Annotated in this window: 46 protein-coding genes and 1 pseudogene (1 of these 47 only partly in view); 12 read left to right on the forward strand and 35 right to left on the reverse strand. The window is 66.9% G+C overall.

Annotated features, from left to right (window positions below; translation table 11 throughout):
* From W5W_RS16830 to W5W_RS0110430, 3 genes and pseudogenes are all read right to left on the reverse strand, one after another.
* A pseudogene (locus tag W5W_RS16830) lies at positions 1–246 on the reverse strand (hypothetical protein); the annotation flags it as partial.
* A gap of 140 nt (positions 247–386) precedes the next feature.
* Positions 387–1,850 carry a class I SAM-dependent RNA methyltransferase gene (locus W5W_RS0110425; RefSeq protein WP_008733757.1) on the reverse strand — a complete coding sequence of 488 codons (1,464 nt, stop codon included), beginning with the start codon at positions 1,848–1,850 and terminating at the stop codon, positions 387–389.
* The gene (locus tag W5W_RS0110430; protein ID WP_017195351.1) at positions 1,847–3,922 is read right to left on the reverse strand and encodes an APC family permease; all 2,076 of its coding nucleotides are present in this window, start codon (positions 3,920–3,922) and stop codon (positions 1,847–1,849) included. The genes W5W_RS0110425 and W5W_RS0110430 overlap by 4 nt, the downstream gene beginning before the upstream one ends.
* A 58-nt stretch (positions 3,923–3,980) precedes the next feature.
* Between W5W_RS0110430 and W5W_RS0110435 the strand changes: the two genes are divergently transcribed.
* Together W5W_RS0110435 and W5W_RS0110440 are read left to right on the forward strand one after the other, a co-directional pair.
* Positions 3,981–4,646 (forward strand): potassium channel family protein, encoded by a 666-nt coding sequence (locus tag W5W_RS0110435; RefSeq protein ID WP_008733752.1) that lies wholly within the window; start codon positions 3,981–3,983, stop codon positions 4,644–4,646.
* A 3-nt stretch (positions 4,647–4,649) separates the two neighbouring features.
* A complete protein-coding gene (locus W5W_RS0110440; protein WP_008733747.1) occupies positions 4,650–5,369 on the forward strand; it encodes a potassium channel family protein in 720 nt (239 codons plus the stop codon).
* A 50-nt stretch (positions 5,370–5,419) separates the two neighbouring features.
* Here W5W_RS0110440 and W5W_RS0110445 read toward each other — a convergent pair whose 3' ends face one another.
* The 4 genes from W5W_RS0110445 to W5W_RS0110460 form a co-directional block, all read right to left on the reverse strand.
* The gene (locus W5W_RS0110445; RefSeq protein WP_017195352.1) at positions 5,420–6,142 is read right to left on the reverse strand and encodes a DUF3159 domain-containing protein; all 723 of its coding nucleotides are present in this window, start codon (positions 6,140–6,142) and stop codon (positions 5,420–5,422) included.
* 4 nt (positions 6,143–6,146) lie between these two features.
* Complete coding sequence (locus tag W5W_RS0110450; RefSeq protein WP_008733766.1) at positions 6,147–6,518, reverse strand: OB-fold nucleic acid binding domain-containing protein; 372 nt, start codon at positions 6,516–6,518, stop codon at positions 6,147–6,149.
* Positions 6,519–6,521: 3 nt separating this feature from the next.
* The gene (locus W5W_RS0110455) at positions 6,522–7,220 is read right to left on the reverse strand and encodes a DUF3710 domain-containing protein (RefSeq protein ID WP_017195353.1); all 699 of its coding nucleotides are present in this window, start codon (positions 7,218–7,220) and stop codon (positions 6,522–6,524) included.
* 66 nt (positions 7,221–7,286) lie between these two features.
* Positions 7,287–7,592, reverse strand: coding sequence for a DUF4193 domain-containing protein (locus W5W_RS0110460; protein ID WP_008733710.1), 306 nt, complete (start codon positions 7,590–7,592; stop codon positions 7,287–7,289).
* Between the two features lie 291 nt (positions 7,593–7,883).
* Between W5W_RS0110460 and sepH the strand changes: the two genes are divergently transcribed.
* On the forward strand, positions 7,884–9,122 hold the full coding sequence (gene sepH / locus W5W_RS0110465) for a septation protein SepH (protein ID WP_008733834.1): 1,239 nt from the start codon (positions 7,884–7,886) through the stop codon (positions 9,120–9,122).
* A gap of 69 nt (positions 9,123–9,191) precedes the next feature.
* Here sepH and W5W_RS0110470 read toward each other — a convergent pair whose 3' ends face one another.
* Positions 9,192–10,445, reverse strand: coding sequence for an alkaline phosphatase family protein (locus tag W5W_RS0110470; protein ID WP_017195354.1), 1,254 nt, complete (start codon positions 10,443–10,445; stop codon positions 9,192–9,194).
* On the reverse strand, positions 10,442–11,035 hold the full coding sequence (locus W5W_RS0110475) for a DUF5998 family protein (RefSeq protein ID WP_008733697.1): 594 nt from the start codon (positions 11,033–11,035) through the stop codon (positions 10,442–10,444). Before W5W_RS0110475 ends, W5W_RS0110470 begins: the two co-directional genes overlap by 4 nt.
* Positions 11,036–11,172: 137 nt before the next feature.
* Between W5W_RS0110475 and W5W_RS0110480 the strand changes: the two genes are divergently transcribed.
* The gene (locus W5W_RS0110480) at positions 11,173–13,698 is read left to right on the forward strand and encodes a DNA gyrase/topoisomerase IV subunit A (RefSeq protein ID WP_029574254.1); all 2,526 of its coding nucleotides are present in this window, start codon (positions 11,173–11,175) and stop codon (positions 13,696–13,698) included.
* A 46-nt stretch (positions 13,699–13,744) separates the two neighbouring features.
* Here the strand turns inward: W5W_RS0110480 and W5W_RS0110485 are convergent, their stop codons facing one another.
* The gene (locus W5W_RS0110485; protein ID WP_017195356.1) at positions 13,745–14,902 is read right to left on the reverse strand and encodes a glycerate kinase; all 1,158 of its coding nucleotides are present in this window, start codon (positions 14,900–14,902) and stop codon (positions 13,745–13,747) included.
* Between the two features lie 333 nt (positions 14,903–15,235).
* On the opposite strand from W5W_RS0110485, the gene W5W_RS0110490 reads away from it, so the two are divergent.
* Positions 15,236–16,774, forward strand: coding sequence for an amidohydrolase (locus W5W_RS0110490; RefSeq protein WP_017195357.1), 1,539 nt, complete (start codon positions 15,236–15,238; stop codon positions 16,772–16,774).
* A gap of 52 nt (positions 16,775–16,826) precedes the next feature.
* Here W5W_RS0110490 and W5W_RS0110495 read toward each other — a convergent pair whose 3' ends face one another.
* The 3 genes from W5W_RS0110495 to W5W_RS0110505 form a co-directional block, all read right to left on the reverse strand.
* Positions 16,827–17,885, reverse strand: a complete 1,059-nt coding sequence (locus W5W_RS0110495) for a GNAT family N-acetyltransferase (protein ID WP_008733836.1) — start codon at positions 17,883–17,885, stop codon at positions 16,827–16,829.
* Positions 17,886–18,056: 171 nt separating this feature from the next.
* Positions 18,057–20,315 (reverse strand): DNA gyrase/topoisomerase IV subunit B, encoded by a 2,259-nt coding sequence (locus W5W_RS0110500; RefSeq protein ID WP_029574257.1) that lies wholly within the window; start codon positions 20,313–20,315, stop codon positions 18,057–18,059.
* Between the two features lie 183 nt (positions 20,316–20,498).
* Entirely contained in the window at positions 20,499–21,335 is an 837-nt protein-coding gene (locus W5W_RS0110505) for a hypothetical protein (protein WP_008733830.1), read from the reverse strand.
* A 213-nt stretch (positions 21,336–21,548) separates the two neighbouring features.
* On the opposite strand from W5W_RS0110505, the gene W5W_RS0110510 reads away from it, so the two are divergent.
* Positions 21,549–21,824, forward strand: coding sequence for a DUF7455 domain-containing protein (locus W5W_RS0110510; protein ID WP_029574258.1), 276 nt, complete (start codon positions 21,549–21,551; stop codon positions 21,822–21,824).
* A gap of 260 nt (positions 21,825–22,084) precedes the next feature.
* Here W5W_RS0110510 and W5W_RS0110515 read toward each other — a convergent pair whose 3' ends face one another.
* The 8 genes from W5W_RS0110515 to W5W_RS0110550 all read right to left on the reverse strand — a co-directional run bounded on the left by W5W_RS0110515 (position 22,085) and on the right by W5W_RS0110550 (position 32,508).
* Positions 22,085–23,533: a phenylacetate--CoA ligase family protein gene (locus W5W_RS0110515; RefSeq protein ID WP_029574259.1), complete on the reverse strand. Its 1,449-nt coding sequence runs from the start codon at positions 23,531–23,533 to the stop codon at positions 22,085–22,087.
* 146 nt (positions 23,534–23,679) lie between these two features.
* Positions 23,680–24,483, reverse strand: coding sequence for a hypothetical protein (locus tag W5W_RS0110520; protein ID WP_238533329.1), 804 nt, complete (start codon positions 24,481–24,483; stop codon positions 23,680–23,682).
* Positions 24,480–26,366, reverse strand: a complete 1,887-nt coding sequence (locus tag W5W_RS0110525) for a vWA domain-containing protein (protein WP_034498905.1) — start codon at positions 26,364–26,366, stop codon at positions 24,480–24,482. Before W5W_RS0110525 ends, W5W_RS0110520 begins: the two co-directional genes overlap by 4 nt.
* Positions 26,363–27,331 carry a hypothetical protein gene (locus W5W_RS0110530; RefSeq protein ID WP_017195361.1) on the reverse strand — a complete coding sequence of 323 codons (969 nt, stop codon included), beginning with the start codon at positions 27,329–27,331 and terminating at the stop codon, positions 26,363–26,365. Before W5W_RS0110530 ends, W5W_RS0110525 begins: the two co-directional genes overlap by 4 nt.
* Positions 27,328–28,953 (reverse strand): MoxR family ATPase, encoded by a 1,626-nt coding sequence (locus tag W5W_RS0110535; RefSeq protein WP_017195362.1) that lies wholly within the window; start codon positions 28,951–28,953, stop codon positions 27,328–27,330. The genes W5W_RS0110530 and W5W_RS0110535 overlap by 4 nt, the downstream gene beginning before the upstream one ends.
* On the reverse strand, positions 28,953–30,119 hold the full coding sequence (locus W5W_RS0110540; RefSeq protein WP_008733835.1) for an AAA family ATPase: 1,167 nt from the start codon (positions 30,117–30,119) through the stop codon (positions 28,953–28,955). Before W5W_RS0110540 ends, W5W_RS0110535 begins: the two co-directional genes overlap by 1 nt.
* Positions 30,116–30,760, reverse strand: a complete 645-nt coding sequence (pnuC, locus tag W5W_RS0110545) for a nicotinamide riboside transporter PnuC (protein WP_008733761.1) — start codon at positions 30,758–30,760, stop codon at positions 30,116–30,118. Before pnuC ends, W5W_RS0110540 begins: the two co-directional genes overlap by 4 nt.
* Before the next feature lie 101 nt (positions 30,761–30,861).
* The gene (locus W5W_RS0110550) at positions 30,862–32,508 is read right to left on the reverse strand and encodes an RNA polymerase sigma factor (RefSeq protein WP_017195363.1); all 1,647 of its coding nucleotides are present in this window, start codon (positions 32,506–32,508) and stop codon (positions 30,862–30,864) included.
* A gap of 221 nt (positions 32,509–32,729) precedes the next feature.
* On the opposite strand from W5W_RS0110550, the gene W5W_RS0110555 reads away from it, so the two are divergent.
* Both W5W_RS0110555 and pknB read left to right on the forward strand, forming a co-directional pair.
* A complete protein-coding gene (locus tag W5W_RS0110555; RefSeq protein ID WP_029574260.1) occupies positions 32,730–33,887 on the forward strand; it encodes a polyprenyl synthetase family protein in 1,158 nt (385 codons plus the stop codon).
* A gap of 86 nt (positions 33,888–33,973) precedes the next feature.
* A complete protein-coding gene (pknB, locus tag W5W_RS0110560) occupies positions 33,974–36,121 on the forward strand; it encodes a Stk1 family PASTA domain-containing Ser/Thr kinase (RefSeq protein WP_017195365.1) in 2,148 nt (715 codons plus the stop codon).
* Between the two features lie 87 nt (positions 36,122–36,208).
* On the opposite strand, the gene W5W_RS0110565 is transcribed toward pknB, so the two are convergent.
* From W5W_RS0110565 to W5W_RS0110580, 4 genes are all read right to left on the reverse strand, one after another.
* Positions 36,209–37,564 (reverse strand): class II 3-deoxy-7-phosphoheptulonate synthase, encoded by a 1,356-nt coding sequence (locus W5W_RS0110565; RefSeq protein WP_008733737.1) that lies wholly within the window; start codon positions 37,562–37,564, stop codon positions 36,209–36,211.
* A gap of 150 nt (positions 37,565–37,714) precedes the next feature.
* On the reverse strand, positions 37,715–38,944 hold the full coding sequence (locus W5W_RS0110570; protein ID WP_008733723.1) for a pyrophosphate--fructose-6-phosphate 1-phosphotransferase: 1,230 nt from the start codon (positions 38,942–38,944) through the stop codon (positions 37,715–37,717).
* 114 nt (positions 38,945–39,058) lie between these two features.
* Entirely contained in the window at positions 39,059–39,532 is a 474-nt protein-coding gene (locus W5W_RS0110575; RefSeq protein WP_017195367.1) for a hypothetical protein, read from the reverse strand.
* A 96-nt stretch (positions 39,533–39,628) separates the two neighbouring features.
* Complete coding sequence (locus W5W_RS0110580) at positions 39,629–40,366, reverse strand: CPBP family intramembrane glutamic endopeptidase (protein WP_008733808.1); 738 nt, start codon at positions 40,364–40,366, stop codon at positions 39,629–39,631.
* Between the two features lie 189 nt (positions 40,367–40,555).
* Between W5W_RS0110580 and W5W_RS0110585 the strand changes: the two genes are divergently transcribed.
* Positions 40,556–41,371 (forward strand): PaaX domain-containing protein, encoded by an 816-nt coding sequence (locus W5W_RS0110585; RefSeq protein WP_008733786.1) that lies wholly within the window; start codon positions 40,556–40,558, stop codon positions 41,369–41,371.
* Positions 41,372–41,415: 44 nt separating this feature from the next.
* Here the strand turns inward: W5W_RS0110585 and W5W_RS0110590 are convergent, their stop codons facing one another.
* Positions 41,416–42,333, reverse strand: a complete 918-nt coding sequence (locus W5W_RS0110590; protein WP_008733764.1) for a lysophospholipid acyltransferase family protein — start codon at positions 42,331–42,333, stop codon at positions 41,416–41,418.
* A gap of 253 nt (positions 42,334–42,586) precedes the next feature.
* On the opposite strand from W5W_RS0110590, the gene W5W_RS0110595 reads away from it, so the two are divergent.
* Positions 42,587–44,272 carry a DEDD exonuclease domain-containing protein gene (locus tag W5W_RS0110595; RefSeq protein WP_017195368.1) on the forward strand — a complete coding sequence of 562 codons (1,686 nt, stop codon included), beginning with the start codon at positions 42,587–42,589 and terminating at the stop codon, positions 44,270–44,272.
* A 39-nt stretch (positions 44,273–44,311) separates the two neighbouring features.
* On the opposite strand, the gene W5W_RS0110600 is transcribed toward W5W_RS0110595, so the two are convergent.
* Positions 44,312–44,755, reverse strand: coding sequence for a response regulator transcription factor (locus W5W_RS0110600; RefSeq protein ID WP_008733782.1), 444 nt, complete (start codon positions 44,753–44,755; stop codon positions 44,312–44,314).
* Between the two features lie 179 nt (positions 44,756–44,934).
* Between W5W_RS0110600 and W5W_RS0110605 the strand changes: the two genes are divergently transcribed.
* The gene (locus W5W_RS0110605) at positions 44,935–45,558 is read left to right on the forward strand and encodes a superoxide dismutase (protein WP_017195369.1); all 624 of its coding nucleotides are present in this window, start codon (positions 44,935–44,937) and stop codon (positions 45,556–45,558) included.
* Positions 45,559–45,686: 128 nt separating this feature from the next.
* On the opposite strand, the gene W5W_RS0110610 is transcribed toward W5W_RS0110605, so the two are convergent.
* The 4 genes from W5W_RS0110610 to W5W_RS0110625 all read right to left on the reverse strand — a co-directional run bounded on the left by W5W_RS0110610 (position 45,687) and on the right by W5W_RS0110625 (position 49,790).
* Entirely contained in the window at positions 45,687–46,580 is an 894-nt protein-coding gene (locus W5W_RS0110610; RefSeq protein WP_017195370.1) for an FKBP-type peptidyl-prolyl cis-trans isomerase, read from the reverse strand.
* 113 nt (positions 46,581–46,693) lie between these two features.
* On the reverse strand, positions 46,694–47,089 hold the full coding sequence (locus W5W_RS0110615; protein ID WP_008733741.1) for a HesB/IscA family protein: 396 nt from the start codon (positions 47,087–47,089) through the stop codon (positions 46,694–46,696).
* Positions 47,090–47,266: 177 nt separating this feature from the next.
* The gene (locus W5W_RS0110620; protein WP_029574261.1) at positions 47,267–48,925 is read right to left on the reverse strand and encodes an ABC-F family ATP-binding cassette domain-containing protein; all 1,659 of its coding nucleotides are present in this window, start codon (positions 48,923–48,925) and stop codon (positions 47,267–47,269) included.
* A 196-nt stretch (positions 48,926–49,121) separates the two neighbouring features.
* Positions 49,122–49,790 (reverse strand): hypothetical protein, encoded by a 669-nt coding sequence (locus W5W_RS0110625; protein WP_017195372.1) that lies wholly within the window; start codon positions 49,788–49,790, stop codon positions 49,122–49,124.
* A gap of 388 nt (positions 49,791–50,178) precedes the next feature.
* Between W5W_RS0110625 and W5W_RS0110635 the strand changes: the two genes are divergently transcribed.
* Complete coding sequence (locus tag W5W_RS0110635; protein WP_017195374.1) at positions 50,179–52,311, forward strand: glucose PTS transporter subunit IIA; 2,133 nt, start codon at positions 50,179–50,181, stop codon at positions 52,309–52,311.
* A 214-nt stretch (positions 52,312–52,525) separates the two neighbouring features.
* Here the strand turns inward: W5W_RS0110635 and ppk2 are convergent, their stop codons facing one another.
* From ppk2 to W5W_RS0110655, 4 genes are all read right to left on the reverse strand, one after another.
* Positions 52,526–53,359, reverse strand: coding sequence for a polyphosphate kinase 2 (gene ppk2 / locus W5W_RS0110640; RefSeq protein ID WP_017195375.1), 834 nt, complete (start codon positions 53,357–53,359; stop codon positions 52,526–52,528).
* Between the two features lie 116 nt (positions 53,360–53,475).
* Positions 53,476–54,339, reverse strand: a complete 864-nt coding sequence (locus tag W5W_RS0110645) for a TrmH family RNA methyltransferase (RefSeq protein WP_017195376.1) — start codon at positions 54,337–54,339, stop codon at positions 53,476–53,478.
* Complete coding sequence (locus W5W_RS0110650) at positions 54,336–56,333, reverse strand: ABC transporter ATP-binding protein (RefSeq protein ID WP_017195377.1); 1,998 nt, start codon at positions 56,331–56,333, stop codon at positions 54,336–54,338. The genes W5W_RS0110645 and W5W_RS0110650 overlap by 4 nt, the downstream gene beginning before the upstream one ends.
* Positions 56,330–57,671: the 3' portion of an ABC transporter ATP-binding protein gene (locus W5W_RS0110655; RefSeq protein ID WP_017195378.1), read on the reverse strand. 440 nt of this gene lie beyond the right edge of the window; the window shows 1,342 of its 1,782 coding nt (coding positions 441–1,782); its start codon lies off the right edge, out of view; its stop codon occupies positions 56,330–56,332. Before W5W_RS0110655 ends, W5W_RS0110650 begins: the two co-directional genes overlap by 4 nt.

Consider the following 57,671-nt stretch of genomic DNA (forward strand, 5'->3'; position numbering starts at 1 on the left):
AGTCGAGGACCCCACGCCGGCACCGTCCCCCAGCGAGGACCCGACCCCGGCACCGTCCCCCAGCGAGGACCCCACGCCGGCACCGTCCCCCAGCGAGGACCCGACCCCGGCACCGTCCCCCAGCGAGGACCCCACGCCGGCACCGTCGGATCCCATGCCGGTGGACAGCGCTACGACTGAGCCGCCGTCAGGCGATGACACCCCGCTCGCCAAGACCGGGCCCGATAGCCTGATGTTCATGGGCACGTCTGCCGGCATCCTTCTGGCGGGAGCTGTCCTTCTGACTGCTCGCCGTCGTAGCGAATGACCGAGTGATACTGCTCCATCCGGGAGTATGAGAGTGGGCCCCCAGCCTTTTAAGGCTGGGGGCCCACTTCATGTACTCCTCAGCGCTTACCGAGCACGGCGATCGTCTCGAAGTGATGAGTATGCGGGAACATGTCCAAAGCGCTCAGCGCGGCCAACCGATAACCAGTTCCCATGAAGATCTTCAGGTCTCGGGCAAGGGCCGCAGGATCGCAGGACGCCATGACAATACGATCCGGGCCGAGGGCCGCGATGGCCTCCACGATCTGACGGCCTGCTCCCTGACGCGGAGGATCGAGGACAACGACATCGGCGCCCTGCCCACCATCGGGCGTGAAGCATCCCAACTCCGCCACAGAGTCAGGGGTGACCCCACCAGCGAAAAGGCGAGCTCCTTGTTGGGAATGAAGGCTCCGACGGGCATCGCGCACCGCCTGCTCCTTGCCCTCCAGCGAACGCACCGTTCCAGTCAGCATCGCCAGTGGCAACGTGAACAGACCCGCACCGGCGTACAGCTCGACCACGCGCACGCCCGCCGAAGCAGCTGAATCCAAAGGAGCATCGCCCGCCTTTGTGCCAGCTGCCGTCGGCGCGCTGGACAAGGCTGCGCGCACGATCCGATCTACCAGAACAGCCGGAGCATCGCGGTGAATCTGCCAGAAGCCCTCGGCGTGGACGCTGTAACGCAACTCCCCCAAGCCCAAACCGGAGGCTCCCACAACCTCCTCGACGCGTCGGCGCCCAGTAACGCGCCCTGTTGGGGTCAGAAGCTGCTCCCATCGCCCAGACGACAGACGCACCACCGGATCACCGCTACTCGGCGCAACGGCGTGAACACGCATGCCAGGCCGGTAATGGGCACGCCACAGAGCACGCTCGGTCAGGCCCAGGGCGCGGATCGTCGACACGGCCAGCGGCAAGGAAGTCACCGGGAGAACCGTTCCTGAGCGGAAGCCGTGCATCCCCGCCAGACCGTCATCCGTGATAGTCAGGGCGATCCTGGTCCGGGTACCGGTACCGGCCAATCGACGCGCACGCGGATCATCACCGGCCTCCGCAGCCGCCTCGCTCGGCATAGCCTCGACCGGAACCGCCCCCGTGCCGGCCGCCTCGGGCAGTGCGGCCACGGCCGCCGCGACCTCCTCCCCGCCGATGCGCCGCAGGCAATCGGCCAGCACCCAACGTTTCCAGGTTCGTTGGGCCGACAGGGCAACATGGCCGAGTTCCCCACCGCCCACTCCCCCGGGGCCGGCCTCACGCCACACCGAGCGAACGCGATCCGGCGAGGCCGACAGCACCTCGACAGCATCAGCGCGCCAGATCTTGGCGCTCTTCTCAGTCAGTACAGCCCGCACCACCTCACCGGGCAGAGCATGTCGCACGAAGACCACGCGTCCCGCAGGATCGTCATCAAGGCGGGCCACACAATGCCCACCATGAGCGGGCGAACCCACCCGCAGAATGATCTCCTCGGCTTCACCCGAGGTCTGCAGCCGCTCAGAGCCGCTGCGCGAACTATGACTGTGCGAACCATAACGGCTCATTGCGTCTCTCCTGAGCTGGGCGAGGCAGGCAGACGACGGTGACGATCCTCCCGGCGAACGGCCGCATCGGCATCGGCGATCCCCTGAGCGGTGCGAGCGCGCAGGCCGTGGTGAATGTGGATCTCACCGGGCAGGCCGAGCTGCCAGGGCACCGATGCCATCACGACTCCGGGAGTGAACAGCAGGGCCGTCTTGAGCCGCAGCGCAGTCTGATTGTGAAGGATCTGTTCCCACCAGTGGCGCACGAGGTACTCGGGCAGGAAGACGACAACCAGGTCCCGTGGAGACTCACGACGCACAGAGCGCACATAGTTGACGATGGGCCGGGTGATGTCGCGGAAAGGCGAGTCCAGAATGGTCAAGGGCACGGGCAATTCCGCCTCCTCCCACGCGTCCAGGAGCCTGTCCGCGCTGCCGTCGCCGTTGTCCACGGTAACGGCCTCAATGGAAGTCGGGTACGTGGACTGGGCGTAGGTCAGGGCTCGCAGGGTGGGCTTGTGAAGACGTGAGGCCAGCACGATGGCATGGACATGGGCGGGCAGCACGCGCGCATCATGGAGATCGGAGATTGCCAGCTCATCGCTCACACGCTGGTAATGGCGGCGAATTCGGCTCATCACCAAGCAGAGGATCGCCATGATGGTCAAGGTGATCCAGGCGCCGCGGGTGAACTTGGTCGCCAGAACGATGAGCAGCACCAGGCCGGTGCCTCCCACGCCGATGGCGTTGATGATGCGGGAGCGCTGCATACGGCCGCGCGCCTTGGGGTCGGTGGCGGTGGTCAACTCGCGCGTCCAGTGGCGGACCATGCCGACCTGCGAGAGCGTGAAGGAGATGAATACGCCGACGATATAGAGCTGGATGAGCCGGTTGGTGTCGGCATCGAAACCGACGATGAAAGCGACCGCTCCCAGCCACAGAACGATGATGCCGTTGGAGTAGGCCAGGCGATCACCGCGCTGGGAGAGCTGACGAGGTACGAATTCGTCACGGCCGAGCACACTGGCCAGCACCGGAAAGCCGCTGAAGGCAGTATTGGCGGCCAGGAACAGGATAAGTCCGGTCACAGCGGTGATGAGGTAGAACATCGGCTTGAAGTCGGCGAAGACGGCCGCTGCGACCTGCCCGATGACCGGATCCTGATGGTATCCCCGGCCGAGCGGACGGCCGTTGCTGAGCAATTCGGTGGCCGGGTTCTCGACCATATGGACGCCGGCCGCCCCGGCCAGATGGATGATGCTCATGAGCATCAAAGCGGCGATAGTGCCCAGCATGAGCAACGTAGTGGCTGCATTGCGGGACTTGGGGCGCTGGAAGCTGGGCACGCCGTTGGAGATCGCCTCGACTCCGGTCAGAGCAGCGCATCCAGAGGAAAAGGCGCGCAGAATGAGGAAGGCGCCGGCCAGGCCGGTCAGCCCCTGCTCCCATCCGCTCTGCGCGACGACCTCGTACGCAGAGCTCTCCGCTCGTCCGAGCGTGCCGGTGACCTCCTGTACCAGGCCGACCACTGCCAGAACGCCGATGGCGGCCATGTACAGATAGGTCGGGATGGCGAAGGCACCGCCCGACTCCCGACTCCCGCGAAGGTTGAGCAGTGCCAGGACAGTGGCGATGCCGATGGCGATCTCGACCTTGTGGCCTTCCGCCCAGGGCACGGCCGCAGCCAGATAGGAGGTTCCCGAGGACACGGATACGGCCACAGTCAGGACGTAGTCGCTCAGCAGTGCAGAAGCCACGAGCAGGCCGGCATGCGGCCCCAGGTTGGTCGAGACGACCTCGTAGTCGCCCCCACCGGAGGGGTAGGCGTGAACAGTCTGCCGGTAGGAGGCGACCACCACCACGAGCACGCCGATGACCGCCAGCGCCACCCACGGGGAGATCACCGTGGCCGCGCTTCCCGCTACGGCCAGGGTGATGAGCACCTCGTCAGGTGCATACCCCACTGACGAAAGGGCGTCGGAGGCGAAGACCGGCAGAGCGATTCTTTTGGGCAGAAGAGTCTCCCCAAGCGCTCGGCTGGGCACCGGACGCCCGACGAGAAGCCGCTTGACACGGTCGGCGAAATCACGCACGACATCGAATCGTACGTCCGCGTTCCGCAGTGTCCAAGGTCAGGAGTACGGTTTTACCGTGCACTTCGTCATTATGGGCTGCGGCCGCGTGGGAGCCTCCATGGCCACTCAGCTCGACCGCATGGGTCATTCCGTGGCCATCATCGACCAATTGTCCGATGCGTTCCGCCGTCTTCCCACCGAGTTCAACGGCCGTAAGGTTAAAGGAGTGGGTTTCGACCGAGACGCTCTGGAGCAGGCGGGTATCGATGAGGCCTACGCCTTCGCCGCGGTCTCCAATGGTGATAACTCCAACATCGTGGCCGCCCGGGTGGCCCGGGAGCTGTACGGCATCGAACATGTCGTCGCTCGCATCTACGACGCTCGGCGCGCCGATGTCTACGAGCGGCTGGGCATTCCCACGGTGGCAACAGTGAGGCAGACGGCCGAGCAGATGATGCGACGGATCCTGCCCGGCGGAACAGCGCGGGAGATCGTCGACGTCTCCGGAGCCGTGGGTCTGGTCCAGCCCGACGTCTCCAGTGCCTGGGTCGGTATGACCATCGGCATGATCGAAGATCGCCTGAACGTCCGAGTCGCGTGGATCTCACGCGGGTCGACGGCGCTCGTGCCCCGATCTGCGACAGTGCTTCAAGAGCATGACCGGCTCCATCTCGCAGTTGCGACTGACAGGCTCGTGACTGTGCAACGGGCGCTGTCCCGCCCGCCTGCGAAGGAGGCCTGAGCAGTGAAGATCGTCATCACCGGCGCCGGCTCTGTGGGCCGCTCCATCGCCCGTGAACTCATCAGCCACGGTCATGAGGTCACGCTCATGGACCGCTCGCCAGACGCCATGCGCATCGCCTCAGTGCCCGAGGCCGACTGGCAACTCGCCGACGCCTGCGATGTCGATGCCCTGGCTGAGGCCGGAGCCGGCGAGTGCGATGTCGTCGTCGCCGCGACCGGTGACGATAAGTCCAACCTCGTGACCTCGTTGCTGTCCAAAACCGAGTACGGCGTGCCCCGAACCGTGGCACGCGTCAACAACCCGAAGAACGAGTGGCTGTTCGACGAAACCTGGGGCGTGGACGTGGCCGTATCGACGCCTCGGATCATGACGGCGCTCGTCGAGGAGGCCGTCAGCGTCGGCTCGCTGGTATCGGTATTCACCTTCCACCAGTCCGGCGCCTTCATGCACGAGCTGACCCTGCCCGACGACTCCCCGGTCATCGGCGAACTCGTCAGCGACGTGGAGCTGCCGCCGCATACGGTCCTGGCAGCCATCCTGCGCGACTACCGCCCGATCAACCCAGATGGAGACGAGCGCTTCGAGCGCGGCGACGAGTTACTGTTCCTCACTGCCCGAGAGGGAGAGACCTCGTTGTACGAGCTTCCCGAACTGTTCACCTCCACCGCCCCCGGGCCCGAGCTCACGCCCAGAAGCGACTCCTCGCCTCTGTCAAGCTGAGCCCCGCTCTGCAGGTCTGCAGGTCGAGAGCGTGCCCGACCGCTCGGCGATCAGCGATTCGCGCGCTGGGAACTGGGCCGCACGATGAGCCAGGCGAACCAGATGCCCAAGCCGTACAGCGGTAGGCCGAGCACGACTCGGGACACGCCGAGTGCCCCCAGCGCAGCCTCACCCGCCAGGTAGAGAGGGACTTCCACTAGTAGACGAAGAACGAAGACAGCCGCGAGCACACCGGTGGCGATGGCGTAACGCCGTCGGATTCCCGCCCGGGCCGGGTCGGTGCGCCAGGAACTGCCACTCGCAGGGCTCTCAGGACCCTCAGGGCTCTCAGCGTCTCCCCCACTCGTTGGATGCCACAGTTCCATGAGCACGCCGATCAGCGGCCGGCGCAGCAGCAAAGAGCCCAGGAAGGCGAGCAAGCACACGGCGTTGATCACCAGTCCGGTGGCGTAGAAATTGGACGCCTGCCCGCTGCGCCAGGCCCATGCGGCGCTCAGCACCGTTACCAGGGCACCACCCGCCACCTGTTTCAGATTCCGCCGCCGACCGCGCTGGGCGAGTCGCGCGAGAAGGGCCACGCCGCTCACGGTCAGGGAGGCGACAAGTGCTGTGGTCAACGCGGTCGGCGCCACCGCCAGAATGACGACGAAAACGAGGATGGGGACCGCGGACTCCAGCACCCCGCGCCAGCCCCCGACCGCGGATACGGCATCAAAGCGCTCGGCGCCCAGGGCCCCGAGGCCCGAGGCGGACTGGTCGGCGCCAGTTCTCACAGAATCATTCTCCCGGTGCGAGGATCTCATACGTCGGGTTGTAGATCGTGGGACGGGGCCGACCGGCGACAACCATGCCCTCAACCCTCAGATGCACGCCAGGACGTATCCCGGCGATCGATCGGCGTCCGATCCACACCAGATCCACCGACCCAGTGCCGTCGAAGAGCTGGCCGACCAGGACGGGCTTGTCGGTGGACGGTCTGAAGGTGATGGCCCGCAGCACGCCGGAGACCTCAGACCGCCGGCGGGCCCGAAGCTCGCCCACGGGCATGGTCCCCCGACGACGGGCCGTGATCGCCTCATCGAGAGCGTCGATATCCTCACGGCTGGAGCGCAGCCTCGAGAATGGCCCCCCAACAAGCGCGGAGCCCACGATTCAGCGGACCTCGGCGATGGTCGGCCCGGGCTCAAGAGGCTCAAGACCGGGAAGATCCTCGGCGGCGGGAGCAGTGCTGATCCCGGGGGCGTGAAGCGGAAGAATCTCCCGCGGCGGCCTGGCGGCGCCATCGCGCACAACCACGATGTCGGCGAAAACCCCGCGCAGAACCCGTGAAGCCGCCTCATCAGTGGCGGCAGGGCCTTGGAGCACGCCGCGCAGGAACCAACGCGGGCCATCGACACCGATGAAGCGGGCCGCTACCGTCCCGTCCCGACCATCGGGGGTGCGCACAGGAACATGAGCGAGAATCTCAAGGCCGTGCGGGCCGTCCTCCACGTCGAAACGGGCCCTGGCCCGGTCAAGTTCCGCGGTGATGTCCTCGCGCAGCTCATTCCAAATGCCTGCGGTGCGCGGCGCCGCGAAGGCACGGAGCTCGAGCGTGGAGCCGGCCAGGACCAGAACGGCGGCCGAAACCTCCTGACTCGATCCTCCAGGGCTCTCCAAGCGTATCTGCATCCCATCCACGGCGGGAATGCGCAGCGACCCCAAGTCGATCCGCCCCGCGGATCCGGGCCGCTCCGGCGCACGTGCAGCATCCCAAGGCCCGATGCCACTGTCGGATCCAGGCGCAGCGTCATCGGAATTGATGCTCGGTTCGCTCACGTCGCCTTCCTGGCGACGGGAGAACAGTCCCATGAGGATCTCCTTATCGGGGTTATGGTGCTCCGCACTCCACGGGGATGCAGAGGCGCGGGTCTGCGGTCAGCCCGCGCAATCGGTGCACACCGGCTGACCGGTGGCATCGTCGATATACGCCAACGAGCCGCGATGGTGAACCAGGAAGCACTCGGAGCACGTGAACTCGTCCTCCAACTGAGGAACGACATGAACGCTCAGCTCCTCGCGGGACAGGTCCGCGCCCGGAAGCTCGAAGCCCTCGGCGACCTCGTTCTCGTCCTCCTCGATAGCCTCCGAGGACTGATCCTTCTGCCGAGCGGTAAGCTCTTCGATGGAGTCGGACTCAGGCTCGTCGTCGTTCTTGCGCGGGGCGTCGTAATCGGTCGCCATGGCCTGTCACTCTCTCTCGTCGACGGCACTCGATCGGGCTCTCGGGCGGTTCGTGGCTCCGCCGGGACCGGCCATGACACCGAAAACCAGTGGCGGGCGACCCCTCCGAGCAGGGCACGCGCACCATAGCACCACGCACCGGCTGCGTGAACCAGGCCTGACGGCGATGCGGTAGGGCTCAGGGCGAACAGAGCCACATGCCGGCGTGCCACACCGGTCGACCTCCCGCAGCCCGCGCGGCGGGGATGGCACGCTGAGCCTGTACGACGGACACGAGGAGGCATATTCCCGATGATCGAGCTCGAGCTGCTGGGCGCCAACGGTGACACCGTCGTGATGACCGACGGCACGGGTGAACGCTACAGCATCATTGTCGATGACGCCCTGCGCGCGGCCGTGCGCCGTGCGCGCCCAGCCGCACTGTCGCAGGCGATCGTACCGCCGAGCCCCGGTTCGGCTGTCCGCCCCCGCGAACTGCAGGCCTACATGCGGGCAGGCGCCAGCGCAGAAGAGGTCGCCACCATCACCGGCATGGATGTCGAGCACGTGCGCCGATTCGAAGGCCCAGTTCTTGCGGAGCGGGCATGGGCGGTTCGTCAGGCCCAAGCCTGCCGCATCGGCTGGGAGAAGGACTCTCCTGTTCTGGGCGAACTCGTTGTGGATCGTCTGGCCACCCGCGGGGTCGAGCCGACGAGCCTGCAGTGGGACGCGTTGCGAGAGGGCCGTGACCCCTGGCAAGTGACCCTCGCCTTCGTCCAGAGTGCGCAAGCCAAGTTCGCCCGCTGGGAACTGGACATGACCGCCCGCGCAGTCAGTGCACTGGACGAAGAGGCACGGTGGCTCACGGAAGCCGCTGCGGCGCCCCGCACTCCGGCCGTCTTCGACCAGGACTCCCCCATCTCCGGCGCCTCGGCGTCCTCGGCTCCTACCACCGCAAGCCCGATGACGCCGACAGCTGCTGAACCGGCATTTGAACCGGCGCTGCATTCCGCCTCCTCGCCCGAGGCGGGGGAAGAGGCGGAGCAAGCGGCACAGACGGGAGAGTATGAGGACCTCAACGACCTCGAGGGCCTTGAGGGCTCGTCGACCGACGCGCTCTTGGCGGACCTGGCCTCCAGCCGCGGACGCAGGCTCGAGGTCGAACCCCCATTGGACGAGGATGAGGAGCCGGCAGCGCCGCTGACCTCCCCACGCGGGCAGGCCCAGATCGTCTCGATGTCCGATCACCGCAAGGTCGCGATGGGTCAAGCGGGGCGCCATCCGGCCAACGCGAGGCGCCGCATCTCGGCCCCCAGCGCGGCATCCCCCGCGCCGTCTGCACCGACTACACCAACATCGACACCAACATCGCCTCAGGCAGCGGCCTCCGTTCACAGCGCTCCGACCATGCCGACGGCCCAGGTGGAGGAACGGATGAAGCAGGAGGGGCCCCCCGAGAGGCCGGCTACTCCCGCCCCCCGATCCAAGAGGCGTTCACGCCGATCCGTCCCGTCCTGGGACGAGATCGTCTTCGGTGCCAAGCCCGAGTAGTACCAAGTTAAAACAAGCTGAGAACGGGCGAGAAACAGACTGCAGCGCACGTCCCGTTCTCCCGGCGGTTCAGGTCATGGTCGTCAGCAGGGGAATCGTCATCTCCGCTCCCGTGAGAGAACCGTGCACACCGGGCATGGCGATCGCGAACGAGCTGTGAACGCGCGGGTCGACCACCACCCAATCGTGATTCATCGCCACCAGAACATCGCCCAGAACGGCAGCCGCCCGCGGCCCGACCGGCCCCACGCACTGCGCCGCCTCGGCCCGCGTACCGACCCACAGGGCCCGCTCACCGAGTTCGCCCCGCCATCGCTGAACAACCGCAGCGGCTATATCCGGGTCCGATCGGGGAACGTACAGATGGGTGAAGCGCGGCTCGCCCGCCACAGCAACGACATCGCGGGCCAGAGCGGGGCGCTCGGAAAGGTCGATGCGCCGATCGGCACTGGTATCGACCATGCCGTGGTCGGCGGTCAGAATGATGCGCGTGCCGGCCGGCACGCGGCGCGCAAGCTCAGCCATGGCGGCGTCAAGACGCTCGAGCTGCTCGAGCCACTGCATGGATCGCCAGCCGTGGGCGTGTCCGGTGTGGTCAAGCTCCCCGATGTAGAGGTAGACCAGGCGGACGCCCTGCCGAAGCGCCTCAACAGCGAGCCCGGGGCGGGCTTCGAGACGATCCGCACCCCGATGGGGAGCACCGCGCAGGCCGGCGGAGGTCAGGCCCGAACCGACGAAGCGCGAGGGGCCGATCGTCACGGCCAACGGCGTGCCACGCTCGCTCTCGGAATGGGAATGACCCTGATCGCGCTCAAGGCGTTCGAAGATGGTGGGGACGTCCTGCCAGCTCCGCGGATTGGGAGCGTGTCCCTCCCATGTGATGAGGCACAGATTCTGCTCCGGATGCGGAGCCGTGCCCTCGGGCATGTCCCGGCGCAGCAACGGGTTGAGTACGGAGTATCCGACCATGCCGGTGACGCCGGGAAGAGCGCCGGTGCCCAGCGTCGTCAGTGCAGCGGCCGTCGTTGAGGGCGCGCACGTCAGAGCAGCAGGACCGGGACCGGCCCGAGACCCGGACAACCAGGATCTCAGCGTGGGCGCATGCCCCAGGCGTTCGCGAAGAAGTTCCAGGCCCAGCCCATCGACGAGCACGAGGACGGTCGGCACGCCGCCGGCGGAGTCATCGGCCAGCAGGCCCCACGAAAGGGCGGCGCGGCGGGCCTGCGTGTCAGAGGGCGCATCGGGCGAGGCGACGTCACGCAGGGCCAGTCCCGCACCGACCGCAGCAGCGCCCAGAACCTGACACAGGTGCGGCTGGTTCATGCGCGCGCCGCAGTTCGGGCGGTCGCCTCAGACAGCGCTCGGGCGAAACGGTCCGCCCGGGCCAGCGCGGCGTCGCCCTCGACCCCGGCAGCGACACGAATGACGATGTCATCCGGCATGGAGAGCCCGGTCAACCCGTGTTCCGCCTCGCAAGCCGGATCGCCGCAGGTCGCCGGCTCAAGGTCGAGGCGACGCACGGCGCCCCAGCAGATCGCGATCGTCACCTCGGTCAGCTGCCCGCCGTCCGACGCGGGTTCGCGCACGCCGCGGGTCAGCGACACCGAGGAGATACGAGCGATGGGCACCGCCTCGCTGGTGGCCACCGCACCCGGCCGGCCGTCCTCCCGGGGGACGTCATCGACATGGACGATGATGAGCCGGCTGTCGGTCAGGGCGAGCACCGTCAAGTGACGATGGACCGCATCATCGAAGGTGGTTTCGGCCTGAACCAGGTCGACGACGATCTCCTCGCCGGCCACGGCGACGTCGAGCGTCCCCAGGACGAGTTCGGGATAGTAGCCGGCGCGGCGCACCTCCTCGGCCAGGGGCGTTGAGGCGGCGTCGGATCGGGCCTGCGCAGTCCAGTTCATAAGGCGATCATGCCATCCACCTGTGACACGCCAGGAAACGCGCCGGCGCGTACAACAGTCGTTCAGAGCGCGATCGACCCCGTCACCTTCGGGTGTCGCTGCATCGTTTCGGCTCATCGTCGCGCATCATGCATGGCATGCCGAAGTCCGCCGTGCAATCGCCTCCCCCCGTTGACGGTCTCATTGTCGACCAGGACCTTCCCACAGAGATGCGCACCTCCTTCCTGGAGTACGCCTACTCCGTGATCTATGCCCGTGCCCTGCCGGACGCCCGCGACGGCCTCAAACCCGTCCAGCGCCGCATCCTGTTCCAGATGGACCGCATGGGGCTGCGCCCCGACCGCCCGCATGTGAAGTGCTCGCGCGTCGTCGGCGATGTCATGGGGCGTCTTCATCCTCACGGCGATCTCGCCATCTACGAGGCCCTGGTGCGCCTCGCCCAGCCATTCACCATGCGCCTGCCATTGGTCGACGGCCACGGCAACTTCGGCTCCCTGGACGACGGCCCGGCTGCGGCCCGCTACACCGAGGCCAGACTGGCCAGCAGCGCTCTGGCGCTGACGGCGGACATCGACGAGGACACCGTCGACTTCTCCCCCAACTACGACTACACACTCACCGAGCCCGACGTCCTGCCGGCGGCGCTCCCCAATCTGCTGGTCAACGGCGCCTCGGGCATCGCGGTGGGTATGGCCACCAACATGCCGCCGCACAATCTCGTCGAGGTCATCGGCGCCGCCCGCCACCTCATCGAGCACCCCCAGGCCGCCCTGGAGGATCTCATGGCCTTCGTGCCCGGTCCGGACCTGCCGGCCGGCGGCATGATCGTCGGCCTGGACGGCATCCGTGACGCCTACCGCACCGGACGCGGCAAATTCCTGACTCGCGCGACCGCACGCATTGAGAATGTCACCGCCCGCAAGAAGGGCATTGTGATCACCGAATTGCCCTACCTCGTGGGCCCGGAGAAGGTCATCACCCGCATCAAGGAGACGGTGGCCTCCAAGAAGCTTCAGGGGATCACCGACGTCGCCGACCTGACCGACCGCAAGAACGGCACGCGCCTGGTGATCACCGTCAAGAACGGCTACAACCCCGAGGCGGTGCTCGCTCAGCTCTACAAGCACACGCCGCTGGAAGACTCCTTCGGGATCAACAACGTGTGCCTGGTCGACGGCCAACCGCGCACGCTGGGCCTGCGCGAACTGCTCGATGTCTTCGTGCGTCATCGCCTGATCGTCGTGGAGCGCCGTACCCGATTCCGCCTGGGCAAGCGCAAGGAGCGCCAGCACCTGGTCGAGGGCCTGCTCATCGCGATCCTCGACATCGACGAGGTCATCCAAGTCGTGCGCTCCAGCGAGGATGCCGCCACGGCACGCACCCGCCTCATGCAGGTTTTCGACCTGTCCGAGCCGCAGGCGAGCTACATCCTGGAACTGCAACTGCGGCGCCTGACCAAGTTCTCAGTCATCGAACTGGAGAAGGAACGCGACTCCCTGGCCCAGGAGATCATCGAACTCGAGGCCATTTTGAACGACGAGTCGCTGCTGCGAGGTGTGGTCTCCCGCGAACTGGCTGCGGTGGCCGAGGAGTTCGGCACGCCCCGGCGAACGGTACTGCTCGAGGCGTCAGGAGCCGAAGCGCCGTCCGGAGCGGATGCACCCAACGATTCAGCAGCGGCCGCCCCCGCCATGAGGCAGCAGACGGCGGCAATGAGCCTCATGGCCGGTGCCTCTGATATTCCATTGACCGTTCCCGACGACCCGTGCCGGATCCTCCTGTCCGCCACGGGACTGGTGGCGCGCGCAACCGGAGCAGAGCCGCTTTCACGAACCGGAGAGCGCCAGCTCCACGATGCGGTCACGAGCCAGGTCGCCACAACAGCACGCGGCCGGGTCGGGGCGATCACGGACACCGGCCGCCTGGTGCGGCTCGAAGTTGTGGCCGCTCCGGAGATCCCACGCCTGGACGGCGCGCCGTCACTGGCCGGGGGGCAGCCTGCACGCCTGCTGGTGGACATCGAGCCCGAGGAGAAGATCGTCGGACTGGTGCCGATCGGCTCCGCCGGCCACCCGCCGATCGTGCTGGCGACCGCCGCGGGTGTCATCAAGCGCGTCAAGCCCGGTGACGAGCCCAGTCGCGGGGACTCTTGGGAGGTGATCGCCCTCGCCGACGACGATCGTGTGGTCTTCGCCGCCACCGCCGCGGACTCCGACATTCTCACGCTGGTGACCTCGGACGCCCAGCTGCTGCGCTTCGAGGCCTCGAAGGTGCGTCCGCAAGGGCGCGGCGCAGGCGGCATGGCGGGCATCTCTCTGCGCCAGGGGGCGCGTGTCATCGCGGCTTCCGCGGTGCCCGCCGAGCTGCTCGCCGAATCCGTCGTCGTCACCATAGCCGACGCCGAGAAGGCGCTTCCCGGCACCGGGACGGGCTCGGTCAAGGTGACTCCGCTGGACCGCTATCCCGCCAAGGGAAGGGCGACCGGCGGAGTGCGGGCCCAGCGCTTCCTACGCGGCGAGGACGAGCTCATCCTCGCCTGGGTCGGGGTGGGCCCGGCCCGTGCGGTCGGGCCGGGCGGTCAGAGCGTCGGGCTGCCCGAGGTCGATGAGCGCCGCGACGGCTCCGGCTCGCCGCTGGCCGCACCAGTGGCCGGCATCGGCTGAATGAGCCGCGCGCTGCGAGGACGGCGGACACCAGAGACGTCAGAAATCATGCTGGGCCTGCTGAGCCTGCCGGTCCTGCCGGGCCGCTCTGGTGAGTCCACAGTCGCATGACCGTGGCCGCTGCACGCTCGGTATTCCCCGGCGCCGCGCAGAGCATGTCGGTCAGTGAAACAGTCTCGCCTTGCGAGTTCGACACGAGGGCCACGCAGCCGGTGGTCAGCAGTACCTCCGCATCGGAACGCACCCGGCCCGCTACGACAACGGTGGGCACCCCGTGCCTCTTGGCGACCTCGGCCACGCCGGCAGGAGTCTTCCCGGCAAGTGTCTGAGCATCGACCGAGCCCTCGCCGGTCAGAACGAGATCCGCCCCGCATACGGCCTCGGCCAGACCAACCGTACGGGAGACCAGATCGACTCCGGGCTCGAGTCGAGCCCCTAAGAAGGCGATGAGGGCGAACCCCAGCCCTCCGGCCGCTCCGGCTCCCGGCACCTCAGCGAGCTCGGCATGACCGCTCACATCCGCCCAGCGCGACAGCATCGCGTCGAGGTAATCGACATCCTGCGACCCGGCGCCCTTCTGGGGACCGAAGACGGCACTGGCACCGTGCTCGCCCACCAGCGGGTTATCGACATCGCAGGCGACTTCGATCCTCAGGCCATCCAGCCTCGGGTCGAGACCGGAGTCGTCCACGGCTGCAAGCGCCCCGAGCGCCCTCGGCGTTGTCCCGATGACACGGCCCTCATGATCGAGGAATCGAACGCCGAGCTCCGCCAGCATGCCGGCGCCTCCGTCGTTGGTCGCAGAGCCGCCGACTCCCAGAAGAAGATGATCGGCGCCGGCGTCGAGCACAGTGCGGATCATCCGGCCCACGCCCCGGGTGTCCGAGTTCATGACATCACGCGCATGCCGGGCAACCAGCTCGAGCCCCGCGGCCGAAGCCATCTCGAATACCGCCGTGCCACCACTCATCGCCAGACGACCTGTGACCGGGCGTCCCAGGGCGTCAATGGTGTCGACCCCGCGCACCTGAGCCCCCAGAGCCGCGGCCACCGCATCGGTGAATCCCTCGCCGCCGTCGGACATGGGCACTTCGACGATCTCGGCATCCGGAACGACGGCGCGCACGCCGCGAGCCATGGCGGCCGCCGCCTCAGCAGCCGTCATGGCCTCCTTGAAAGAGTCAGGGGCGAGGACGACCTTCACCTCACTCAACCCTCGCGGATGAGCTCGCACCTGGAGAGCTAATGAACCTCACGCTTCTCGATCCTCATATCGGTCATCCCTGTTTCCTTCTATTCTTGCTCAATCCTCACCACGTGTCTCCTCGCGCGCGAACATAGGCGGATCTCTAGAAATCGGCGTGACAACGACGATTAATCACATGAATATGCATGTGACGTTCTAAGGAGAGACACGCTCCGATCTGCGGGCCCATAATCGCTCATGGCCTCGCTCCTCCTACAACATGCTCGCCCTGTCCACTTCCGGACCCGCCACCAGCTCGGTCGCCTACGCGCGGCCACTCGCAGACCGCCGATGGACGGGCGCAGCCGGACGCAGCCGCCGCCCGAGCCCATCGACATCCGGGTCAGCGACGGCGTGGTCACGGAGATCGGCCCTGACTTGGAACCGCGGGGCGAACGCAGACTCGACGCCGAAGGCGCCTTCGTCATACCCGGTCTGTGGGACGCCCACGCCCATCTCGATCTTGAGGCGGCCCGGCGCTCGAGGATCGATACGACAGCGACCCGGTGCGCGCAGGACGCTCTGTCTCTTGTAGCCGAGGCCATCGCCTCCCTGCCGGCAGGCGGCTCCATTCCCACAGTGCAGGGCTTCGGGCACCGACTGTCGAACTGGCCGCGAATCCCCACTGTGACCGAGCTCGACGCCGTTACCGGCCCTGTCCCCACCGTTCTCATATCCGGTGATGTCCACTCGGGCTGGCTCAACTCGGCAGCGCTGACTGCTCTGGGACTGCCCGCCGCAAGCGCGGACGACCCAGGGGCTCCTATGCGGGAGGACCCGTGGTTCGCCGTGCTCGACCGGCTCGACGAGATCCCGGGAAGCCGCGAACTACGCGAAACGGGCTACAGTCGAGTGCTCGCCGACATGCTCGCCCGCGGGGTGACCGGGGTTGTGGACATGGCCTGGGCGGGCGCGCCCGACGACTGGGCCCGGCGCTTGGCGGCCCTGAAGACGCAGAGCGGACTGCCCGAAGTCCTCCCCCGCATCCGTGTTGCGGTCTATCGCGGCAAACTGGAGCGGTGGATCGCAGCGGGCCTGCGCACCGGTGACCCGCTCCCGGGCTCGCCCGTCGGCGGCGACAACACCGCCGTGATCACGCAGGGGCCGCTGAAAGTCATCGCCGACGGCTCCATGGGCACGGCCAGCGCCCACATGTGCGAGCCCTATCCTCCCGAGTTCGCTGCGGAGCATCCTCACGGTGTGGCCAACATCGGGAGAGCGGAACTCACCGAACTCATGGCCCGCGCCACGCAGGCCGGATACGAAGCGGCGATCCATGCCATCGGCGACGCCGCAATGGAGGATGTCGCGGCGGCCTTCGCAGCCTCGGGGGCGACCGGGCGCCTCGAGCACGCTCAGCTGCTCCCGCGCGACTCGCTCACCCGGGGCGACAGTGCACTGGCAACCCTGGTGTCCTGCGGAGTGGAGCTGTCGGTCCAGCCGGCCCATCTACTGGACGACTGCGAGGCCGTGGGGCGAGTGTGGCCGGGCTTGGAGGAGCGCACTTATGCCTTTGCGGACATGGTGACCGCCGGCGCTCTGCTGCACCTGGGCTCGGATGCACCGGTCGCACCGCTGGACCCATGGCTGGCGATGTCAACGGCAGTCGCCCGGAGCACGCCCGGGGGCAGTATCTGGTCACCCTCGCAACGGCTCAGCAACGAGGAGGTGCTGGCGGCCTCAGTGGACGGCGTCGGGCCGATCGCCGTCGGCTCACGGGCCGATCTCGTCATGCTGGTCGCCGACCCGCTCGCGTTGAGCGCGGAAGAGTTGAAACAGGTCCGTCCCGTGGCGACGGTCGTCGCGGGCGCGATCGCGCACACCGACTAATAGGGCTGCGCATAGGCCGCGAGCGCTGAGTCCGCTGTGCCGTCGCGGAACCTCATACGTCCAAGGCGTAGAGGATCGTGCCCCGGGTGGGGCTGTATCCCAGATTGCGGTACAAGTCCACGGCTCCGTTGGGATCGTCAGAATCAACGCCAGCCGCAGCGTATTCCATGCCGTCTCGCCGATAGGCGCGCATAGCGGCCGTCAGAAGCGCCGGAGCCACCCGCCGAGTCCGGTACTCGGCGAGCACCCCCAGCATATCCGTGTAACCCTCGCGCCACCCCAATGCCGCCCAGTCCTGCTCATAGCGGCCCGAGCGCAGGAAACCGGCCACACGCGCCCGGTCCCCCGAACGGTCCATGGCCACGAAGCTCCATCCGGGGGCGAAGTAGGCGCGCCCCGACCGCCACTCGTCCCGCGTCATCTCACTCGCCTCGTACTCGCCGTCGGCCAGCTGGTTGTGCGCGATGCGGACGACCTCATCGAGATCGTCGTCCCACGGCTCGATGGTGAGGAATCCGTCGATATCCACCTCCGGGATGTCGTCGGTCAGGCTTCGGCGCACCTCGCGGTACCACCGTCGGGGTTCGAAGCCCAAGTCCCCCAAGTGCTCCTTCATGCGCGCATCGTCCTCCAGGACGGTGGTCACGATGTGAGCAGACGCCGCGGCCGCCGCCGATCCGGGCGCCGCCCCCGCGCGTTCGGTGCCGATGAGGTGGCGGGCGCGCTCCGTCTGCCAGTGCAGGAGAGCCCCGCCAATGCCCCGTTTGCGGAAGTCGGGGTCGACGACGCCGACCATTGAGGCGTAGATCTCCCCAGCAGGCCGCAACCGCACCAATGCGAAGGCGCGCATGACGCCCAGGGCGTCCCGCCCGGCCACGCCGGAATAGGTCGGGTCGACGAAGTACTCCGCTGTCTCCTCGGCCGTCGTCCGGTAGGGCGGGTCGTCGACGGACTCCGCACGGGCGATGAGTCCCGCCAGCGCGCCATTGTCCAAAGGACTCAGCGGAGCCCAGAACAGGTCGCGTGGAAGCGCGGAACGCGGCCCGGGGCGCAGCATCGACCAGGGTCCGGAGACTCCTGCACGACGCGAGGATCCGTAGACGGGGGCCATAGGCGCCTCCTTGCGCGGGTACCGGGTGGCAGACCCGGCGGTGACAGTGGCGACAACAGGTTACTCGAGACTACCGGGACTAAACAGGACTACTCGGAGCACTCGGACTACTCGGCACCATACCCGATACGAGTAACGCTCATACGTTCAGGTATTTCAGGTACTTCAGCATCAGGCGTCGATGCGCTCACGGTCCACGTCTGATGCGCCCTCGATGATGAAGCCGCGGCGGGGCTCGACCGCCGCTCCCATGAGGAGCTCGAAAACGTTCTCCGCCTCCAGGAGCTCGGCCTCATCGCCCAGGGTGATGCGCCGCAGGGTCCGGTGCTCGGGCTCCATGGTGGTCTCGGCGAGCTGGTGGGCATCCATCTCCCCCAGCCCCTTGTATCGCTGCGGCTCCTTGAAACCGCGCCCCTGCTTCTCCAGCTTGCGCAGAGTGCGCACCAGCTCATCGTCGGAGTAGGTGTAGATGATCTCCTTCTTCCGCCGCCCTGAGCCGGAGACCTCAATGCGGTGCAACGGCGGGACTGCCGCAAAAACCCGGCCGGCCTCGATCATGGGCCGCATATAGCGGAAGAAGAGCGTGAGCAGCAGAGTGCGGATATGCGCGCCATCGACATCCGCATCGGTCATGAGGATGACCTTGCCGTAGCGGGCCGCCTTGATGTCAAAGGTGCGCCCGGAGCCCGCTCCCACCACCTGGATGATCGCAGAGCACTCGACATTGCGCAGCATGTCCGCCTGTGAAGCCTTCTGGACATTGAGAATCTTGCCGCGAATGGGCAGGAGCGCCTGGAACTCGGAATTGCGGGCGTTCTTGGCGGTGCCGAGAGCCGAATCGCCCTCGACGATGAACAGTTCGGAAGCCGTTACATCGTCACTGCGACAGTCAGCCAGCTTGGCCGGCAGGGTCGAGGACTCCAAGGCGGTCTTGCGACGGGTGATCTCCTTGTGCATGCGCGCGCTGACGCGAGCGCGCATCTCCCCCACGATCTTCTCCTGCAGGGCCCGGGACTGAGCCTTGAGGTCGCGCTTGGAGGACGTGAGGATGGCCGTCAGCTCCTTGTCCACGATCCTGGCGACGATCTGGCGTACCGGGGCCGTGCCCAGAACCTCCTTGGTCTGGCCCTCGAACTGGGGCTCCGGCACTCGCACAGTCACCACTGCGGTCATGCCGGCGAGGATGTCGTCCTTCTCGATGCGCCCATCTCGACTGGTGACCTTCAGGGCGCGCGCATTGGATTCGATCTGCTTACGCAGAACCTTGGTGACGGCCTGCTCGAAACCGGACAAGTGAGTGCCGCCCATGGGCGTGGCGATGATGTTGACGAAGGAGCGCTCAGTCGTGTCGTAGCCGATGCCCCAGCGCAGGGCGACATCGACGATGCAGGTGCGCGTCACTTCCACGGGACGCAGGTGACCACTGCGCCTGTCGAGCTGCTGAACGGTCTCGGTGTAGGTGCCCTGTCCGGTCAGACGGAAGGTGTCGGTCACGGAGCCGTCGGTGGCCAGGAAATCGACGAAGTCCGCGGTGCCGCCCTTGGCGCGGAAGACCTCGGCGCTCTCGGCGGCGTCCTCTCCCAGGACTGCGGCCTCCAGCAGGTCTCCCGGGGCCTCGGTGACGCTCTTCGCCGCGGCGCGCATCGCCAGGTCATCGGTGGTCTTCGAACCCGACGACGACGCGTGCTCGGAGCGCGCGGCCTCATCGGCACTGCGCTCATCAGTCAGGGACAGGGTCAGTCCGGGCACGAGGAAGCTCGTCTGGCGCAGGCGGGCGCGCAGCGCCGCAGCATCGTACTCGGCCGGAGATGGAAAGATCTGAGGATCAGCCCAGTAGCGCACGCGAGTTCCGGTGACGCCGCGCTTGACCTTGCCGATCACGCGCAGCTCGGAAGCCTCGGTGTACTCCTTGAAGGGCGAGGCGAGGCTCGCCCCGCTCGGCGGATCGGCGAAGACCCCGGGTACGCCGCGACGGAAACTCATGGCGTAGGTCTTGCCCCCGCGGTCCACCTCGACGTCCATGCGGGCGCTCAGCGCGTTGACGACGCTCGCGCCCACGCCGTGGAGGCCTCCGGCCGCGCCGTAGGACCCTCCCCCGAACTTCCCACCGGCATGGAGCTTGGTGTAGACGAGCTCCACGCCGGTCAACCCGGAGGAGGGCTCGATGTCAATGGGCACGCCGCGTCCGGTGTCCCGCACCTCAATGGAACCGTCGGCATGGACAACAACATCAATGCGGTCCCCATGGCCTTCCAGCGCCTCATCGACGCCGTTGTCCACGATCTCCCAGACGCAGTGCATCAGCCCCCGCTGGTCGGTCGAGCCGATGTACATGCCGGGACGCTTACGCACCGCCTCCAGCCCCTCCAGTACGGAGAGGTGGCGAGCGGAGTAGTCGCCGCGGGTGGTCTTGTTCTCAGAAGAGGGCACGGCCGGACTGTAACGGATCATGGTCGAACAGGTGTTCCTCCGCGCCGCGACCGGACCTGTGGTCTTCGTCAGCCTCCTCCGGCATCAGCCGGCTCCGGTACGCGCACGACCAGCAGATCGAGTTCCCGAGGTCCCGAGTTCTCGAGTTCTCGAGGTCCCGAGTTCCTGAGGTCCTCACAGTTCTCAGCGGCTATCCGGAACGAGCCCCTGTACAGGCAGAGCCGGACTGACACGGGCACTGCCGATGCCGCGATTCGTCTTTCCCAGGCGGAAACGCACCTTGCCCTTCAAGACGGTGCCGGACACGGCCCGTCCGTCGACGAGCGGCTCACCGGGGAAGAGCGTGAAGGTCCATATACTGCCGAGGTCACTATCCGGAACGACGCCGTGAGGGGACTGAAGCAGACGCGCGCCCCACAGCTGACGAGTCATGAGCCGTCTGGTGTCAAAACCATCGATCTCGAAGTCCTGGCGCTGGGCAGCGCTGATCGTCTCGTAGCTCCCAGCGGAGATACCGCGCTCGGAGACAGCGGTGATGTACAGCCTCCAGCCCTCCAGTTCCAGCGCTCCGCCCGACAGATCCACTCCAGGCCCCAGTGCGGGATCTACGAAGTCCTCTCCGAGCCCGGAGTTCTGCCCTTCCCGAACCTGACGCGGCAGAGCCCCGCGCGTGTCAAGTCGATCAGGCACCGGCACCACCAGCAAGCCGTACTCCACTTCCTCGGCGAAGCGGTAGCGGCCGAAGCGCTCACGAAGCCGGTCGATCGACTCGCCCGCCCGCGCCCACTGCTCTTGGCTGATGCCGGCGGCGACAACCTCGACCGGCGAGGTCAGCCCGGCTTGATCCAGCAGGCTTCGCAGCGGGCGGTTGGACACCCAGCCCGAATGCTTCAGGCGGTTCATCTCCCGATCCCGTACCGCGCGCCACTCACTGTGTCCGGCGTATCCAGTGCCTTCAGTGCCCTCAACGCCCTCGACGTCCCCGATGTCCTCAACGCTCTTGCTCTCGGTGCTCGTCATAACGACACACTACGGCGATACGACCGTGAGTGTCCGGAGCACAGGCGCCGACTGCAGCCGATACAGCAGACACAGCAGATACAGCCGACCGGCTCGGATCGACGGCGCCGCGCGACCACTGCGCATGTTCCCCGATGCGCCCTGGGCGAAAGCTCGTGCGCCTGGGGCGGAAACGAGCTCCTCCGAGTGATAAGCGCCCGGGGGCATGGTGGAATGCGAGCCATGAGCACTATCAGCACCTCCGCCGCTCTCCGGGCGGCGACCTCCCTGGACGAGCAGCGCTCCTCCGCCATCGACGCCTCCGCCGAGCGCCCCTTGACCACCGCCGACCGCTGCGACGTGTGCGCCGCCCAGGCATACGTCCGTGTCGTGCTGCTGACTGGAGAGCTCTTCTTCTGCGCTCACCACGCACGCGAGCACGGCGAGAAGCTCAAGGAGGCCGCTCTGCTGTTCCAGGATGAAACGGCAAACCTCATGGCGAGCGACTAACACGGGGGACCAATCAGTCCAACCCTGACCACCCCTGTTCGACCCGGTCCATACCTGCGCATTCCCGTGCATGACCGCGGCAGGCCCACGGCATGCCCATACTCTCCCCCTCATCCCGGTTCTCCTGGTTCGCAGTCTTCTGGTCTCCCCTCCAGGCCCCGCATTCGATGTCACGAGTCGGTGACCACCGCTGCCCGCTCAGGCATCCACCATGTTGTTGTTCGGTTTTTTCGGGTTCTGCTCGGGTTCTGCTCGGGCATTCATGTCCCCGGGCCTGTGTGCCCGGGGACGTCCGAGGTGAAGCGCCTCTTAGCGGCAGCGGCGTCGTTCAGGGGAACGACGGTCACCTCCTGGCCGAGCAAGGCCGCCAATGCGTCGCGCACCGCCCGAGTCACCTGTGACGTCAGCGGTCCATGCGGTGGCGCCACCTCAGCCCTCAGCGCACCGTGACGCCACTGGTGCACACTCCAGACGGCCGCCCCCTGACTCTGAAGGACCTGGACAAGACTGACTGAGGGAATCCAGGTTCCATCACCATGACGGTAGCGGACAGTAGCGCGCCCCTCCAGCCCCACGATGACGGCCTCCGTGCCTCCCGGCGCATCCGGAGCCGCACGTAGTTCCAGAGCCCCGGTGTCGCCGGTGTCGTAGCGCAGAAGAGGCAGAAGAGGGTTGGTGGCGCTCGTGATGACGATCCGTCCTCGCCGGCCCGGGGCAACGGCAAGACCATGCTGATCCAGGATTTCCACGTGCACCGGCAGAGGGGCGACACGGTGACCGCATCCGTCGGGGTCGCATGCGACGATCTCGGTCTCGCCCAAGGCGTAGACATCGAGAACGGGGGCCTTCCAGGTATCAACGAGCTCGGAGCGCGCCGCATCCGTCAGATGACTGGCGCCACTGACCACCGCCACTGGGCTAAGACCCGGTTCACGGCATGCCAGGGTCAGAAGAGGCAAAGGCGAGCCGGACAGGACAAGCGGATCGTGGTGCACCCACCAGTCGTGCTGATGAGTCTCCTGATGCCACGCGTCCGGATGGAGATTGACACGGGCCATGAGAGCACGCTCGGCATGCGCGGTGAGCAGAGATGCGTAGGTGAAGGCACTGGTCTGGTCCACGATATTGGCCATGGCGAGGCGCTCACCGGCCTCATCCACATCCCAGTGCAATCCGAGTCTTTCCAGCCACCAGCGCAGGATCACGATGTCTGAGGCGAGGCCACGGGGGTGGAGGGGGATTCGCAACGAGGCCCCGGTGGATCCGGAACTCGTCCCTTCCAGGATCCGGTCCAGTTCTGCGTCCATGGGGACAAGATCGCCGAGTTCCCGAAGATCTCGACGGTCCAGCACCGGCAGGTCCGACAGCGCCGGGTGGGCGCCGATGTCTCCGTTGCGGCGCAGCCTTCGGTAGAAGGGGACCGTCTCAACAGCACGCACGGCCAGGGCATCGACCCAGGAGCGCGGGCCGGTCAAGGAGGTCTGGGCATAGGCTCCGCGACGCACGTCAGCAGCCAGCACGGCCAGCAGCGCCTGATCGGTCCGAGTCAGACGGTCACCGCAGGCATGCGTCCAGGCGGGAGCCATCGGCTCCTCGCGCAGCGCGGCCAGGGCCGCAAGCCCCGATGCGCTCACAGTGGGCCAGCGCTCAGTGTCGGGCAGGACGGCCGCATTCATAGACGCGTACTCGGCGCGCGCAGCCGACGTCATCCCTGCGGTTCCCGACGCCGCAGGCGCAGCGGCGTCAGCGGACGATTGAGAGCGCGTGCTCCCAGGTCTGAGGCGCCTGGGATCGGAATCACCGGGGTGCCGAAGCCTCTTCGACTCACCACGATTGCGCAGCTCAGTCATTCCGCTCATCGCCCCGTGTAATGGGATGCGGACTCACGAGCACGCGCCTGCGCGATTCGGCGCTCCACTTCACGACGGTGCTCGATCTCGGCCCGCAGGCTCATCGTGGTCTCCTGGCGGGCCAGAGTCGAGACCTCTTCCCATCGATCCGCAGTCTGATGGGGATTCTCCCCGGCAGCGCACAGGCCCAGACCGGCCAAGAAAGTACGGCAGACCTCCTGCCTCACGGACTCAGAGGACGGCCAGGTGGAAGGAGGCACGAGAGTAGCGACCAGCAGCTCCAGAAAGGCCGTCATCCGTCCCACGCGGTCCACCAGGATCACGCCTGGCGGTCGAGGGGGCTCCTGCTCGAGAAGCTCTCGCAGGAGCAGCGCAGCCAATGCGCTCACCTGGCAGCAAGCCGCCGGATCTGGTGCGGACACGCCCATGGTCAAGATCCTCAAGTGCTGAGACAGGCGAGAGCGCTCGATCTCCAGCGCCCCTCGCAAGCCCTCCGGCTCATGACCCGCATCTCTGAGAACATCCGCGAGCACAGCACGACCATCGACCCGGCTGTCCAGAAACACCGGGTCGCAATGGGCCAGGGCATGGGTGAGGCGGGCGAGATCGGGAAGAGGCGAGTCGGCCCGGATGGGCCACGGCGCTGCCAGAGCGCTGTCGACCACTTCCCGCCCGGACAGGAGGCGCACTGCCGTCGCCGGCTGCTCCACGCCGTCCTCAGGACCGGCTGCGGAGCTGACGGCATCCGGACGCCGTGGGAGCTCCTGCCCTGCCTGCTCTACCTGCCCTGTCAGCCATGTGCGACTCATCGTGGCGCCTCCCAGATGGCTCGTGCCAGGGCGGCGCTGAAACGGCGCACCTCATCAAGATTGCGCACGCTGTGAACGGCATATCCCCCGGGCAGCCGCAGCTCCTTGACACGCCTGGGGTCGGTATTGAGCAGGAGCGTGCCTCCGCCCCCGGCCGCTGTGAGCGCCCGCACCGCGATTCCCTCTTCATTGCTGGTGTCCGCGCATTCATCTGAGCGGTGGTCCGCGAACATGGAGACCACGCCGCCGTCGGAGACGACGGCGATGTGGCAGGGCGCCCGTCCGGCCCCATCCGCTCGAGCGGCCAGATGCGTGCGGGACAGGATTCCCAGCGGGAAGGATGTGGAACCGCCGAAATGAGCCACAATGGCGGCCAGGACCTCCTGCGCGTCCTGGGTGAAGCCATCCGTGCCGGCGATCTGCTCGGGACCGGACCAGGTGGTGGCCTGAACGCGAGCGCCGCTGCGCAGCGCGGACAGAGCCAGGATGGCCCCCGCTAAGGCCACAGGCGACAGCCGTACGGCGGGATCGGGCATGGAGCCGGAGGAGTCGAGGTAGAGATCGAGGTTCGTGGGAACCATGTGCTGGTCCTCCCCCGGATCGCGCTCGAAGTGGCGACGGCGAGTCGTCACCCCGGGCACCACCCACGGCGAGGCCGCCATCGTGGCGGACCAGTCGATATCGGCAAGGTCCTCCCCGGTCTCCCAGGTCTCCAGGTTCCCCATGAGGGGGTCGTCTCTGCCGGCCCGGCGCACGGGCGGCAGACGCACGAGATAGGGAGCGGCGGACTCCTGATAGTAGCGGGAGGCGATCTCCAGTGCGGGCATGTCGACACCCAGGCTGCGGGCCACGGCGGAAAGATCCGCGGGCTGAATGTCCTGAGACCGGCTCCCGGCGCCCTGAAGCGCAGCACCATCATTATTGTTCTGCGAATCCTCAGGTGCGCGCGGGGCCGAAGGGCCGGCGCCGAGCACGAGCGGATCCTGCACGGGATGGATCACCGGCTTCAGAAGATCGGTGTCGCCGATCACGGAGACCGGCAGCTCTCCCGCCCCGGTGACGCCTCCGCAATCGCGCCCCGATCTTCCTCTCCCGGACATCCGCAGGCGCTGTGAGCGCTTCTGCTGGAGGTCCTCGTCCATGATCATGGGCCGCAGGAGTGCGGCGAAGCCGGCCGCCCCCTGAACCGGCGCGGAGGCGTAGACACGTGCCAGACGGGCCATGAGCCGTGCTTCGGTCTCTCCGGCAACCCCCTGCCGGTGCAGGGTTCCGGGCGCCAGTTCCCAGGCGATCTCGTAGCACCGCAAGTAGGTGGGCCACCATTGCGGCCCGGAGGCGTCAGGAATCTCCCGCCCGTGGGATTCGGTTTCCTGCCGGACCCGGCGCTCACTCACGGCACCAGCAGCCTCCACGGCCTCAACGGCCTCAACGGCCTCCAAGAGGGAGATCATGGACACGCCTCGATGGCGCTGAAGCTCATCGTTGATGAGCAGGTCGCACCACAGGTTGGCGACCATGCCCACCTGCTCATCGCAATCGATCAGAGCGGAGCGGACACGCATGTGAATGCGGGCCGCAGTAGCCATATCCCCGGGTGCCAGCACATAGTGCCCTACTTCATGTGCGAGCAGCGCCAGAACAAGTTCCTCCGGACCGGCGGATCTGGCAGCAGTAGTACCCATGAGCGGTGTTGCGCGCCGCAGGTTCACATGAACGCTCATGGTGCGCAGATCGATCCAGGCCAGAGCGTCCTTCGACGATTTCTCCAGGAGCGTGGGCCGGTGGAGGCGAGTGATGGGGCTCCAGACGCGCTGCGCCCGTGGCCACACGGTCTCGGCCATGGCGAGCAACGGCTGGTGCGAATCCGTAGTGGAGGTAGTCATGGGATGCACCGAACGGCACGCTGGTCGTCAATGCCCTCGGAGGGCGGACAGATCTCCACCAGGTAGGAGTCGCTCAACACGCGTGCGCAAGCATGGTCGGGTGCCAGCCCGATGGCTGAGGCGCCATCGCTCTGAGAGGTTCGGGACTCTCGAGGGCTCAGTGGGCAGTGGTCAGGAGCCAGACGCACAGCGGCGGTCCCGTGCACGTCGGCGAGGAGCGCCCATGGCGCATCATCAGCCCACAGCCACCAGGCCTGATCGGTGGCGCCGATAAGACGCGGTGGCGACACCCAGGAACCGCCGAACCCGAGAAACCCGCCCGTACGTCGCTTAGGGGCAGTCATGCCCGGCCAGAACCAACGATCAGCCAGGCAGGCTGCGGACAGCGCGGCGGGGTCTCCCGCGAATGCGCATCCGCTGGTCAAGGGAGCCAGAACGGCGTGCGGACTGCGGGCGAGAATCTGCAGAGCGGTAGCGCGCAGCTGAACGCTGCCGGTTCGCCATGACGCGAGGGCGGCGAGTTCCGTAGCCGCGACGGCGGTTCCCCGCGTCGCGGACCGTCCCGGTTCCTCCAGGGCATGCGCCAGGGCGAGCCACATCTTCCAGGCCTCACGCGAGCTGCCGCCGGGAGCGGTATGGGTGAGAACAGTGACCAGAGCCTCGGGCTCGGTCCGCCATCGGGAGACGAGGTCGAGAGTCCCTGCCAGGCGCCCCCAGACGGGGTCCTCTGCACTCGGGCGCAATCCGGCCAGCCGGATCAGGGATATGAAGACAGCTTCCACCGCACCGGGGCCGGCGTCCGACACCTGGGAGCCCAGGCGCAGCGCCGTCGGCTCCAAGTCCGCGAGGCGAGCGAGTACCTCGGTATCCGCGCCCACCGCAGCTGCGCGGTCGGTGCGCGCCTGATGCAGCACCGCATTGGCCGTTTGACGGTGCCCGGTCAGAAAATCCCTCCACCGGGTCACGGGCCGGCTCCAGCGGACGAGCCGGAATCCCATTCCAGCCAGGACATGTAGGCGGAGTAGCGCTGGTGGGCGTACTTCAGAGCCATGGCATCGTCAGCCACATGGCCATAGAGCTTGCCGCCGTAGCCCAGGGACCGGGCCAGGGACTCGATGCGAGCCAGTCGATGACGGACCTCGGCGTGCGTCGCTCCAGTCAGCCCCTGGTGCAGCTCGGCAAGGACCTCCCCCACAGGATCGTCGATATCCAGGCCCGCGGCGTCATAGGCCAGACAGGCAGTATCCATGAGCCCGCGCAGCCAGGAGACAGGGTCGTGAACCAGCAGACGGCCCTCATCGGAGGCGAACACCGGGGAGTCGAGATTGGGCTGGATCTTGTCGCGCAAGACGAAGGGCAGCACGGCGCGCAGGTCCTCCAGGGCCACATCGCCGTGGCCCCGGAAGAAGGCCATGGCCTTGGCGTAGGTGATGACGGCGTTCATGGCCCGCACACTCATGCCGGACAGGGTCTGGTCGGCCAGATCGGTCAGACGGTCCCGGCCCGTGGAGCGGCGCAGGAGCCCGGCCACATCACCACCTGTCAGGCGAGCCGTGTCCTTGCTGCGGTACTCCAGCTGAGTGGCCGCGTGCTCGCAGACCTCGAGCTGGGAGGCGAAGAAGGCGAGGCGACGGAGCACCGCCTGGGGCACGCGCACGGATCGGATCTGAGCGGAGACGGCGTCATGCTCGGCCGCGGAGAAGACCACCTCGGCCGGGACATGCCGTTCAGGGTGGAAGTCTCCCTCCCGGCGCTGAATGAGCCCGGGCAGAAAACGAGGATTGAAGGGCAACGCCGCCACAGTGATGTCGATACGGTCCCGCAGCGCCTCGACCACCTGGTAGGTGCCGCCTCCAGCATCATCATTGGCGGTGAGATACCAGGCGGCATCACCGGTCTCGTAGAGCTGGTCGTAAACCTCGACGTAGCCATCGGCCAGGACCGTCAGAAGCGCGGACTGCGTACGGGTGGGGATGCGGTTGTACTCGTCAATGATCTTGACACGCATCCCCAGCCAGGAGCGCCACGCCACATCGATGTCCGCCAGAGACTCGGCACCCACGAGATCGCGCGGCAATGGCGTTCCGAACATATCCGTCACCGACAGCTGAGGGTGGCCGTGCTGCATGCTGCGACGCACCTGCTCAACGGGGTAACCGGCGAGCACGCCCATGAGAATGGCGGAGGTGGTCTTGCCGCGTCCGGGTCCTCCGATGAGCAGACAGCGGCCGCGCACCGCGAAGGTGAGCAGGGGCATGAGAACGAAGGAGGAGTATGACGGGGCGGTGGGCAGGTGAAGAGCGGCGCCGGTCTCCCCCAGATTCACAGTGGTGTCGGGCGCCCCATCCCCCATTTCGAATTCGATGTCGTAGTGCGGACTGATGATGGCCTCGTTGACCATCCAGTAGTAGGCGCGACGCAGTTTCTCATCCAGTGCCGTGCTCGTATTCGCAGTGCCAAGGGGCGCCGCGGAGGGGAAGACATCTGCGACGTCCAGGGAACCCGGGGCCGGCCCCACCGGCCTGGCGGGCTCCAGCCCGGAGGCACGGGGATCCGTGGGACTTGAGGGAACGTATCCGTAACCCATCAGCACTCCTCAAGGGCATCGGTGAGGACGTCGTCGTGCGGCCCGGCCGCGGTCTTCTCACGCTCGGCGCCGACGCGCAGCCCATCGCTCATCGTGCTGGCGCCGACATGAGCCTCCGACAACGGCGGGCTCATGGGCCTGGGCTCGGCTGCAAGCTCGTCGATGAGGGCGATGGCTTCAGCCATGCGCTCCTCGTGGCTGCCCTGCAATTCCACCCAGGGCACGGGACCGGCCGCAAGAGTCCGGCGGAAGGACTCCTGCATGTCGTGGCGGATGTGCTCGCCATCGCGCAATCCGTCCTGGACGAAGGGGATCTCGTCCCCGGTGAGCAGATAGAGATCCGGGCGACGGGAAGCGGCCAGAGCCTCCACGCTGGCGGAACGACTGCCCATATACCGCTCATGCCATAGAGAGGTGGCCAGGACATCGGTGTCGGTGATGAGGAGAGGACGAGCGGTGAGTGCAGCGGCCTCGTCCTCCCACTGGGCCTGGACGCGGGCCACAAGATCGAATTCGACGCTGGCCCAGGCGGCATCCAGGCCTCCAGGGCGCTGCCGGCTCCACTGGCGTCCGAACTCGGGCACCTGCGGCAGGCGATAGTGGTCGCTCAAAGCGCGGGCGAGGGTCGTCGTGCCGGTGGACTCGGCGCCCACCACCGCGACGCGCCGTACGAACCACGCGCGTACGGGGGCGGGCAGCGCCCACCAATAACGAGCCGGGTCGGACCGTATCCGCCTCCCCGACACCGGCAGGGCCTGCCGGCCCGGATCGACCTGCAGCCATGAGGCGCCCAGCCGGGAGGCGAGCTCGGCCCCGTAACTGTCCGACGTCGCCACGGCGTCAACAGGGCCGTCGGCGGGGTCGAGGAGGGAGAGCATGACCGCCGTATGAGCCTGCCACGCCGTGGGGGACGCATAGTCCACCGGCTCGTCGTCGACGCCGGTGACTACCCGGGCGCTGGGCAGGCAGACGCGCAGCCAGTCGGCGCGGAGCTCACCGGAGACGGATTCAGCACTGGAAGCCAGAACCTCAACGGTGACGCGTTCACAACAGGCCAGGGCTTGGCGGATGAGGGACAGGTGCCCCGCATGAGGCGGATAGAACTTGCCGATGACAAGTCCGTGACGGTAGCGGGGAGCCGGGACGGCTGCCGGCTGCGCGCTCACGACTCGTGCTCCTCGACCAGCCTCGAGACGGGCGCCGGCGCATCGGGATCGTCCGGATCTGCCGCTCCCTCCTCACGACGACGCAGCTCACGCCGCCAATCGCGCACCCCGACCAGGCACAGGGTGAGGAAGAGGACGTAAAGGAGCGCCGTCATCCACAGCCCCGTGCTGAGATGCATGACGATGGTGAGAACATCGGTGAAGATCCAGAAGTACCAGTTGGCGATCCATTTGCGTCCCAGGGCGAACTGGGCGGCCACCGACGTGGCGGTCGTAACGCCGTCGAGCACGGGCGACGCCGAATCGCCGGTCCATCTCAGGATTTCTACAAGCACCGCAGCGCCCAGCGCCGTCAGCACGAGCAGTGCGGGAAGGGCGAGGCGCGCGGGCTTGTGAATCCGCAAAGGACCATCGCCGTGGTTCCCGCGCAGCCACCACCACCAGCCCATGAGGCCGAGCACTGCGAAGAGCACCTGCAGCAGGGCATTGGCATACAGGGCGTTGCGCCAGAACAGGATGAGAAAAACGACGTTGTTGGCAAGCCCCACGAGGAAGTTCCACACATTCTGCCGCACTGCGAGCCACACGCAGGAGGCGCCAGTGAGGACGCCGAAAACCTGCACCCAGTCGATCGTCGCCATGAACGCATACTACCGATCCGCGAAACGGCGGCCCCGGGACACCAGGGTCCCGGAGCCGCCGGACTCCTCGGGCGCGAGCGCCCGCCGATCAGTCAGTCCAGTCAGTCCAGATAGTCGCGCAGTACCTGGCTGCGAGAGGGGTGGCGCAGTTTGGACATGGTCTTGGACTCGATCTGGCGGATGCGTTCGCGAGTCACCCCATAGACCTTGCCGATCTCGTCCAGTGTCTTGGGCTGGCCGTCAGTCAAGCCGAAGCGCATCGAGACGACGCCCGCCTCGCGCTCCGAGAGCGTATCGAGCACGGCGTGCAGCTGCTCCTGCAGAAGCGTGAAGCTCACGGCATCCGCCGGAACAACGGCTTCGGAGTCCTCGATGAGGTCGCCGAACTCGGAATCGCCATCCTCGCCCAGGGGTGTGTGCAGAGAAATCGGCTCGCGTCCGTACTTCTGGACCTCGACGACCTTCTCCGGAGTCATGTCCAGTTCGACTGCCAGCTCTTCCGGCGTGGGTTCACGGCCCAGGTCCTGGAGCATCTGACGCTGCACACGCGCCAACTTGTTGATGACCTCGACCATGTGGACGGGAATACGAATCGTACGGGCCTGGTCCGCCATGGCCCGGGTGATGGCCTGACGGATCCACCAGGTGGCATAGGTCGAGAACTTGTAGCCCTTGGTGTAGTCGAACTTCTCCACCGCGCGGATCAGGCCCAGGTTGCCCTCTTGAATGAGGTCGAGGAAGAGCATGCCGCGCCCCGTGTAGCGCTTGGCCAGCGAGACCACCAGGCGCAGGTTGGCCTCTAGCAGGTGATTCTTGGCGCGCTGGCCGTCCTGGGCGATCCAGTGCAGCTCACGGCGGTATTTGGCCTCAAGGTCATTGCCCTGCGCCCCCAGCAAGTGCTCGGCGTACAGGCCGGCCTCAATGCGCTTGGCGAGCTCGACCTCCTGGGCGGCGTTGAGCAGCGCCACCTTGCCGATCTGCTTGAGGTAGTCCTTGACCGGATCCGCGGTGGCCCCGGCGGTCACCACCTTCTGCGCCGGCTCATCGGCCTCGTCGGAGTCGGAGACCGTGAAGGAGCCGTCCTTGTCCTTGTCAGAACGGGACTTCCTCCCGGATCTCTTGCCCGCCGCCTTCTCGGCCTGCTCACGTCTGATGCGATCGAGTTCGCCGGTCAGGGCCGCGATGGAGGGCTGCATCTTGATGCCCTTGATGATCCAGCCGCGGAAGATGAAGCCGTTGCTCGTCAGGAACTCGCGGGCGACAACAGGATGCTCCTCCTCGGGGATCACGAAGCGGGGCACAGGACCATGGCCGTAGGGGGCCAGGGTGATCGGCTCCTCAAGCGTGCCATTGCCCGCCAGTTCGAGCCCCTCGACGGTGGTGCGGCTGCGCACGTAGAGGGTTGCGCCAGGTGCGAGCCTGACGCCCTTGAGAGCCGCAGCGGTGTTGAAGGGATTGCGCTTGGTGCCGTCGCCGTTCTCCTTCAGGCTCACATCGAGGTAGTAGTCCCGCAGCTCGGGAAGAGGCTCATCGTCATCCTGCGCTTCAGAGTCATCCGGCTCATCGGCAGTGACGCCGTCCTCACCCTCCTCCGTGTCATCGACGTCATCCGAGTCCTCGTCCTCGTAGTCGTCGTCCTCGGTGTCGTCATCGAGATCGTCGAAATCGAGATCATCGCTGTCCTCGGGAGTCTCGTCAATGTCATCAGCGCGCTGTGAGCGCTTCCGCGTAGCTGTGGAAGAAGGCACGGAGTTCCTTTCGCGTGGGCGGACTGATCAGGATGGGGCGAGCGCCGGTCGGGTCGGTGACGCACTGACACGCTGGCGCACGTTGGTGGCCGACGCAGCAGGCAACCCTCCAACTATAGCGTTTATTCCCACCGCCATCGCAGCGGCATCAGGGACCCCGCCCGCAGCTCCGCCGAGCTCGGCCGGGTTCGGCCGGGCTCCGCCCAGTTACGCTGATCACCATGAATGGTCTCTCCCCTTCCCTTCGGGCGGTGCGCGCCGCTGTCGGCATCAGGCTCGTTCAGGTGATAGACACTCATCGAGGCCGATGGGCCGACTTGAGCCCCGCCTCCGACGAACTGTTCGATACGGCCGATGCTCTCGTATCCTCGGGCAAGCGGATGCGTGCAGTGCTCGGCGCCGTCGGTCTCGCGCTGGGCACGCCCGGTGCGCAACCGCATAAGCGGAACCGGCTCATGACTGGCACCACCGCCTCTCACCTCGGAGCGGCGCTCGAGTTCTATCAGGCCAGCGCCTTGGTTCACGACGATGTCATCGATGCGGCCTTCACCCGTCGCGGACTGCCCACGGCGCATCGCCAATACACCGCCCAGCACGCCTCTTCGGGCTGGCGCGGTGACGCGACAACCTACGGGAACAGCGCGGCAGTGCTGCTGGGCGACCTGCTCATGTCGCTCGCCAGTGCCGAGATGGGCGCCGCCGTCAGACCGCTCGCCGAGAGTGCCCAAGCCGCGTCCGTCCGCGATGCCTTCGACGCCATGACCGCGGAAGTCGCCGTCGGACAGTTCCTTGATGTGCGCAGCGAGGTGAGCGCCCTTCCCGCCCCCGAGGTTGATGCCGCTGCCGCAGGGCAGGCGATGCTCGACTCGGCGCTGGCCGTGGTGCGGCACAAGTCCGCCCGCTACTCGGTCATGCACCCGCTGCTCATCGGCGCGCTTCTGGGAGGCGTCACGACGGACAGCTCTCTCTACGCGGCACTGCGGGTGTTCGGCGAGGAGATCGGCATCGCATTCCAGCTGCGCGACGACGTTCTCGGCGTCTACGGAGACCCCGATCTGACCGGCAAACCGGCGGGTGATGACCTGCGCGAGGGCAAGCGGACGGTCCTGCTGGCCATGGCATGGCAACGGACAACCCAAAGCGGCCGGGCCCTGCTATCCCGTGTTCTGGCGAATCAAGATGCCTCTCCCAGTCTGATCGCCGCCGCAGCCGATCTGATCCGCGACTGCGGTGCCCTGGCCGCGCACGAGGAGAAGATCCTGACCCACACCCAGGCCGGCATCAGCGCTCTGGGCACTATTCCCCTGGAGGCGCTCGACGAGGCCGGTCGCACTGATCTTCTGGCTCTGTCCCAGGCCCTGACAGCGCGCAACGCCTGAGGCTCAATCCTCGAAAGAGGTCACTTCACGCGGAGCCGGCCCGCCAGTCGGTCTACCGTGTCCGATCTGCGCCGTAGAATCTGGTTGTGGTCAAGGATCCCCTCACCGGTCGCCTGGTCGACTCTCGCTACGAGATCGTCGACCTTGTGGCGCGTGGCGGAATGGCAACCGTCTACCGGGCATACGATCGCCGGCTCGACCGCGTCGTCGGGCTCAAGCTCATGCATGCCCACCTGGCCGACTCCCCCGACTTCGTCGCCCGATTCCGACGAGAGGCCCGCGCCGCGGCGCGCCTGTCGAATCCGGGAGTGGTCGCGGTTTACGACCAGGGCAGTCTCGAGGGCGTCGCCTACCTGATCATGGAATACGTCGAGGGACCGAATCTGCGCGATCTCATGGCGGCCGGCCCCTTGTCGGTACGCGAGGCCCTGGGACTGACCGCTCAGATCCTGCGTCCGCTGGGCGCCGCGCACCGCGCGGGACTGGTTCATCGCGACATCAAGCCCGAGAATGTTCTACTCCCGGCGGACGGCTCAGTCGCGAAGGTCGCCGACTTCGGACTGGCCCGGGCCGTTACTGAAGTGACGCAGACCACCACGGGCAATGTCCTGGGAACGGTGGCCTATCTCGCTCCCGAGCTGATCACCGCGGGCTCCTCCAGCCCCTGCGCAGACGTGTTCTCCGTAGGCGTCATCATCTATGAACTGCTCACCGGCGAGCAGCCGTTCATCGCCGACTCCCCCATCCAAATCGCCTTCCGCAACGTCCACGAGGACATTCCCCCGCCCTCGGCCCTGGCCCCGGACCTGCCCGCCGACGTGGACGAACTCGTATCCGCCATGACGCGGCGCGACCCGAAGCAGCGCCCTCAGCACGCAGACGAGGCATTGGCCCTCCTGCGCAAAACGGCCGCGTCCCTGTCCGAGGACCAGCTGCTGATCAAACGCGGGGGCGGAGCCGGCTCGGTGCGCACCCAGGATGTCCTCGCCGCCAACGCCGAGGCGGCGCGCACCGCCATGGGAGCCCAGTCCCCCGAGGAGATCGGCAACCCTGACAAACCCGACGCCGACGACGCACACAGCATCCACAGTGCTGTCGGTGCTGTCAGTGCCGACAACCCTGACAGCACTCACAACGCCGACGGCACTGACAACGCTGACAACAGGGACTCCGAGACGACGCCAGGGGCGGGACTGCGCACGGTGTCGCTCCCGATCGGATCGATCGGGCCGGGCGCCCAGGAAATCGGTGACGGCCACACCCAGCACCTGGCGCGCGAGGAGCTGCTGCATGCCGACGACCAGGTCACGGCTGCGGTTCCACGCAAGGGCATCCGCCGGGTCCGACGTCGCGCGGTCCTCGGCGGAGCCGCAGCCGTGCTCCTGGGAGGCGGCGGCTGCTACGCCTGGTACGTTCTCAAGGGGCCCGGGCGGTCCGTTCCTGTTCCCGAGATCGTCGGCAAGACCTCCGAGGAGGCCCAGAGAGCCGTGGAGGATGCGGGACTGATCTGGGCGGCGCCCACGCGCGATTTCTCCGACACGGTTCCCGATGGTTCGGTCATCTCCTGCGAGCCGAGCCCGGGCGACAGCGCGCGCCTCAATCAGGAGGTCACCGCCGTGGTCTCCCGCGGTGTTGAGCAGAAGAAGGTCCCCGATGTCGTGGGCAAGACTCAGGAGGACGCGACCAAGGCCATCACGGACGCCGGTCTGACTCTGGGAGCGATCACCCAGGAGTACTCCAGCTCCGTGGCCTCGGGGCAAGTCGTCTCCTCCGACCCCGCGGCGGGGACGAGCGTCGCCCACTCCTCAGCGGTGGCGATCGTCGTCTCCAGAGGGCGCCAGACCGCGACCGTGCCCGACGTGACCGGTATGAACGTCGATCAGGCCAGAACTACTCTGGAGGCCGCGGGTCTCAAGCTCGGCACGCAGACGCAGGCGTTCTCCGACTCCGCGGCCTTGGGCACGGTCGTCTCCTCCAACCCGGCAGCCGGCGCGAACGGTGTTTACAACGGGGATTCTGTCGCCGTGACCGTCTCGAAGGGACCGGAGAATGTCACGGTTCCAGATGTCAATGGGAAGAGCGAGGAGGAGGCCAAGAAGGCCCTGGAGGATCTGGGGCTCAAGGCGGAGATCAACAAGCGCCTCGGCGGCCCCTTCGGCACCGCTCGGTCAACCGATCCGGCTGCCGGCACCAGCGTCAAAGCAGGTTCCAGCATCAAGATCAACATCTTCTGAGCTCGGGGCTCCAGGCGTATCGCAAGACCACTCCCCCACCGAACCGCCGACCGTGAAAGCCACAGGCCGCACAAGGGGTAACAAGAATCAACGGCGCAGCATCTCGGCGACCTCGAAGGCCATTTCCAAGGACTGCTGATGGTTCAGGCGTGGGTCGACGAGCGTCTCGTAGCGCCTGGCCAGGGCGGCCTCGTCGATGTGCTCCCCTCCGCCGAGGACCTCGGTGACGTCATCGCCGGTGAGTTCGACGTGAATCCCGCCGGGCACCGTCCCCAGCGCACGGTGGACCTCGAAGAAGCCGCGGAGCTCGTCCATGACGGTGTCGAAACGGCGGGTCTTGTAGCCATTGTCGGAGGTGATGGTGTTGCCGTGCATGGGATCGGTGACCCAGGTGACCGGGCGGCCGTCTGCCGTGATGGCTTCGATGAGTGCGGGTAGGGCTGCGCGAATCCGGTCGGCGCCCATGCGGGTGATGAGCATCAGACGGCCGGCATCACCGTTCGGGTTGAGGTGGTCGACGAGCGCCAGGAGCTCGTCGGGAGTCGTCGTCGGCCCCACCTTGACACCGATCGGGTTATGGACGCCCTCCAGGAGGGCGACATGGGCGTCCTCCGCCCCACGCGTGCGCTCCCCCACCCACAGGAAATGGGCGGAGGTGTCGTACAGACGCCCTGAGCGCGAGTCCTCCCGGATCATGGCGTCCTCGTACTCAAGGAGCAGGGCCTCGTGAGCGGCGTAGAAGTCAACCTGTCGAAGCGCCTCGAAATCGACCCCGGCGGCCTCCATGAACCGCATGGCGCGGTCGATCTCCTCGGCGAAGGACTCGAAACGCGCGTAAGTCGGATTGGCTGTGAAACCGCGGTTCCAGGAGTGGACCTCTCTCAGATCCGCGTACCCGCCCATAGTGAAGGAGCGGATGAGGTTGAGAGTGGTGCCGGCCCGCAGATAAGCGTCGAGCATGCGATGAGGATCGGGAATACGGGCGTCCCGGGTGAAAGCGTGGCTATTGACCGAATCCCCGCGATAGGCGGGCAGGGTGACGCCATCGCGCGTCTCGACGTCCGAACTGCGGGGTTTGGCGTACTGGCCGGCCATGCGCCCCATCTTGACCACGGGGGTGGAGGCGCCATAGGTGAGTACGGCGGCCATCTGCAGAATGGTCTGAAGCTTGAGGCGGATGTTGTCAGCCGTGTTGTCGGCGAAGGACTCGGCGCAATCGCCTCCCATGAGCACGAAGGCCCGGCCCTGGCTGGCGGCCGCCATCTGGGCGCGCAGGGAATCGACTTCGCCGGCGAAGACGAGCGGAGGTCGGGCGCGCAGGTCCGCACTCACTGCCCGCAATACGGCCTCATCGGGATAGGCCGGCTGCTGGGCGGCAGGACGGCGACGCCAACTGGCAGCGGTACGGGGGGCGGTCAACTCGTTCATCACGCGGGCCAGCATAGAGGCAGAGAACCGGGGCTGGTGGCACCACGTGCGCGGTGCCACCAGCCCCGGAGAGGCCCGGATAAGACGAACGGCGCTCGGCCCGCTCAGCGGATACGATTCGCCGGCCTCCGGTAAGACTTGGTCGGTAGGGCTTCTGATAAGGCCTCAGTGCTCGGCGCCGGCCTCCGCGGGCTCCACGCTCTGGCCCAGGTCGGCCATGAGCGCGGTGAACCAGTCCTGGGTGATGTCGAAGGGCTTGCCGCCGGCGATGCGCGGGAAGGCGATCGCCGCGAGCACGTCACCGTTGTCCTCATCCTGGCCGATGACGCCGGATTCGCCGCGCAGAGCGCAGTCGACGGCCAGGTCGCACATCTTCTTGATGAGGGCCAGGTCCTCGGCGTTGGCGTGGGCTGCGCGCGAGTAGTAGCCGGACTTCTGGACCATGACCTTCTCGGCGCCGATGAGCTCGGCGAACTGCTTGGCGAACCACTGGCCGGGGTTGATGGTGTCGAGTTTGACGTGACCGAAGGGATCGCGCTGGACCTCCTGACCGGCCGCTTCCAACTCCGCGATGATCTCGGGGACGCCGGCACCCTCGGACAGGAAGATGTTGACGTTGCCCTGCTCGTCCATCAGTGCCTTGAGACGCTTGGCCTCGGCGGCCAGGTCCAGCTTCATCTCGGGCAGGAAGACGGCGTGGACGTCCCAGCGCTCCTTGGTCAGGCCGAGGGAGGGGGCCCAGTCCTTGGTCTTGAGCAGCTCGTGGTAGCGGCGAGCCGTCTCGGCGGTGAGGTAGCCGCAGTTGCGGCCCATGCACTCGTGCACGATGAGCATGCGGGGGTTGGAGCGGTGCTCGCCGATGACGTTGAAGGCGAAGCCAGCGCCCTCGTCGGCGGCGGTCCAGGCGCCCAGGGACTGACGGATGGGCACCACGTCGTTGTCGATGGTCTTGGGCAGGCCGACGACCGTCAACTCGTAGTCGTTCTCATGCAGGTAGGCGGCCAGGTCGGCGGCGGTGGTGTTGGTGTCGTCCCCGCCGATGGTGTGCAGGACGTCGACGCCGTCCTTGCGCAGCTGCTCGGCCGCGAACTCAAGGGGGTTGACGCCCTCGGCCACCAGGCCGCGCTCGACGAGGTTCTTGGCATTGGTGAGCTTGACACGGGAGTTGCCGATCGGGGAACCGCCGAAGTCGCGCAGGATGCCGGCGTTCTTACGGGCCTCGTCGTCGATGACGATGTAGTTGCCGGTGAGCAGGCCGTGGTAGCCGTACTGGTAGGCGATGATCTCGACCTCGGGAGCGACCTCGGTGTAGCGCTCGATGAGGTCGCCGACGGCGGCGGACAGACAGGGGGCGAAACCGCCCGCGGTGAGCAGGGCGACGCGACGGATCGACATCGTTTGCCTTTCGTAGGAGGCGGGGTGTGACGGGCTCATCCTAGCGGGGCGGCAGCGCGGGCAGAACCGGATGGACACCCCGGATGAGCAGCTGTGAGGACTCGGGCCAACGGCCTACAGCAATCCAGCCAGCAGCCACAGATCGGCCACGACGTACACGGCGGCATAGCCGCTGTGAATGGGCAGGTTAAGACGGACGAAGCGCTTGATCTCCTGCTCGGGCACGTCCTCGGAACCGCCCTCGGCCAGGCGCTCGGCACGCGCGAACCCGGAGACGACGTGAACTGCGAACCACAGGGGCATGGCGGCGACGGCGAAGATCTGCGCGGCCAGCGGCAGACGCCCCGCATTGAGGGCCAGCGACACGGCGGCCACCACGACCTGACCGAGAACCCAGATGGCATAGGTGGTACTCACGCGCGTATCGCGGTTGAAGGGCAGCAGTATCTGCTGAAGCTCCTGACGTCGACCATGGCTCAGCACATGAGTGAAGAAGGACCCCATGGTCACCACGTAGGAGATCATGAAGCCCGCCAGTACACCGGTGTAGACGGCGTTGAGGGCGTAGAGGACGTTGGGGAGATTCATCGCACTTGATTCTAATGCACCAGCGGTGCAGCGCTTCATGGTGCTTCGCGGCCCTGAAGAAGCATCCGATCGGCACTCAGGGTCCGGAGAGCCGGGTCATCCGCCCGCGACTCCGTAGAGGATTCCCCGCATGAGGGCGGGGTCGCCCAGGAAATGGGTCATGGCGTGGGCGACGTAGACCGGTGTGAGGCTGCGACCGCCATAGACGTAGAAGATCGAGAGAACGCCGAACAGGATGAAGGAGGAGAGCATGTAGGAGGGCCAGATGTGGTGCCCGACCACGCCGTGGTACACGCCCATGACTGCAGCGGTGATCACGACCTGGAGGAGTCTGGATGAGCCGCAGCGCTCCAGCCGGTCCAAGATGAGCCCGCGCACCGCGATCTCCTCACCGAAGGCCAGGACGAGGCCGATGGCCATCATGATCGGCCGCTGCCAGGACCAGGCCAGCGGGTCTCCGCCTCGGGCATAGGCCATCGCTGTCCAGGCCAACCCATAGATGACGGCAATGATGAGCATCGGTGTGCGGGCGGGGCGCCCCCAGCCGAGTTCGGCGAAGCCTTCTCCCCGCCTGCTCTGACGCCAGCGGACGAAGCCGATGACCACGAGGCAGCCCACGAGGAAGAGCACATCGAGCACGAGGGCGCCGTTGAGGCTCGTCCCCCACTCGTCATAGACCCATTGCGCCCCCACGAAGAAGCAGGCGGCGCCGAGGACGCTCCAGAGCACTCCGATGGTCAGCCCCACCTCGCGCCACGCAGCGGCCCGGCTCAAGGGCGGACGCGACTCACCGGAGACGCGAAGATGATCGGACGATCGCTGCTTCTTCGTCATTCTTGTCATTACGCACTCTTTTCACGTTTCGTTTTGAGAATGAGTCGTAACTTTATCCTGTCGGAGCACTCCCCTCAACAGACATCACGGAAATACCCGCGACGCCTGCTCGACCCCGTCAGGCCCCACGACGTCGCCGAACTCTGCGTGGCGCCCCGAAGTTCGACGACGCGGGCGGAGGATGAGGTTATGACTCCACGCCAGCGCCGCTCCTCCGCCGTTGATCGCAGCACCATCGCCTTCCTGTGCGGTCTGTGCGGAGTCGAGGAACTGCCCGGCCCCTTTCTCATCGAGGTCTTCGGCGCCCTGGGCATGAGCATCTCGGGCGCACGCTCCTACCTGGCCCGAGCGGTGGCCGACGGACGGCTCGCCTCCCACCGCCACGGCAGGCAGACCCTCTACTCCTTGAACGGCACTCTCTTGCGGCGCTACCGTACGGTCCGGCGGGGCTTCGATGGACGGCCGAGCTGGAACGGACACTTCCACATCGCCATCTACAACATCCCCGAGGCCCGCCGGCCGGAGCGCGACGCCCTGCGCGCGGCCGCGTTCGATGAAGGCTGGGCCTCGCCCCGTCCCGGAGTCCTGCTGGGCATACAACCGCCAGGCATCTGGGCCGACCGCACCGACTGCTCCACAGGACGCCTCGACGTCGACCTCAGCACTGCCAGAGAGCTCGCCGCCAGCGCATGGCCGCTGGACGAGGCGGCACAGCAGATCCGACACCTGGCCTCGCACCTGGAAGACATCAAGGCCCGCTACCGCGATCTGGACACCTCAGACACCTCGCGACCGGCTCTCCTGACCCGAGTGGTGGCGACGCACGAGATACTCAGCAACACCACCTACCTATGGGGCATGTTGCCGAACCTTCCCATGGAGCTCTTCCCGGAGGACTACCCGCATGATGTCCTGGCCCGGATCACCGCCGAGATGGAGGGCCCGATCATAGTATCGGGAGAGCAGGCCGCAGCCCGACTGCTGGCCGACCACCAAAGCCCCTGAGCCCCCTGAGCCCTCTGAGAGCTCTGAGAATCAGCCGTGGCTCACTATCGTCTGCCCGCCCCGGCATCGCCACCGTCACCGTCGGTACTGTCAGTACCGTCGTTGATATCACCAACATCTGGGACTTCCGCAGGATCGCCGTCGCCGTCCTCATCGGGAGGCTCGGGAACCGCCACATCCGGGGCGGGGCGACCACCGGGGGCGGACACGGGCGCCGCCGCCGGGCGCCTGAGCGCTTGAGCCTCGAGCATCTGGCGGACAACCTCGTCCGCGGACCTCTTCTCGGCGTCCATGGCCTTCTTCACGTCAGCGGCATATAGGTCGACATACTCCTGACCGGACAGGCTCATCAGGGAGTACATGATCTCATCGGTGATGGAGCGAAGCACGAAGCGGTCGTTCTCCAGCCCCTTGTACCGAGAGAAATCGAGCGGCTCGCCAACAACGATACCGACCCGGTGCCGTGTGGAGGGGATGGCCTGACCAATGGGCTGAGCCAGGTTCGAGCCGATCATGGCCACCGGAATGACCGGGGCCCCTGTGGCCAGCGCGATGCGCGCCACCCCGGTCTTGCCTCGGTAGAGACGGCCGTCGGGGCTGCGGGTGCCCTCGGGATAGATACCGAAGAGCTCCCCGGAATTCAATCGATCGATTCCCGCCTGCAGTGCGGCCTGCGATGCCTGCCCTCCGGAGCGATCCACAGGAATGGTGCCGACGGCGGTCATGAAGTTCTTCACGACCCAACCCTTTGCGCCCTTACCGGTGAAGTAGTCGGATTTGCCGATGAAAGCAACCTCACGGTCCACCAGCAGCGGCAGGAAGAAGGAGTCGATCACGGCCAGGTGGTTGGAAGCGAGAATCGCAGCCCCCTCGACCGGGATGTTCTCCTCCCCCCGGATCCACGGCTGGTAAAGGATCTCCAGCGCGGGCCCGACAGCGGTTTTGATGCCTCGGTACCCCACGGGACCTCCTGTGCTCGGCAACTGGCTGGGCTCTCCACCAGGTCCAGCCGTGTCCGCGCGGGGAGCACGGATGCGGTTGGATCGGCGCCTTGGTGAAGTCTAGCCTCGCACTGTGGCCGACCATGCACCTGTCAGGTCTCCGAACGGCGAATCGGGGGCTCCGTCGGCCGCGCCCTCGCAGAGGCCGGTCGGACGCCGTCTCCCGGGCACATCAGGTCCGTCGGGCCTGTCGACCTGCGATCCTCCCGCAGGAATGCAGGCCTCCTTCGACGATATGGGCACGCCTCTGCGAGAGGTGACCTTCATCGCGGTCGATCTGGAGACCACCGGTGGCGCACCGGGCGCCCACGCAATCACCGAGATCGGCGCCGTGCGCGTGCGCGGCGGCGTCATCGACGGCGAGTTCTCCACCTTGGTCAACCCCGGCGCCGCCATCCCCGCACAGATCACCGTCCTGACAGGGATCACGAACGCCATGGTGGTCGATGCCCCGCCGGTCGACGAGGCCCTGACGTCCTTCTTCGAATGGGCGCACTGGTCCGGTCCGGGGACGATCCTGGTGGCGCACAACGCGCGCTTCGACATCGGCCACCTGCGCTGCGCCGCCCAGGAGTTGACACTGCCATGGCAGGAACCGCGCGTCGTGGACACCCTCGCCCTGGCGCGCAAGGCCTGGAGCCGTTCGGAGGTGCCCAACCACCGGCTGGGGACCCTGGCATCTTTCGTGGGCTCGCCCACAAGACCGACTCACCGCGCCCTGGACGACGCACGGGCCACAGTCGATGTCCTGCACGCCGTCCTGGAGGCTCTGGCTCCACTGGGAGTCACCCACATGGAGGATCTGGCGACCGCCGCCGATGCGGTGCCTGCGCGGCGCCGGGCCAAGAGCCGGATGGCCGACGGCCTGCCCACCGGCTGCGGCGTCTACCAGTTCCTCTCCCGCGCCGGCCAAGTCCTCTACGTCGGCTCAGCCGTCAATCTGCACCGCCGTGTGCGCTCCTACTTCACCGCGGCCGAGAAGCGAACGGCGATCGCACGCATGCTCGACGCAGCTGCCGCAGTCCGGACCATCGAGACGGCGACCGAGATCGAGGCCAGGGTGCGCGAGCTGCGGCTCATCGCCGAACTCTCCCCTCCAACGAACAGACGCTCCAGAGCACCGCACCGGCAACCCTGGATCCATCTGGTGAACTCACCCGAGCCCCATCTGGCAACGACGACAACGCTGCCGAGCGACGAGGTACTCACCGCCATCGGACCGTTCCCATCGCGATCCGCAGCACGGGAGGCGATACGCGCCGCGGAGTCCGTGCTGCGGCTGCGCGCCTGGGACGGACGGAATATGAAAGCAGTAGCCCGCAACGATGCGCCCGCCGATGCCGCCACCGCGTTGCGCTCCCTATCAGGGCAGGTGGATCTCATCGCCGTACCGTTACTGGAGCGCGTGACAGCCCTGGCGGACCAGGAGCGCTATGAAGAGGCCGGAATGTGGACCTCTCGCCTGCGCTCCCTCCTGCTGGGGGCTCACCGGGCTGAGAGAGCGCGTCCCTTGTTGACCTGCCCGCATCTCATCGCGGCGCGACGGCGAGCGGGCGGCGGCTGGGAGTTGGTCGCCGTGCGCTGGGGACGGCTGGCGGGGAGCATGACCACGCCTCCGGGCGCGGATCCCCGCCCAGCCGTCGCCATGCTGCGGGCGACGGCACAGGTGGTGGAGCGACCCGCGCGCGTGGGGGCGGCGACCAGCGTCGAGGAGACGCTACTGCTGGCGGATTGGGTGCTGGAGGCCGGAGCACGTCTGGTGGAGGTCGATAGCACTGATAGCACCGATAGATCCGACGATACCGACCATGCAGGCCCGGGCAAGCGAGACGACTGCGCCGTGCTGAGCTGGCCCATCGGCGCGGCGGCCCGGCACCACCGGGTCATCAGGCAGCACTAGATTGAATGACTGGATCAGAACTGGATCGGCTCTAGCGATTCAGCCGGCAGGAACGACTGTGCCGGGCCGTGACCGAAGCGCCTTGGCGACCCCCTCCTGGAGAGCCATCGGATCGAGTGGGCGCGGCACGACGACTTCGGCCTTGGACCAGGCGGCAAGCCAGTCGTCCTGCGGACGAGCGGTGAGGAGAACCACGGGCGGACGCTTGTCGAGCTCTGTGAACAGCTCGTGCGCCAGTCCCATACCGCCGAGCTTCTTAGTCTCGGCATCCAGAATCAGGGCGTCGAAGGGAGCTGCGCCCTCCTGAGCCCGATCCTTGACAGCCATGCGCACGCCTTCGGCTGTAGCGGCCTCCGTCCACTTCACCAGCGGCAGCCCCTTGGCAGGACGCCGGCCGACACCTTCCTTCACTTGGCGGCGCACCGTGACATCGTCGGAGAAGACGAGAAGCTCGAGGCGGGCGTTCGCGACCTGGTCGGTCATACTGTCCTCCATGATAGGCGGAGTGTTTCTGCGGTCAGTGTAATCACAGGCCCGCACCTGTCCGACCCAAAGATCAGCGCATACAATAAATCTTGTCCATGAAGACGAGAGACGTCTATATGACCGTCTGCGCAACGGACCCGCGACCGCTCACGACCGACCCATGAAAGGCATCCATCATGGCCGTGTACACGCTTCCCGAGCTCCCCTACGACTACGCCGCCCTTGAGCCGCACATCTCCGGGCGGATCATGGAGCTCCACCACGACAAGCACCACGCCGCCTACGTCGCCGGGGCCAACGCCGCCCTGGAGGCACTGACCGCCGCCCGCGACGCGGGGGACCTCGGCGCGGTCAACCTGTGGGAGAAGAACCTCGCCTTCAATCTGGGCGGCCACACCAACCACTCCGTGTTCTGGAAGAACCTCTCCCCCAATGGCGGAGGCCAGCCCGAGGGAGAGCTCGCCGAGGCCATCAAGGACTCCTTCGGCTCCTTCGAGAAGTTCCAGGCCCACTTCACCGCCACCGCCCTGGGCATCCAGGGCTCGGGCTGGGCGGTGCTGGCCTACGACTCCATCTCCGGCAAGCTCGTGGTCTTCCAGCTCTTCGACCAGCAGGGCAACGTGCCGGTGGGCACCATCCCGCTGTTCATGGTGGACATGTGGGAGCACGCCTTCTACCTGGACTACCTCAACGTCAAGGCCGACTACGTCAAGGCCATTTGGAACATCGTCAACTGGCAGGACGTCTCGGAGCGCCTGCAGGCGGCGGTGGCCCGCGCCGAGGGACTCATCGTGCGCTGAGTGCGCTGACGGCCCACCGCCTCGGCCGCCGGCGACCCGCCCTGCTGCAGTAGATCCGCCCCGCAACCGTGTGGTTGCGGGGCGGTTTTCTCACAGGAAGCCTGACGGCAGGCCCGGGCGAACGGGCATCATAAGGCCGCGTCGATGTCCATCACATGGGCTGAAGGGGGCACCGATTGCCCCTTCTGGTCGGTACCCGCCGGGGCCAGGACCATGACGCGGGAGCCCACCGGCACGCCCACGAGACCGGCGAGGTTGGGCGCCGAGAACATGGGAATGATCTGTGGCTGCTGCTGGCCCCACGAGGATCCGGATGCAGAGCCGTCCCAGGAGGCGAAGGCCGTATTGGTCAGCAGCATCGAATCCTCGGTGATCGGCTCTCCCGCACCCCGCGCCAGGACGATCACCTCGGTCTCAGTCGGCTCGGCGGCGTCGGGGCCGATCTCGACCGAGGGCTCGGCGCCGAGGGCGCCGGTGACGCTCACGCCCCGGTCGGCCGCAGTCTGATCACCCTCGGGCACTGCGTCGGCGGTCCCGGCCGCCAGTTCCTCGAAGGTACCCGCGTACTTGATCTCGATGATGAAGACGAGCGGCCCCGAGGGCTTGTCCTTTGCAGGGGTGTCGCCGTAGGCCTGGGCGGCAGGGATCGCCATCTCCAGGCGGTCGCCCACCTTGTGCCCGGGAAGCCCCTGGCTCCATCCCTCGATGACGCCGGAGAGCGGGAACAGTACCGGAACGCCCCTGGCGTAGGAGGAGTCGAAGGTCTTGTCCGAGTTCCACTTCCAGCCCGCGTACGAAACGGCCACGAGGTCGTCGGCGGAGACCTCCTTGCCCTGCCCCTCCTCCAAGGTTTTCACAGTGAGATCTGCGGGAGCCTCCTTCCCGCTCCAGGTGAGCGTCGGCTCGGTTCCGGCGTCACCGGAGACTTTGGGAAGGTTCTCGCTCTTCCCCGAGCAGCCGACGAGAACAACGAGCGCGACGGCGAGGATGAGCGAGGTCAGCGCGAGGGACGTGCGGCGCACGAGATCTCCTTAGGTGCAGATGGTTGTCGTACCGGTGAACGCCATCGGCACCCGGTGAATGGCGGTGAATGGCGCCGCGTCGCCAACAGCAGTCGCGGGCCCTTTTTAGCAGGTCAGTTGAAAGACTCGCCGCAGGCGCAGGTTCCGGCGGCGTTGGGGTTGTCAATAGTGAAGCCCTGCTTCTCAATCGTGTCGGCGAAGTCGATGGTGGCGCCTGAGAGGTAGGGCACGCTCATGCGGTCGACGACAACCTCGACGCTGTCCATCTCACCGCCACCGGTCGAGAAGGAACGGACCGCATCGCCATCGAGCAGCCGCTCATCGAAGTAGAGCTGATAGACCAGTCCGGAGCAGCCGCCGGGCTGCACGGCCACGCGCAGACGCAGGTCGTCTCGTCCCTCCTGGACCAGGAGGCTGGCGACCTTCGCAGCGGCGGTCTCGGTGAGCAGGACCTCGTGCTCGGGAGCCTCAGCGGTCGTATCGGTCGCGGTCAGGGTCGTCTCTGCCATGTCTTTACTCCTCATTGGGGGACGGTCGGGCACTCATGCGAACTCGCTAGTCTCGAACACCCCGGTGGGACATCTTGTTCCTACCACACTACTCGTCCATCTATTCGCAACCACAGACCTTCGCGGACGGCAGTCGTCTCGGGCGGATGGCGTCCGCGACGGTTCGAGCCGGTCACGTCAGGCGAGAGTCACCAGTTCGAGGTACTCCCGACTCCACAGATCCTCATCTCCATCGGGAAGCAGAAGCACACGGTCGGGCTCCAGGGCCTCAACGGCGCCCTCATCGTGGGTGACCAGGACGACTGCGCCGGCGAAGGTCGCCAGGGCCCGCAGGATCTCTTCGCGACTGGCCGGATCGAGATTGTTGGTGGGCTCATCCAGAAGCAGGACATTGGCACTGGAGACGACCAGTATGGCCAGGGCCAGACGGGTCTTCTCACCGCCGGACAGAACGTGCGCCGGCTTGTCCGCATCAGAGCCGGAGAACAGGAAGGAGCCCAGGACGCTGCGCACCTCGGTGTCATTCATGCCGGGAGCGGCACTGCGCAGGTTCTCCACAACCGTGCGACCGTTGTCGATGGTCTCGTGCTCCTGAGCGTAGTAGCCGATCTTGAGGCCATGGCCCTCGATGACCTCGCCGGAGTCGGGAGCCTCGACACCGGCGAGGAGCCGGAGCAGAGTGGTCTTGCCGGCGCCGTTGAGGCCCAGAACAACCACGCGACTGCCGCGGTCGATGGCCAGATCGACGCCCGCGAAGACCTCGAGCGAGCCGTAGGCCTTTGACAGCCCAGTCGCTCGGAGAGGCGTTTTACCGCACGGGGCTGGGTCGGGGAAGCGGAGGTGGGCGACCTTCTCGACTGCCTGCTCGGCCTCCAGGCCCGCCATGAGTTGATCAGCGCGTTTGAGCATCTGCTGGGCCGCTACCGCCTTCGTGGCCTTGGCGCGCATCTTCTCTCCCTGGGCGCGCAAAGCGGTGGCCTTCTTCTCGGCGTTGGCGCGTTCGCGTCGACGCCGATGCTCGTCGTCGGCGCGTTGTTTGAGGTAGGCGTCCCAACCGAGGCGATAGACATCGAGGACCCCGCGGGTGGCATCGAGGTGCATGACCTGGTTGACGGTGTCGCGAAGCAGATCGACGTCGTGACTGATGACGATGAAGCCCCCGGAGTAGGCGCGCAGATGATCGCGCAGCCACAGGACCGAATCGTGGTCGAGGTGGTTGGTGGGCTCGTCCAGCAGAAGCGTGTCCGGTTTCTGGAACAGGACGCGGGAGAGCTCGACTCGACGTCGTTGGCCTCCCGAGAGCGTACCGATCTCCTGGTCCAGCACCCGGTCGGGAAGGCCGAGTGCCGACGCGATCCGAGCGGCTTCACTGGCGGCGGCGTAGCCACCGGCCATGGTGAACTCATGATCCAGACGCGTATATCGATCCAGGGCCTTGGCCATGGCATCGCCCTCTGTGCTGGCGATCCTCTCCTCGGCCTTGCGGATGCGTGTGAGCAGGGAGTCGATGCCCCGGGCTGACAGAATCCGGTCCCGAGCGGTTTCAGTGAGGTCGCCGACCTTGGTGTCCTGGGGCAGGTAGCCGACCGAGCCGTTGCAGGTGATGTCCCCCGTGTGCTCAACGGCCTCGAGGCCGTGACGCTCATCCGCGTCCGCAACTGCCTGACCGGAGCCCTGGGCCACCGAGGCGGCGGCCAGGAGCTTGGTCATCGTTGTTTTTCCGGCTCCATTGCGCCCGACCAGTCCGATGCGCATGCCCTTGCCCACCTGGAAGGTCGCTTCCGCGACGAGCTGTCGAGCGCCAATGCGCATGGTGAGGTCCTGGACGTTGATCACGCGCGCCATCGTACGGGTGCACCGGGTGATCCCCTGCCTGACGACCACCGGAAGCGCTCAGCGATCGGTCACATCCTGAGCCGCCTCGGCAGCACGCAGTTACGCAGTTCCCCCGCATCCCCACCCCGCATTCGAGCCTGCAGGGCCCCGGCCCGCTCCAGCACGTCCCCCGGTACTGCACTTGCTCGAGAACGTTCTAATCCCACCAGAGCCAGGTCCCCAGAGGCCCGTGGCTCCAGTGACGGCGCACGGTCCGAATCTCATCGGGCATCGCCTCCGCGTTCAACTCGTAGCGGCTGCGGACCGTGTCCCATAGGACCAGGCACCCGCAGAATTCATCATGGACGTCGCTGATCTCGACCGTCAACAGGTCCCGATCCTCGATCCACAGACCCTCAACGGTTATCCGCTCATCGGGGCGCTGAGGGCCGATGGCGTACCCCGACAGGCGCACACGCCCCTCAGCGCCCGCACAGGCATGAAGGAGAGCGCCCAGGGTGGGCGCGAGGTTCTGGCGGTCGTCGAGCTGAGCAGGCGGAAGGATATTCAGCAGTCGACGCGCGACGCCCGGGCCCAGGTCGTGGTAGGGGGTGTAGTCCTCCTGGGGAGCACCTTCCTCAGTGATGAGGCCACGCGGATTATGACCGAACTCGGCAGGAATGACGGTGGATCGCAGTTCGTCGCGGCAGCGGGCGAGCTCGCGCCATACGCCCGCCCTGACGGTCCATCCGCGCGGCCCGTAGAGCCCCGTCCCATCCTCCTGATCCCAGTGGTCCTCCCGAGGCGGAGAGGCTGCGGCAGGGCCGGCATCGGCAGCCTCGCAGCGGGATTGGTCCTGATCGGCGTTAGAAGTGGTCGTCGTCATGGCAGTGACTCCTCAGGTATTCCTCACGATATGCGGCCGGCCCTCCCAACCGCGGCGGCGTCCTCACCGCCTGATCCGAGTGTGGGCGCGACGAGCTCTCCTGTGCCGACCACCTGTGAACGCACCTCGCCCGAGTCATCATCGACCAGCCTGTGGAGCCCGGTAACGCCCTCGTGATACCCGTGCATGGACGATGCGGAGACAGCTGCGGAGATATCTGTGACGGCCGAAGCGCCCGATCTGACCACGCGCTGCAATCATCACGCTATCCTGTGCGTCAGTCCCAATTGCTTGGGACGGTCCCAACTCCTGGTCCTGAGCTCCCCTTAGTACCGCAGTACCGCTCATACTGCCGCGGAGGAGCACCACGACCAACGAAAGGCCCTTGATGACAACAACAACCTCGGCCCCGGAGGCGATCCTCGCCGCCGTCGGCGGCCCGGAGAACATCACCCATCTCACCCACTGCGCGACGCGCCTGCGGTTCCAGCTCGTCGATGCCTCGGCCATCGACACCCCCACCGTCGAGAAGATCCCCGGTGTCATGGGTGCGGTTCCGCAGTCCGGTGAGCGCTACCAGATCATCATCGGCGGCACCGTGCAGTCGATGTACGAGAGCATCATGGCGCTGCCGGAGATGAAGGACATCGGTGCCAAGGCCGCCTCCAACGACGACGTCAAGGCCGCAGCCCGAGCAGGCGGGATCCGCGGAAAGTTCGCCTGGGTGGACAACTTCTTCGAGTTCCTCTCCGACTCCTTCCGACCGCTCATCGGCGCGCTGCTGGGAGCCTCGATCTTCATCACCTTCATGGCGCTGATGGGCACGCTCGGCATCATCGGCAACTGGGCGGACCCGCGTGTCACACTCACGCCGAGCTGGGCGTTCCTCAACCTCACCTGGCGCTCGGTCTTCTACTTCCTGCCGCTCATGGTGGCCTACAACGCCTCGAAGAAGCTCGGAGCGGATCCCTGGGTCGGCTTCTCCGTCATGGCCGTCACCATGCTGCCCGGATTCGCAGCGCTGGGAACAGTAGACCAGGCCACGAGCATGACCTTCATGGGGTCCGAGATCACGACTGTCAAGCTCTTCGGCGCCCTTCCCCTGACGATCTTCGACTACGGATCGCAGGTCTTCCCGCCCCTGCTCCTGGCGGCAGTGCTCGGGCCGTTGACGAAGGGGCTCAAGAAGATCATCCCCGCTGACATCCAGCTGATCTTCGTGCCCTTCTTTGCCATGCTCATCATGATTCCGTTGACGAGCTTCCTCCTGGGACCGATCGGCGTCTACGTCGGCGCCTGGCTCGCCAACCTCCTGCAGGCGATCAACAACATCTCGCCCTTCATCTTCTGCATCATCATCCCGCTGATCTACCCCTTCATGGTGCCTCTGGGCCTGCACTGGCCCATCAACGCGATCATGCTGCTCAACATCAACAACAACGGCTACGACTTCATTCAGGGCCCCATGGGCGCCTGGAACTTCGCCTGCTTCGGCGCCACTGCCGGTGTCATGATCGTTGCCATGCGGCACAAGGAGAGGGATATGCGCGTCACCGCCACTGGTGCGCTCTTCGCCGGCCTGGTCGGCGGCATCTCCGAGCCGAGCCTCTACGGTATTCACCTGCGCTTCAAGCGCATCTACCCGCGCATGCTCGTGGGCTGCGTCCTGGGCGGCATCATCCAGGGCATCTTCGGCGGCGTCACGACGCACGCCTTCGTCTTCACCTCGTTGCTCACCATCCCCGCCTTCAACGGCGACGCCACGGGCGCGGATAGCACGAGCTCGATCGTCATCTACGGCGTTTCGGTCATCGTCTCCTTCATCGTGGCGATGACCCTCGTCATCCTCTCGGACTACCGCACCCCGGAGGAGCGCGCCGAGATCGACAAGACCAACGCCGAGAACGAGGCCGATCTCGCTCTGGAGACCTCCACTGCCTCAGGCGAGGAGGCCGCATCGGATGGCGACGCCCAGACCGCCGACGCCCCCGCTGAGGAGGTTAAGCCCGCGCTGGTGCCGGGTGCGGTCACCGAGGTGCCCGCTCCGCTGACCGGAACGGTCATGCCCCTGGAAGACGTCACCGACCCGGTGTTCTCCTCCGGCGCCGTCGGCCAGGGCGCAGGTCTGACCCCCACCGGCGATATCGTGGTCACCGCCCCCGCAGACGGCACAGTCGTCGTCGCCCCCGACTCCGGGCACGCCTTCGGCATCAACCTGGACAACGGAGTCGAACTGCTCATCCACGTCGGCCTGGACACCGTCAACCTCGAGGGCAAGGGCTTCGACGTCAAAGTCAAGCAGGGCGACCACGTCACCGCCGGCCAAGAACTGGTCCGCGTCGACCGCGCCACCATCGAGGAGGCCGGCTACCCGCTGACCACACCGGTGCTCATCACCAACACCGCCAAGTTCGCCTCCGTCGAGATCATCGCCGACGGCGACACCACCACCGGCACCCCCCTCATCCGCGTCACCGCCCCGGCCGAGGACGCTGAGGAAGCTAAAGAAGCTGAGGACTGAGGCGCGCAGCCGACCGACTGTCTCCCCTCAGGGAGACCGCTTGGGACAAACGCCGGTTCCCCGGCCCGCAGTAAGCTCGCGGGCCGGGGAACCGGCGTTATAGCGGGGTTACTCGGGTATCGAAGACGCGCACCCCGCAACGGGCGAACGGCGCCGCCCCGCCCCCTCCCCCGCACGCGATCAGACGAACAAGCAGGGTTCGGCTTCAGTTAACTCAGTTAACGCCCTCGTCCTCAACGTCCACATAACGCTCGGGCGGCTCACCGGCACTCAGAGTCGCGGCGTAGTCGGGAACCTCCAACTGCAGGGATCGATCGGTGCGCTGATACCCGGTTGACGGCGGACGCTTCGGGAACTTCAATTCCGGCCGCTCAACATGGTGGTAAGGAATGGAACCGAGCAGATGATGAATCACATTGATACGCGCCTTGCGCTTGTCCTCCGACTCCACCACGTGCCAACGCGCAGACTCGATATCGGTATGCACGAACATGTCATCCTTGGCGCGCGAGTAGTCCTCCCAGCGGGTGACGGACTCCAGGTCGGTGGGCGACAGCTTCCAGCGTCGCATCGGATCGGTCAGCCTCGACTTGAACCTCTTGTACTGCTCCTTGTCGGACACAGAGAACCAGTACTTGCGCAGCAGAATGCCGTCATCAACGAGCATTCGCTCGAAGATGGGGCACTGCTGCAGGAATCGCCGATGCTCCTCAGCGGTGCAGTAGCCCATGACATGCTCGACACCGCCGCGGTTGTACCAAGAGCGGTCGAATAGCCGAATCTCACCCGCCGCCGGCAAATGCGCTATATAGCGTTGAAAATACCACTGAGTGCGTTCGCGCTCAGTGGGCGCGGGCAGCGCCACCACCCGCGCAATACGCGGATTGAGATACTCGGTGATCCGCTTGATCGCGCCGCCCTTGCCCGCTGCGTCACGACCCTCGAAGACCACGACGACCCGGGCGCCAGTGGACTTGACCCATTCCTGCATCTCGACCAATTCGGCTTGCAGCCGCAGTAGCTCCGTCTCGTACAGGGAGCGATCCATTTTGGGGTGCTTCTTCGACATATCCGCAATTATGGCATAAATCACGTCTTCTGACAGCCCGCTAAAGCCCTGACCGCAGCAGACCGAGTGCCAAGGAAGAGCTCGATCGCCGAGACTCACCGAGGCATGCGCAGCGCCCAGAAGGCGACTGCCGCAGCAGCAGCCACGTTGAGGGAGTCGACTCCCCCTGCCATCGGAATGCGCACCACCTCATCGGCAGCCGCGACGGTGCGGCGCGAGAGCCCATCGCCCTCGGTCCCCAGCACGACAGCGACCCGGGAACCCGGCGCCGTACAGGCCTCGGAGGCGGCGAAGTCGTCCAGGCCCACGGAGTCATCCGACAGGGCCAGGGCAGCCACCATGAAGCCCTGCTCATGGAGCTCATCCATGGCGGGCCAGCGCTCGATCCGGGTCCAGGGAACCTGGAAGACGGTGCCCATGGAGACCCTGACGCTGCGCCGGTAGAGGGGGTCGGCGCAGTGCGGGGTGACCAGGACGGCGTCGATCCCCAGGGCGGCGGCACTGCGGAAAGCGGCCCCCACGTTGGTGTGATCCACCAGGTCCTCCAGGATGGCCACCCGTCTGGCGCCCTCTCCCCCGCGCACCGCGGCCAACAGGTCGCCGACACCGGCCAGCTCCGGCCGGTTCATGGCCGCCAAGGCGCCGCGGTGCAGGTGGAAGCCGGTGATGGACTCCAGCGCCTCCTCCGGTGCCAGGAAGACGGGCACCTCCCCGCCGTCGTCCGCTCCCCCGCATCCCGCAGCGGCGGCGATGACGGGCCGCATCTCCGGATAGTGGCGCTCTGCCATGAGGAAGGAGCGCGGGACGTGCCCGGCGGCCACGGCGCGGGTGATGACCTTGGTGGACTCGGCCATGTACAGGCCGCGTTCGGTCTCCAGGCGGCGGCGCAGGGCCACATCGGTCAGGCTGGTGTAGTCGTTCAGGCGCTCATCGGCGCCGTCGGTGAGGCGAATGATCATGGGCGGGGCCTCCCCGCCGAGTCCCGGCCCAGGCTCGCCATGAGCTCGTCTCGCTCGGCTGCGGGCTCATGGCGGACGGCCGGGCCGGAGAACTGGCTCTGGTAGAGCTCGTAATAGGCACCGTGAGCGGCGATGAGCTCATCGTGGCTGCCCTGCTCGACGATATCGCCGTCCTCCATGACCAGGATGATGTCGGCATCGCGGATGGTGGACAGGCGGTGGGCGATGATGAAGCTGGTGCGGTTCCTGCGCAGCTCCATCATGGCCTGCTGGACCAGCAGCTCGGTGCGGGTATCGACCGAGGACGTGGCCTCGTCCAGGACGAGGATGTGGCGTCCGGCCAGGAAGGCCCGCGCGATGGTCAGCAGCTGCTTCTCACCGGCGGACACGCCCGTGCCGGAGTCGTCGATCACCGTGTCGTAGCCCTGCGGCAGGGCGCTGATGATGTGGTCGGCACTGGCGGCCTGCGCGGCGGCGAGGACATCGTCGTGGGTGGCGCCCGGCTTGCCGAAGGCGATGTTCTCCTCAATGGTCCCCTCGAAGAGCCAGGTCTCCTGCAGCACCATGCCGATCTGCTCGCGCAGCTCATCGCGGGTCAGGTCGCGCGTGTCGACGCCGTCCAGCGTGATCGAGCCGGACTGGGGGTCGTAGAAGCGCAGGAGGAGGTTGACCAGGGTGGTCTTGCCCGCGCCCGTGGGCCCCACGATGGCGACGCTCTGGCCCGGCTCGACCACCAGGTTGAGGTCGGTGATGAGCTCGGTGCCCGGGTTGTAGGAGAAGCGCACGTGGTCGAAGACGACGCGGCCCTCGACCTCGGCGGGCAGGTGGGCGCTGCCCGTCTCGGCCTCCTCGGGAGCGTCCATGAGATCGAAGAGCCGCTCGGCGCTGGCGGCCCCGGATTGCAGCAGGTTCGCCATGGAGGCGAGCTGGGTGATCGGCTGGCTGAAGTTCTGTGAGTACTGGATGAAGGCCTGGACATCGCCCAGCGTCATGGTGCCGCTGGTGATCCTCAGCCCTCCCACCACGGCGATGATGACGAAGTTGAGATTGGAGATGACCCGCATGACCGGCTGGATGGTGCCGGAGATCCACTGGGCCTTGTAAGAGCCCTCGTAGAGGCGGTTGTTCTGCTCGGCGAACAGGTCCTCGAAGGCGCCCTCGGCGCTGAAGAGGGTCACGACCTCGTGCCCGGTGAAGGCCTCCTCGACGATGCCCGAGACCTTCCCCGTGGCGTCCCACTGCTCGGTGAAGTGCGGGCGCGAGCGCCGGGAGATGAGGGCGGCTGCGCCGATGGCCACGGGGATCGTCGCCAGCGCCACCGCGGAGAGCTCGCCGGAGACCGAGATCATCATGGCGGTCACGCCGATGATGGTGATCAGCGAGTTGAAGGACTGCGAGATCGTCTGCTGGAGGGTCTGGGAGACGTTGTCGACGTCGTTGGTGACGCGGGAGAGCACGTCGCCGCGCGAGCCCTGATCGATGTAGGACACCGGGACGCGCGAGAGCTTGTCCTCCACCTGGGAGCGCAGGCGCTTGGCGGTGCGCTGCACCACCCTTGCCAGGATCAGGCCCTGGATCCACATGATGAGGGCGGCGGTGACGTAGAGCGCGGTGATCTGGGCCAGGACGACGGCGAGGCGGCCCGTGTCCAGCCCGGCCCCGACCGTGACGTCCATGCTGCTCACCATGGAGGCGTAGGTCTCGTGCCCCTGTTGGCGCAGCAGGGCGACGAGCCCCTCGCCCCTGGCGCCCGCGGGCAGTCCCTCGTGCGCGAGCAGCTTGCCCATGACGCCCTCGTAGATGATGTTGGTGGCCCGCCCGAGCACCCGCGGAGCCAGGACGTTGAGGAGGACGGAGGCGGTGGTCAGGACGACCACTGCGATGATCCTGGGGCGTTCGGGGCGCAACTCCCGTATCAGGCGCCTCCAGGCGCCGCGCGCGTCCTTGGCCTTGACGGTCGGGGCGCCCTGGTGGGGGCCGGGTCCCTGGCTCATGCGGCCTCCTCGGCACTGATCTGCGACAGGACGATCTCCTGGTAGGTCGGGCAGCCTTCCATGAGCTCCTCGTGCGTGCCCAGTCCGACCACGCGGCCCTTGTCCAGCACGGCGATCTGGTCGGCGTCGCGGATCGACGCCACGCGCTGGGCCACGATGATGATCGTCGCGCCCCCTGTGGCCCGGCCAAGTCCCGCCCGCAGGCGCGCATCGGTGGCGTAGTCCAGGGCGGAGAAGGAGTCGTCGAAGATGTACACCCCGGCCGGGCGCAGCAGTGCTCGGGCGATGGCCAGGCGCTGGCGCTGCCCTCCGGAGAAGTTGACGCCGCCGGCGTCCACACCGTGGTCCAGGCCGTCATCCAGGGCCTGCACGAATCCGGCCGCCTGGGCCGCTTCCAGGGCGCGCCACAGCTCGGCGTCGTCGGTGTCGGGACCACCGCGCTGGAGGGTGGAGCGGATGGTCCCGGAGAAGAGGTAGGCCTTCTGCGGCACGGTGGCGATGGCGCGCCTGAGCTCGCGGGGGTCCAGGTCCCGCACATCGACGCCGTCGATGCGCACGGAGCCGTGGCTGACGTCGAGGAGGCGGGGCAGGAGGTTGACCAGCGTGGATTTGCCCGAGCCGGTGGAACCGATCAGGGCGGTGGTCGTGCCCGGAGCGATATCCAGGCTGATGCCGCGCAGGGCGCAGCTGTCTGCACCGGGGTAGCGCAGGGCGACGTCGTCCAGCTCGATGCGCCGGCCGCGGCCGCCCGCGGGGCCGCGTCCCGGCCCCTGATCGGCGCCATCGGGCGCCTCGGGCAGCCTGGCGGGATGCTCCGGCGCGGTGATGGAGGGCTGGAGGGCCATCACCTCCTGGAAGCGCCCGGCGGCGACCTGGGCGCGCGGCAGCATGCTGACCAGCATCACGGCGATCATGACGGAGAAGAGGATCTGCGTGATGTAGTTGAGGTAGGCGGTCAGGTCGCCGATGGACATGCCGCCGCTGTCCACCCTCATGCCGCCGAACCAGATGACCGCCACCGAAGCGAGGTTCATGATGAGCTGGACCACCGGGAACATCAGCGCCATGAGCTTGCCGATGCTCCAGGAGGTGGCGGTGAGCCGGCTGTTCGCCTCCTCGAAGACCTCGCGCCGCTGGGCGCTGCGGACGAAGGCCCGGATGACACGCATGCCCTGGATCTGCTCGCGCATCACGAGGTTGACGCGGTCAATGCGGGATTGCTGGATGCGGAAGTGGGGCAGGAGGCGGCTGGCGATGAGGCCGACCACCGCGGCGAGGAGCGGGACGAGCACCACCAGCAGGCCCGATAGGGGCACGTCCACCCTCAGCGCCATCACG

The organism is Actinomyces massiliensis 4401292 (assembly GCF_000269805.1).
In the GTDB taxonomy this organism is placed as follows: Bacteria; Actinomycetota; Actinomycetes; order Actinomycetales; family Actinomycetaceae; genus Actinomyces; species Actinomyces massiliensis.

Bases quoted from the DNA above. Each gene is read 5' to 3' on its own strand.
- W5W_RS0110460 (WP_008733710.1), bottom strand. From the start codon at position 7,592: ATGGCGACCGATTACGACGCCCCGCGCAAGAACGACGACGAGCCTGAG.
- W5W_RS0110650 (WP_017195377.1), bottom strand. From the start codon at position 56,333: ATGAGCCAGGGACCCGGCCCCCACCAGGGCGCCCCGACCGTCAAGGCC.
- W5W_RS0110455 (WP_017195353.1), bottom strand. From the start codon at position 7,220: ATGGGACTGTTCTCCCGTCGCCAGGAAGGCGACGTGAGCGAACCGAGC.
- W5W_RS0110585 (WP_008733786.1), top strand. From the start codon at position 40,556: ATGACTCCACGCCAGCGCCGCTCCTCCGCCGTTGATCGCAGCACCATC.
- W5W_RS0110605 (WP_017195369.1), top strand. From the start codon at position 44,935: ATGGCCGTGTACACGCTTCCCGAGCTCCCCTACGACTACGCCGCCCTT.
- ppk2 (WP_017195375.1), bottom strand. From the start codon at position 53,359: ATGGATCGCTCCCTGTACGAGACGGAGCTACTGCGGCTGCAAGCCGAA.
- W5W_RS0110625 (WP_017195372.1), bottom strand. From the start codon at position 49,790: ATGACGACGACCACTTCTAACGCCGATCAGGACCAATCCCGCTGCGAG.
- W5W_RS0110515 (WP_029574259.1), bottom strand. From the start codon at position 23,533: ATGACGTCGGCTGCGCGCGCCGAGTACGCGTCTATGAATGCGGCCGTC.
- W5W_RS0110525 (WP_034498905.1), bottom strand. From the start codon at position 26,366: ATGACTACCTCCACTACGGATTCGCACCAGCCGTTGCTCGCCATGGCC.
- W5W_RS0110510 (WP_029574258.1), top strand. From the start codon at position 21,549: ATGCGAGCCATGAGCACTATCAGCACCTCCGCCGCTCTCCGGGCGGCG.
- W5W_RS0110490 (WP_017195357.1), top strand. From the start codon at position 15,236: ATGGACGGGCGCAGCCGGACGCAGCCGCCGCCCGAGCCCATCGACATC.
- W5W_RS0110600 (WP_008733782.1), bottom strand. From the start codon at position 44,755: ATGACCGACCAGGTCGCGAACGCCCGCCTCGAGCTTCTCGTCTTCTCC.
- W5W_RS0110480 (WP_029574254.1), top strand. From the start codon at position 11,173: ATGCCGAAGTCCGCCGTGCAATCGCCTCCCCCCGTTGACGGTCTCATT.
- W5W_RS0110555 (WP_029574260.1), top strand. From the start codon at position 32,730: ATGAATGGTCTCTCCCCTTCCCTTCGGGCGGTGCGCGCCGCTGTCGGC.
- W5W_RS0110475 (WP_008733697.1), bottom strand. From the start codon at position 11,035: ATGAACTGGACTGCGCAGGCCCGATCCGACGCCGCCTCAACGCCCCTG.
- pnuC (WP_008733761.1), bottom strand. From the start codon at position 30,760: ATGGCGACGATCGACTGGGTGCAGGTTTTCGGCGTCCTCACTGGCGCC.
- W5W_RS0110495 (WP_008733836.1), bottom strand. From the start codon at position 17,885: ATGGCCCCCGTCTACGGATCCTCGCGTCGTGCAGGAGTCTCCGGACCC.
- W5W_RS0110615 (WP_008733741.1), bottom strand. From the start codon at position 47,089: ATGGCAGAGACGACCCTGACCGCGACCGATACGACCGCTGAGGCTCCC.
- W5W_RS0110505 (WP_008733830.1), bottom strand. From the start codon at position 21,335: ATGACGAGCACCGAGAGCAAGAGCGTTGAGGACATCGGGGACGTCGAG.
- W5W_RS0110470 (WP_017195354.1), bottom strand. From the start codon at position 10,445: ATGAACCAGCCGCACCTGTGTCAGGTTCTGGGCGCTGCTGCGGTCGGT.
- W5W_RS0110535 (WP_017195362.1), bottom strand. From the start codon at position 28,953: ATGGGTTACGGATACGTTCCCTCAAGTCCCACGGATCCCCGTGCCTCC.
- sepH (WP_008733834.1), top strand. From the start codon at position 7,884: ATGATCGAGCTCGAGCTGCTGGGCGCCAACGGTGACACCGTCGTGATG.
- W5W_RS0110595 (WP_017195368.1), top strand. From the start codon at position 42,587: ATGCAGGCCTCCTTCGACGATATGGGCACGCCTCTGCGAGAGGTGACC.
- W5W_RS0110575 (WP_017195367.1), bottom strand. From the start codon at position 39,532: ATGAATCTCCCCAACGTCCTCTACGCCCTCAACGCCGTCTACACCGGT.
- W5W_RS0110425 (WP_008733757.1), bottom strand. From the start codon at position 1,850: ATGAGCCGTTATGGTTCGCACAGTCATAGTTCGCGCAGCGGCTCTGAG.
- W5W_RS0110645 (WP_017195376.1), bottom strand. From the start codon at position 54,339: ATGATCATTCGCCTCACCGACGGCGCCGATGAGCGCCTGAACGACTAC.
- W5W_RS0110520 (WP_238533329.1), bottom strand. From the start codon at position 24,483: ATGAGTCGCACATGGCTGACAGGGCAGGTAGAGCAGGCAGGGCAGGAG.
- W5W_RS0110580 (WP_008733808.1), bottom strand. From the start codon at position 40,366: ATGACGAAGAAGCAGCGATCGTCCGATCATCTTCGCGTCTCCGGTGAG.
- W5W_RS0110570 (WP_008733723.1), bottom strand. From the start codon at position 38,944: ATGTCGATCCGTCGCGTCGCCCTGCTCACCGCGGGCGGTTTCGCCCCC.
- W5W_RS0110635 (WP_017195374.1), top strand. From the start codon at position 50,179: ATGACAACAACAACCTCGGCCCCGGAGGCGATCCTCGCCGCCGTCGGC.
- W5W_RS0110565 (WP_008733737.1), bottom strand. From the start codon at position 37,564: ATGCTGGCCCGCGTGATGAACGAGTTGACCGCCCCCCGTACCGCTGCC.